Raw genomic sequence first — 56277 nt, forward strand, 5'->3', positions numbered from 1 at the left:
TCAAACGGAAGTGATGGTTTATGGCCTTTCGATCTGAAACTCTTGTGGGGGAGAGCCGTGGCGCGGCTCTCCCGAAGCGGGGCGGCGTGAAGCGGATGTTCGACCGCAACATTCATGCCTACCTGTTTCTCCTGCCCTGGCTGATCGGCTTTTTCGGCCTCACGCTGGGCCCGGCGCTTGCGTCGCTTTATCTGTCCTTCACCAATTACGACCTGTTGCAGTCTCCGGACTGGGTGGGGGCGGCCAATTATGTGCGCATCGCCACCGCCGACCCGAAATTTGCCGCCGCCATGCAGGTGACGTTTACCTATGTGCTGCTGTCGGTGCCACTGAAGCTGATCTTCGCGCTTCTCGTAGCGCTCGCTTTCAATCGCGGCATCAAGGGGCTCACGCTTTACCGGGCGATCTTCTACCTGCCGTCGCTGCTGGGTTCGAGTGTCGCTATCGCCGTTCTCTGGCGCCAGCTTTTCGCTTCGGACGGTCTCGTCAACATGGTCCTCTGGCAGGCCTTCGGTTACGAAGGGCCAAGCTGGATTTCCAATCCGGATTATTCGATCTATACGCTGGTCATCCTGTCCGTCTGGCAGTTCGGTTCGCCGATGATCATCTTCCTCGCCGGGCTCAGGCAAATCCCGCAGGATATGTATGAAGCCGCCGAGATCGACGGTGCGAGCAAGGTGCGGCAATTCTTCCGCATTACCCTGCCGCTTCTGACGCCGGTGATCTTCTTCAATGCGGTGATCCAGACGATCGATGCCTTCAAGGCCTTCACGCCCGCCTTCATCATTTCCGAGGGCACCGGCGGGCCGATCAATTCGACGCTGTTCTACACGCTTTATCTCTACCAGGAAGCCTTCGGTTTCTTCCGCATGGGTTACGCCTCGGCGCTTGCCTGGATTTTGGTGATCATCATCTCGCTGTTCACGGCCTTCTCGTTCCTCAGCGCGAAATACTGGGTGCATTACGATGACTGATGCTGTTACCGCCCCCCGGCCGGGCCTAGGCCCGCAACGCTCGCCGCTGAAATCGGTGATGCTCCACACGGCGCTGATCATTGCGTCCTTCGCGATGCTCTATCCGATCCTGTGGATGATATCCGGTTCCTTCCGGCCGCAGGACGAGCTGTTCGGCTCTTCCTCACTCATCCCCTCGGCGGTCGATGTCGGCGGTTATATTCGCGGCTGGACAGGGCTGCAGGTGAGTTTCGGGCAGTTCTTCTGGAACTCCTTCTTCATTTCGGTGCTCGCCACCATAGGAAACGTCGTCGGTTGTTCGCTCGCCGCCTTCGCCTTCGCAAGGCTTCGCTTCGGTGGCCGCAATTTCTGGTTCGCGCTGATGCTCGGCACCCTGATGTTGCCCTATCACGTCGTGCTCATCCCGCAATATATCCTGTTTCTGGAAATGGGCTGGGTGAACACTTCGCTGCCGCTGATCGTGCCGAAGTACCTCGCGACGGACGCTTTCTTCATCTTCCTGATGGTGCAGTTCTTCCGTGGCATTCCGCGTGAGCTGGACGAGGCGGCCGTCATGGATGGCTGCTCGCCCTTCCGTATCTACTGGAAGATCATGCTGCCCTTGTCGCTGCCGGTGCTGGCGACGGCCGCCATCTTTTCCTTCATCTGGACCTGGGACGATTTCTTCGGGCCGCTGATCTATCTGAACGACATCAACACCTACACCGTGCAGCTCGGCCTCCGCTCTTTCGTGGATTCCACCGGCAGCTCGGACTGGACCTCGCTTTTCGCCATGTCCAACCTGTCGCTGGTGCCGGTCTTCCTGTTCTTCCTGTTTTTCCAGCGGCTGCTGATCGAAGGCATCGCGACCACGGGAATGAAACGCTGAACGGAACCCGGATCGGGAACGTATTTTATAAAGATATCAACACTGTCGCCGCCGCTCTTCATGCGGCGCGGCAGTCGGGAGAAACAGCATGGCAAGCAGCATTACGCTCGAAAAAATCGTCAAGCGGTTCGGCGCTTTTCCAGTCATCCACGGTATCGATCTGAAGATCGAGCCGGGCGAATTCACCGTTTTCGTCGGCCCCTCGGGCTGCGGAAAATCCACACTCCTGCGCATGATCGCCGGGCTTGAGGAAATCTCCGAAGGCGATCTGCGTATCGATGGCGAAAGGGTCAACGAGACCGCGGCCTCCAAACGCGGCATTGCCATGGTCTTCCAGTCCTATGCGCTTTATCCGCATATGAGCGTTTACAAGAACCTCGCTTTCGGCCTCGAAACGGCGGGTTACAAGAAGCCTGAAATTCAAGCGCGGGTGCAGAAGGCCGCCGATATCCTGCAGATCGGCCCGCTTTTGCAACGCAAGCCCAAGGCGCTTTCCGGTGGTCAGCGCCAGCGTGTCGCCATCGGCCGCGCCATCGTGCGCGAACCGAAAATCTTCCTGTTCGATGAACCGCTCTCCAACCTCGATGCGGAACTGCGCGTGCAGATGCGCGTCGAAATCGCCAAGCTGCACCAGACGCTCGGCAGCACCATGATCTATGTGACGCATGACCAGGTGGAAGCCATGACCATGGCCGACAAGATCGTCGTGTTGCGTGACGGTCGCATCATGCAGGTCGGCCGGCCGCTCGATCTTTACAACAATCCGGCCAACCAGTTCGTGGCCGGTTTCATCGGCTCGCCGAAGATGAATTTCCTCTCCGCAAAGGTGGCCTCCGGCGACAGTTCCAACCGCACCATCGAAGTGGCCGGCCGGCGCATCGTATTGGAAAAACCGGTTGCCGCCCAGCAGGGCGAGCCGCTCACCTTCGGCGTACGCCCGGAGCATGTGAACCCGCAGGCACAATCGGCCTCGCTTGGTGACGCCTCGATCCAGCTTGTCGAACATCTCGGTGGCTCGACGGTGGTCTACACCGCTACCCCCGACGGCCAGCCCGCCACCGTGTTGCTGGACGGCCAGCGCCATATCCGCATCGGCGAGACCATTCCTTTTGCGTTTGATCTGGCGAAAACGCACCTGTTCGGGGCGGATGGGCGTCGGATATGATTGAGCAGTTGTCCTATGCCGCGTGTCTCGGGCGTCCGGGCCGGCGGGGACGGAAATGAGCATGTAATAGAAGCGGGTCGCGCTGGGTGGCCCGCAGCAGCATTTTGACCGCGTGGCTTACCGGCGCGCCAGCGCGGTAGTTATTCCACGTTCGTAATGTGACACCGAGAAAATCCGCCGCCTCATTATTGGAAAGGCCGATGTCCTCCTGCCATTTGCGTAAATCGTCGACGTAGAAGTCCCGCTGGTCCTCTGCTATCTGGTAAAGATGATAGGCGTCGATCGCCAAATCCTCTCCGTTCCATTCCACGCTGGCACCATAGTCGGTGACTGTCGCGGTATTCCAGATATCCGCTGAACGGAGGGGATTTAGCATCTCTCCCCCCGTTGCGATCCATCCCGTCAGATCGGCCGTTGACCGCCCGCCGTCGGCCCAGTCGATGGTGAGTGAGCTAGGCGCGCAGGGGAGGATGGCTTTCACGCGTGGTGTCATGACTTGCTTCCCTTTTCTACAATGGGAAAACGCGGGTTCGTGCGATTCCATTCCTCGACAATCAGGCTCCCATTGGTTTTCGCCAAAGCCTCGGCCTCCGCCCTGCGAGAGAGTTTGCCACGCAGGATTTCCAGAGTTTCTATGTCGACAAGGGCATCCGCATCGGGTGTTATGATGTGAAAATGCGGTCGCAGGTGATCGTTCGCATACACGCGGATGATGATGTTTCCGATTTGAATAAGTTTACCCATCCAGCACCCACAGCACTCATAAAATATAGTGCATAATTTTCACTATGTGAAGTGTGACTAGAGGATATTTATGATACGCGGGCTGGCAGAAGCGGGCTCTAAGACCCGCAGAGGATCTGCTGAAGCGTCGCTGCATCGTCCGCAAATTGCCCAACATCGTCACCCCTGACGAATTCCAGCATTGCATAAGCCGGTTTATCCCAACCGCTTTCCGGCAAGGCCGCAAGGCAGGCTCGCCAGAAGTCTGCTCGCTCACCAAGCGGCAGGCGGCTGGCATCGGCAAGCCAGGCGAAGACGTGCAGGTGGCAGATGCGCGGGCCGAGGGCGGCGATTTCCTTGAGCGCGTCGGAAAGCGGCAGGCCGGGTGCCGGCTGCCAGTAGAAGAAGAGATTGGGTGCGGTCAGGTCCTGTGCCAGTTGCAGGGCCGAGGGCAGGGTGTCGGTGAGCGAATTGGGGTGATATTCGAGGCCGATCGTCATGCCGTAGTCTTCTGCCTGGCGGGCGATATTTGCCAGCGCCTGCGTCGCCATGTGGCGCTCCTGCTGTGAATAGTCCGTCGAGGGGCGTTTGCGGTGGCCGGGCCAGATGCGGATGTGGCCGGTACCGAGCGTCCTGGCGGTTTCCAGAACGGCCGTCACATCTTCCGGCGTGTAATCCGGCGCGAAGATATAGGAGCCGTAGGAGGAGACGGTGAGGCCGGCTTTGGCCGTGCGTTCTGCCACATCCCTTGCATTATCGAAATCGCCCGATGGCACATGGATATCCGCGCCCCATTCGATCGCCTTGATGCCCTTTGCCACGGCAAGGTCGATGACCACCTGCGGCGACAGGGAACGGAAGGTGACGGAACAGAGGCTTGGTTCGAAAATCCTCATGCGATCAGTTCCAGATGTTCAGGCCGCACCTCCTGTTCCAGCGCCCGGCCCGTGCAGAAACGTTCGATCTCGGCAATCGCCATGTCGCCGAGACGTGCACGCTCAAGGCCGGTCGCGCCGGCGATATGCGGTGTCAGAAACACATTCGGCAGGCTGTAGAAGGGTGAATCCGGCGGTGGCACTTCCGGATCGGTCACGTCGATGACGGCGTCGATGCGGCCCGTCTTCAGTTCCCTCAGAAGCGCGTCCTCATCCACCAGCGCGCCGCGCGCGGTGTTGATGAGCGTCGCGCCATTCTTCATGCGGGCCAGTTCCTGTGCGCCGATCATATGCCGGGTTTGGGGCAGGGAGGGCGCATGCAGGGATATGACATCGCTTATCGCCATCAGCTCATCGAGCGGTACGAGGCGCACGCCGAGCCGTTCGGCCTCCGCCGGGCTTAGAAAAGGGTCGAAGAGGGCAAGATCGAGATCGAAGGGGCGCAAAAGAGCGATGACGCGCCGTCCGATCCGCGACGCCCCGACGATGCCGACCGTCAGGCCGAGATTGCCGATGGGCTCGGATTGCAGTTGCTCGACATTGCTCCGACCGCGATCCCTTTCGTAAAGGCGCCTGAAGCCGAAGGTGCGTTTGCCCGCAAGCAAAATCATCGCCAGCGAAAATTCGGCCACCGGCTGCGCATTTGCCTCCGCCGCGCTGCACACGGTGATGCCGCGCTCGAAGACCGCTTGCGAGAGGAAATATTTGACCGTGCCGGCGGCGTGGGAGATCAGCTTCAGCCGCGGCATCAGCGCCAGTTCCCGGGTGCCGATATCGGGGCAGCCCCAGCCGGTCAGAAGAATATCCGTCTGTTCTAGCTGATCTTTCACCGAGGCGTCGTGAAAGTCGCAGATGCGCGCCGTATCAAGGATTTCGACACTCTGCGACAGCCTGTCGAGGGCCTGCGGTGTCAGAACATGCTGCGTCCGGTTCGGGTCCATGGCAAGGCTGAGACGCGGAAGCCGCACCGTCATTGCGGCTCTCCCGCCATGGCACTGACGGGAACGCCCGTTTCCGCAAACAGACGGTCGAGCGCCTCAAGATCCGGGCATGCGGGAACGGCGGCAAGTGCTCTTTCGCTCTCCGCTCCGGCCACGCCCGCAAAGACGGCGCAGGCAAGCAGGGTTTCGCCCGCCGGAATCTCGCCGCGCAATTGCGGCACCGTGGTCTTGGCGTTGATGAGATTGGTATTGGGCAGCGCCTTCAGCGCCACGCCCTGACGGCTCACGCTCGATCCGAGATCAACGATGGCGGACAGGTCGGTGCCGCAATCGGCCGTCGCCCGTCCGGCTGTCTCGCTCACCGCATCGCGGTCGCCATCGTTGCGGTTGATCGCAAAGCCGCCTTCGGCAACGGAAAGCGCGCGCGCGGAGGTGATCCGGTGCAGCCGGACATGCCAGTCACCGGCGGCAACCAGCGTCGTTTCAACCGTCACATCCGGAAATGGCTTCCATGTGGCCCGCAGATTTGCTCCGGCCAGCAGAACCTTACGGTTGGTCTCCCGCACCCGGTAATGAAGGCCGTCGTCGGAGAAGGCCAGCATATTGTCAAAACCATTGGTCTTGAAACCGCGCTCGTCCACCTCGACGCCAAAACCGTAACGGGAGGAATAGGCGAATTTGGCATATTTCTCCGGCCCGCCGCGCATGGAAAGGTTTTCCTGCCCGCTGGAAAGTGCGGTGACGTTGCCCTTCGCCCGCATCATCACCATGCCGGGATGAATGAGCGGCCGCGGTTTGGTTGACACTTCGGGCAATGTCTCCTCCGCCTGCCAGAAGGGGTGGCTTTCGGGAAGCGCCAGCGGCAGGAAGGCCTTGAGGGCCCAATACGGCGAACCGGCGGAATTATAGCTTTCCGACATGGTGAGCTGGGGATAGGCATAACCGATGGAAAGCACGCCGTCGCGATCCGCGATCGGCTTGTCCGCCCACCAGCGCAGATGGCTCAGATAAAGCCCCTTGATCTTGCCCCAGGGCAGCGCTTCCTCATCCGCAAAGGCAAGGCCGGCCCAGAAGCCGCCGCAGGCGAAACGATAGGTCATGGAGCGGCCGAAGGCGAGGGTGCCGCCATCCTCGTCGAACCAGCTGGCGAAATCTCCGGCGAAGAGGCGCGCTCGCTCGCGATACCGTTTGGCGTAGACATCGTCAGGCTTGCTAAGCCTGGCATAGATCAGCCCGTAAAAATGCATGGCGAAGGCGATATAGTGGTCGATGCGGCGATAGTTGCCATCGCGATACCAGCCATCGGCAATGTAGAAATCGTCCAGTTCCCTCTGGAATGTCTCGGTCAGGCTGCGGTCGAAACCGATGCCGAGATGGTCGAGTGCCATATCGACCATAACCCGGAAGAACTTCCAGTTATTGTCGGCATAATTGCGCTCGCGCGCCGTCAACAGGTAACGGCTTACATTGTCCTTCTGCGCGTCGGACAGGGGCTCCCAGAGGTGTTGCGGCGCAAGCCGCAGCGCAAAGCCAAGTGCTGCAAGCTCCACCAGCCGCTGGTCCTTCTGGCGCACATCACCCCAATAATCGGGATGGGCGGGGTCGGTGCCATTGGCAATGCCTTTCGCCAGAAGCGGCCAATGGGCGAATGTATCGCCGCTCAGCGCAAGCGGCGCGATGCCCCAGAGCGGCCGGGCAAATCCTTCCAGATCGGCCGCCGCCCGGTCGAAATGCGCGGCCGTGCCGCTCAGCGTCACCCTTGCGCCGCCCGGTGAAAAATAGGGCAGCAGCGGAGCGAAACTGTCATCCAGAGCGCGCCGGACATCGTCGCGGGTCTTGAGCGGATTGCCGTGCAGCGGGTTGAATCTCGCCATGTCGCGTCTATTCACAGTGTCATGCATCGCGTGCTGCCTTCCCGGTCTTTTTTGCCTGTCCGGCGGTCTGCCCTTCCACCAGCTGCACGCCCAGCTGCACATGCCGGGCATTGGCGGAGGGTTCCGTCATCCGGCGCCGCAGCAGCTCCACCGCTTCGCGGGCAATTTCACGGCGGTCGACCCTGATCGTGCTGAGCCTCGGGGTGGAGAGTTCGGCAAAGGGCAGGTCGTCGAAGCCGATGATGGAAAGATCGTCAGGCACGCTGAGGCCAAGTTCCTGCGCCGCACCCAGCGCGCCGAGCGCAATCGCGTCATTCATGCAGAAAATGCCCGTTGTCTCAGGGCCTTTGGCAAGCAGCTGGCGAACCGCATCGCCGGCCTGTCCGAAGCCGCTCTCGGCCGTCGAAAGCAGGAATTCCTCATAGCTGGCTCCCTCTTCCTCGATCGTCTGCCGGAAACCGCGCATCCGCTCCCTTATGGTGTGGCGGTGATGCGGGCCGATATAAGCGACCTTGCGGTGGCCGAGTTCCAGAAGCCGCCGCGCCGCCATCGCGCCGCCGTAAAAATTGGAAGGCGAAATACAGTCGAGCAGCATTGCCGGATCGGCACTGTTGACCAGAACCGGTTGCAGCACACCCTGCGTGATGCGGTGAATGATCTCCTCTTCGGGGTCGAGACCAATGGCGAGCAGACCGTCCACCTCGCAGACCCGCTGCGTGAGTGCCTCGTCGATCTGCTTCTGGTGCAGGAGCCGGATATCGAGTTCGAAACCATCCGTCTGGGCAAGGCTGCGCAGCGTGTCGAAAATATCGTGATAAAAGGCGCCGATATCGCCGGTTGCCCTTTCCGCAGCCATCAGCGCCAGGATTTTTTTGCCCTCCAGCGTCATGCCGCTCGCCTGGTTTCCGACCGGGCGTAGCGGATAACCAAGCTCGGCGGCCACACCCAGAACCTTCGTCTGGATCGAGGCGCTGATGCCTTTTTCACCTGCCAGAACGCGCGAAACGGTGCTGATGGAGACGCCGGCGCGCTGGGCGATATCCGACTGGCGCGGGCGGCTGATGTCGGGCGTATCGTTCATATCGTCTCCTGCGCTTGCAAAAAAATCTATTGTGATGCAAATATTGCAAACTAAGAAAATTTGCAAGAATTTAAGTGCCATCTGAAAAATTTGCAAAACGCGGGAGGAGCAGATGCAAATGTTGGATAGACGTGGATTTTTAGTGACGGCGGCGCTGGCCGGTCTCGGTGTGGCGGCGGGCGGCTTTCGCGCGTCCGCGGCTGAAACCCGGCTTCGCTGCGTATGGTGGGGATCGGCCGACCGCAGCAAGCGCACCAATGATGTGATCGCCCTTTATCAGAAGGCTAATCCGCAGACGGAGATCAGCGGCGAAATGATCGCCGGTTCCGATTACTGGACCAAGCTTGCGACTTCGATGGCGGGACGGAATGTCGCTGACATCTTCCAGCTGGAGCCTTCCACCATTGCCGATTATTCCGGTCGCGGCGCCTGCATGGAACTGGACCAGTTTGTCGGCAAGTCGCTTGATCTTTCCACCTTCGGCAAAAGCGAGGTTGATCTCTGCCGCATCGACGGCAAGCTTTATGGCGTTGGTCTCGGGCTGAATTCCTTCTGCATGATGTATGATGCCGATACGCTGAAGGAAGCCGGTGTTTCCGTGCCGAAGGACCAGATCACCTGGAAGGCGCTGGCGGAACTGGCGCGCGATTTCAAAAAGAACGCTCCGGCAAAACGGAACTATTGGGCGGTGCCCTATGGCGCGCGTTACCATTACGTTTTTGATGTCTGGCTGCGCCAGCGCGGCAAGCTTCTGTTCCAGGACGGCACCATCGGCTTCAACAAGGAAGATGCGAAGGAATGGTTCGCCTATTGGGAGGACCTGCGCGAGAACAAGCTCTGCGTTTCCGCCGATATCCAGACGCGAGACGATAATACGATTGAATCCAACGCCCTGACGCTCGGCAATTCCGCCATCGGTTTTGCCTATTCCAACCAGCTCGTCGGTTATCAGAAGCTCAATAAACAAACGCTGTCCATCGGCATGTTGCCGGGTGAGGGGCCGGGCAAGCCAACCGGGCATTATTACCGGCCGGGCCTCATCTGGTCCATTTCGTCCACTTCGACCAATGCGGAAGCGGCGGCGAAATTCATCAACTTCTTCGTCAACGATCTCGAGGCAGGCAAGGTGCTCGGCGTGGAACGTGGCGTGCCACCGGCCAAGGTCGTGCGTGAGGCATTGTTGCCGAGCCTCAACGAGACCGAGCGCAAGACGGTGGATTATATCGAAAGCCTGTCGGGCAAGCTCGATTCCTATCCGGAACCCGCCCCGATCGGCGCCAATGAATTCGACCGTGGTGTGATGCGCCCGATTGCCGATTCGCTCGCCTTCGGTCGTGCCAGCGTCGATGAGGCGGCGCAGAATCTTGTCGACACCGGCACGCGGACCCTGCGCAAGCGCGGTTGACGACAAAAAGGGCGCCGCCACGCGGTCTCGCAGCCGTGTGGCGGTCCTTTTTTCATTGGTCGTGATGGGCGCACGACGGAATGAGCGGCGCTTTACGCCCTCTGCTACAGCTTTATGACAAACAGGACTGGACAAGGGCGGGGCATTTAAGCCAGAAATTCTGATCTGGATCGATAAATCTGAAGATTAGACCATGGCGCCCAATTTCCTCCTCGTTGATGCTGAAAAAGAATTCGATGTGCTGAAGGCGGCCGCGTCGCTGATCCGCGTGCAGATATTGAAACTGCTGCATGAGGCCAATGGCCTGAACGTCAACGAGATCGCCCAGAGACTGGAACTGCCGCAATCCACCGTCTCTGCCGGTGTGGCGGTTCTCGAAGAGGCGGGATTGCTGCGAACGGAGACGCGCAAGGCGCGCAAGGGAAACCAGAAAATCTGCTTCGCCACCTGCGACGAACTCATTGTTTCTTTCCGAAAACCGGAGACGCCGGCGGCTTCCAACTACATTGCGGTGGCCATGCCGCTCGGCCTTTATACGCAGAGTTCGGTCACCGCGCCCTGCGGCATCTGCTCGCCGGAGGGCATTATCGGGCTGCTCGATGTGCCCGATACATTCATGGATCCGGACCGTATGAAAACGGCGCTGCTGTGGCTCACCTCGGGTTTCGTGGAGTATCAATTCCCCAATAATGCCAAGATTCAAGGGCGGGACGTCGAGGAAATCGAGTTTTCGATGGAAGTCAGTTCCGAGGTGCCGGGAACCCACAGCAACTGGCCGTCCGATATCACGCTGTCCGTGAACGGCAAGGAAATCGGTGTCTGGACCTCGCCCGGAGACTTTGGCGACAAGCGGGGCGTCTTCACGCCGGGCTGGTGGAAACTGTCCGGTTCCCAATATGGCATGCTGAAAACCTGGCGCATCACGCCCCAGGGAACCTATGTCGACGGTACGCGGATTTCCGATGTCACGCTTGCGGATATCGACCTCGTCAGCCACCGTTCCATCCGGTTGCGCATCGAGGTCAAGGCCGATGCAAAACATCCCGGCGGCTTGAATATATTCGGCCGCGGTTTCGGCAATTACGATCAGGACATCGTCCTGCGCCTGCGCACCGCGGGCTGAACCCCTCAATTTTCAAAAGTATGATTTTCGCGGTTGACAGGCGCGGATTCCCTCGGCAACTATATTATCAAATATGGTTCATATCATATTTTAAGATATAAATGCGCAGGGAGGAGAACCTATGAAAGCGCGGGTTTCAGTCCACCGGGACTTCCGGATTGGGCGTATCGACGATCGTCTGTATTCCGCCTTCATCGAACATATGGGGCGTGCGATCTATGGCGGGATTTATGAGCCCGGCCATCCGCAGGCGGATGCGAACGGCTTTCGCAAGGACGTCCTGAAATTCGTACAGGACCTGAAAATCCCCGCCATCCGTTATCCCGGCGGCAACTTCGTTTCGGCCTATCGCTGGGAAGACGGCATCGGCCCGCGCGACCAGCGCCCCATCCGTCTCGATCTTGCCTGGCGCTCGAAGGAAACCAACCAGATCGGCATCAACGAATTCGCCGACTGGGCGCAGATGGCCGGCATCGAGATGATGCTTGCCGTCAATCTCGGCTCCCGTGGTCTGGATGATGCCCGCAACTTCCTCGAATATGTGAATTTCCCGGGCGGTACTGCGCTTAGCGATCTGCGCCGCAGCCACGGCACCGAAAAGCCGCATGGCGTGAAGATGTGGTGCCTCGGCAACGAGATGGACGGCCCCTGGCAGATCGGCCACAAGACCGCAGTGGAATATGGCCGTCTGGCCAACGAAACCGCCAAGGCTTTCAAGGGCTTCGATCCGACCATTGAAGCGATCGTCTGCGGCAGTTCGAACGATGGCATGCCGACCTATCCCGAATGGGAGCGCGAGGTGCTGGAGGAATGCTACGAGAATGTCGATCACATCTCGCTGCACAAATATTTCGGCAATAACAGCCGCGACACGCTCAATTATTTCGGCAAGATCGAAGAAACCGGGCGCTACATCCAGACCATTGCCGGTGTCATCGATTATGTGAAGGCGAAGAAACGCGCCAAGAACGAAGTGTCCATCTGCTTTGACGAATGGAACGTCTGGTATCACATCCGCGAAGAAGACGGCAAACGCATCAAGAGCTGGGACTGGCCGGAAGCGCCGGCACTTCTGGAAGAGACTTACAACTTCGAGGATGCGCTGTTTGTCGCCGGTCTGCTCAATGAGTTCATCCGCCGTTCGGATCGTGTGCGCATCGCCTGCATCGCCCAACTCGTCAATGTCATCGCGCCTATCCGGGCGGAAAAGAACGGGCCGGCCTGGCGCCAGACGATCTATTACCCCTATCAGTTCGCCTCGCTTTATGGTCGCGGTGTCGCGCTGAATGTTGCGGTCGATTGCCCGACTTATGATTGCAACGCGGCCGATGATGTCAAATATCTCGACGTCGCCGGCGTTTATGACGAAGCCGAAGGCATGGTGACATTGTTCGTGCTCAACCGGCATCTCACCGAGGCGGCCGATATCAATGTCAGCCTCACCGGATTCTCGTCGGCCACGCTCGACCTGCATCTTGCCATGGCGGGATATGACCTGCGCGTCGGCAACGGCCCGGATCAGCCGGATCGCGTCGTGCCGGTGCCGGGCAGCGGCGTTGGTGTCGAGGATGGCGCGCTGAAGGGGTCCGTGCCGGCACTGTCCTATCATGTGCTGCGGCTGAAGGTTCAGTGAGGCGGCCATGGGTGTCCGTCTCAACAATATAGCCAAGTCCTTCGGATCCTTCGCAGCGATCCGGGATGTTTCGATGGAAATCCCGACCGGCAGCTTTGCGGTCTTCGTCGGGCCTTCCGGTTGTGGCAAATCCACGCTGCTGCGCATGATCGCCGGCCTTGAAGAGACCAGCGGCGGCCGCATCGCCATCGACGACCGTGACGTCACGGCCGTCGAACCGGCCGAACGCGGCGTTGCCATGGTGTTCCAGAACTATGCGCTTTATCCGCATCTCAGCGTGTTCGAGAACATGGCGTTCAGCCTGCGGCTTGCCCGCAGGCCGAAAGCCGAGGTGAATGAAAGGGTGGGCGAGGCGGCCCGCATCCTGCAGCTCGAAGACCATCTGCATAAAAAACCGTCGCAGCTTTCCGGCGGGCAGCGGCAGCGCGTGGCGATCGGCCGCGCGATCGTGCGGCAGCCAAAGGTCTTCCTGTTCGACGAGCCGCTTTCCAACCTCGATGCGGAGCTGCGCGTCCAGATGCGGTTGGAACTGACGCGCCTTCACCGCAAGCTCGGCGCCACGATGATCTATGTCACGCACGACCAGGTGGAGGCCATGACGCTTGCGGACAAGATTTTCGTGCTGAAGGGCGGCGTTGTGCAGCAGGCAGGTGCGCCGCTCACCCTTTATGACGATCCGGATAATCGGTTCGTGGCCGGCTTTATCGGCTCGCCGGCAATGAACTTCCTGCAGGCGGCGATTGTCGAACAGCGAGACGGCGTCGTGACGCTTTCGCTCGATGGTGGGGAGAGACATCTCGAAGCATGGCTTTCACAGCCTGTTTCCACCGGCCAGCGGGTCGAAATCGGCGTTCGGCCGGAGCATCTGATGATTACGCAGGAGGGCGCCCTGCCTGTCAATGTCGAGGTGGCGGAGGAACTGGGGGATGTTTCCTATCTCTACACGCGCGCGCCCTCGGGCAAGGAAATCATCGTGCAGCGGCAGGGCTCGCGTGAAAGTCTGGATGGCCGATCCGTCCTGCTGAGCGCCTCGCCCGACCACATTCTGGTTTTCGATAGCGACGGCAAAAGATTGCGATAGGCGCGAGGAGGCGCCTTTCGATGCAGCAGACCGCCCCATCAGGGGTGTTTCCACATAAACGGGAGGAGTGAACGATGCGACTGATCAAGACATTGCTTGTTGGCACGGTTCTGGGTTTGACCGCCCTGCCGGCGCTGGCCAAACAGGATATCGTCTGGTGGGACTTTCTGTCGGGCGGTGACGGCGTGCGCATGAAGGCGCTGATCGATGCCTTCAACAAGGAGCACCCCGATATCCAGGTCAAGGGAACGACGCTGGAATGGGGTGTGCCCTTCTACACCAAGGTGCGGACCGCCTCTGCCGTCGGGGAAGGACCCGATGTCATGACCTACCACCTGTCGCGTGCGCCGCTTGCCCTGCAGGAAAAGGTGCTGAGCGAGATTACCGACAAGGACTTGGAGGAAGCCGGCCTGAAGAAAGACGATTTCTTCAGCGCGCCGCTCGAGGCGGCCACCCATGACGGCAAGCTTTATGCCGTGCCTTTCGATATCCACGCACTTGTTCTTTATTACAATGCCGATCTTCTCAAAGGCTCGCCCTATCTCGATACCGAAGGCAAGCTGACCGGCATCAAGACGATGGATGATTTCGAAAAGGCGCTGGCCTGGGCAAAGGAAAAGGGTGTTGAAACGCCTGTCACCTACCAGTCCGGCGGTGAAGCCGGTGTCTGGCGTGTCTTTTACACATTGTTCTCGCAACAGGGCGGCGAACTCGTCACCAATGGCGAGGTGCTGGCCGGCGACAATGCCGAGAAAGCGGCCAAGGCGATCGACACCATGTCGAAATGGCGCGAAAACGGCTGGGCGCCGGAACAGGCGGAATATGCGGCATCCGTTGCGCTGTTCTCCGCCGGAAAGTCAGCCTTCCAGCTGAATGGCGTCTGGGAGGTGCCGACCTACAAGGATCTGGAGAAAAACAACAAGCTGGGCTTCAAGTGGAGCGCGGTTGAAGTTCCGCCCTTCATGGGCAAACGCGCCACCTGGGCGGATTCGCACGCCTTCGCTATCCCCAACCAGGGTGACAAGACCGTTTCCGGCGAGAAGCGCGCTGCCGTGATGAAGGTGATCGGCTGGATGGAAAAACACGCCATCAGCTGGGCCGATGCCGGCCATATCCCGGCCTATAAATCGATCACCGAAAGCAGCGAATACAAGGCGATGCAGCCGAACGCCACCTATGCATCACTGGCGGAAGCGGCGGTATTCGATCCGAAAACCACGATCACCGGTGTGGCCTCGCCAGCCTATGATGCCGCTCTCAACGTTATCGCTCCGGCCATTCAGGGCTTCATGAGCGGCACGGATGCGGTGGCGCAGATCAAGGACGAGCTGCAAAGCAAGCTGAAGTAACGGAAACCTGCCCTTCGGCCTCTCGCCGGAGGGCAGCACGCAATGCGCAAGGTCCCGGAGACATTCCATGGCTATGATTGAAAACAGGCGCAAGAAATCGCTGATCGCGCTGTCGATGGTGACGCCGTTCATCGTGGTCTTCGTCACCTTCTTCCTTTATCCGCTGATTGAGATGGTGCGCATCAGTTTCACCGATGCGCCGCTGATCGGTGACGGAAACTGGGTCGGGCTGGCGAACTACGCAAAACTGCTGAGCGACAACCTCTTTGTCACCTCTTTGAAAAACAATGGCTATTTCGTGCTTTTGACCGTCGTGCCGACGACCGTCATCGCGCTCATGATCGCTCTTGCCGTCAGTCGTCTGTCGGGCGTGAAGCAGACGATCGCCATGAGCCTGTTTTTCCTGCCCTATGTTCTGCCGGTTTCGGTGGTCACGGAAATCTGGGCATGGATGCTCGATCTGCAGTTCGGAATTCTCCAGCCTGTCATTTCGCTCATTGCCGGCAAGCCAGTTGCGGTTTTCAAGAACCCCTATTGGGTGATGCCGATGGTGGCTGTCGTCACCATCTGGTGGACGAACGGCTTCAACGTGCTGCTGTTCATCGCCGGGTTGCGCAATATCCCGGCCGAGCTTTACGAGGCTGCCTCACTTGACGGCGCAACGACGTGGCAGCGCTTCTGGCGGGTGACGTGGCCGCTTTTATGGCCCGTCACGGCACTGGTTCTCACTTTGCAACTGATCCTGCAGCTGAAGATATTCGATCAGATCTATCTCCTGAGCGGCGGTGGGCCCTTCAATTCCAGCTTCGTGCTTCTGCTCAAGGTCTATCGTGAGGCGTTCCAGCTGAACAATGGCGGTTACGCTTCCGCCGTTTCCACCGTGTTGTTCCTGTTGATCGTCATCGTTTCCATTCTTCAGTTCCAGTTGCTGCGCATCCGGAGGAATTCATGAGCTTCACGAAAAGACTGGAAAACGTCGTTCTGACCCTGCTGACATTTTCGGCGGCGCTCGTGTGGATATTTCCGCTCTACTGGGGTTTCGTGACGTCGTTACGCTCGGACAATAATGTTGCGGGCAACATGTCGATTTTGCCGGATGAATTCCAGCTGGGAGCTTATGTGAATGCCATCTTCAATACGCGGCTGTTGACCTGGTATGTAAATTCCATTGGCACCGCCGCAATAGTCACGGTTTCCGTGCTGCTGATCTCGATGTTGTGCGCCTATGCGCTGTCGCAGATCCGTTTTCCGGGACGCCGCCTGCTTTATGGCATCGTGCTGGCGAGCTTCATGGTGCCGGCGCAAACGCTTGTGGTCACCCAGTTCATCCTGATGAAGAACCTCAACCTCATCAATACCTGGGCGGGCATCATCCTGCCGCAGCTCATCACGCCCATCGTCATCATCGTTTACAAGCAGTTCTTCGACAGCGTGCCCAAGGAAATGCGCGAAGCCGTGGTTCTGGATGGCGGCGGCGAATACACCATTCTTTTCAAGGTCTATCTGCCGCTGAACTGGGGCATCACCACCGCCTTGGCGATCGTGACTTTCATCACGGTGTGGAACGCCTTCTTCTGGCCCTTCCTCGTGATCACTTCTGAAAACATGATGACGATCCCCGTCGGCATCACGCAGGTCAACGATACTTTCGGCATTGTTTATGCGCGCCTGATGGCCATTGCCATGCTGGCGGCCCTGCCGGTCATCATCGCTTATGTCGTCTTCCAGCGCCGCGTGACGGAAGCGATCATGATCTCGTCCGGCGTGAAAGGGTGAGGGCGGCACTCTTCGCAGGATGCGGCGGGCAGCAAATGACATCGACGCTGCCCGCTTCGTTGTGACCAAGCCATCCTTTCGGCTCATCCGCCATGTCTGTTCGTTCGGGCAAAGGTGAAGCCCGCATAGGCGGCTGGTCTGGTTGCCGCCATCGACACATGCAGGTCCGGCACGAACGGACATTTATCCGAAACCGTGCCGGACCTGTCTCAGGGGAAGATCAGACTGCGAGCAGCTTTTCGTTGTTGCTGCGGGCAGTCTCCGCCGTTCCTTCCGTTTCGATCCGTTTTCCGGTGGCCGGGTCGAAGAAATGCAGATGGGCAGCGGGAAGCTCCATGTGGATGCGCTGGCCGGGTTTTACCGAGAGATTCTCACCGATGGCGGCCGAGAAGGTTTCTCCAGCTATATCCGCATGCACGATGCGACCGGAGCCAAGTTCTTCGACGAAATCCACCACGGCCGGTACGCCCGGACCATCCATGCTCACCACGCATTGTTCCGGGCGGATGCCGACCGTCACGTTGCGGCCGCGCAGCTCCAGCGCGGTTTCGGGGAAGAGTTTCACCGGCGTGCCGGAAAGCATGACAGCAGCGGTTTCCACCTCCACCTTTGTGGTGAAGAGGTTCATGGCGGGAGAGCCGATGAAGGAGGCGACAAAGGTACTGGCCGGGCGGTGATAGATATCGAGCGGATGGCCGACCTGTTCGACATTGCCCTTGTTCATCACCACCAGCCGGTCGGCCAGCGTCATGGCTTCCACCTGGTCATGGGTGACGAAGATGGAGGTGGCCGAGAGGCGCTGATGCAGCTTGCGGATTTCGGCGCGCATGGACACACGCAGCTTGGCGTCGAGGTTGGAGAGCGGCTCATCGAACAGAAACACGGCGGGTTCGCGGATGATGGCGCGGGCCATGGCCACGCGCTGGCGCTGGCCGCCGGAAAGGGCGGCCGGCTTGCGTTCCAGATAGTCGGAAAGCCCGACGATCTTGGCGGTCTCCTCGATGCGGCGCTGGCGTTCGGCCTTGGGAACGCCGGCGACCTTCAGCGCATAACCGATATTGTCGGCCACCGACATATGCGGATAAAGCGCATAATTCTGGAACACCATGGCGCAGCCACGCTCACGCGGCTCCAGCGTGTTGACCACGCGCCCGCCAATGGCGATTTCGCCGGAGGTGATTTCCTCCAGGCCGGCGATCATGCGCAGAAGCGTGGATTTGCCACAGCCCGAAGGGCCGAGGATGACGACGAATTCGCCGGAGTCGAAAGAAAGATCCACCCCGTGCAGGGTCTGCGTCTTGCCATAGGATTTGCGGACCTGACGAATATCGATCTGAGCCATGATAGAAAACCTTGTTGTTGAAAGCCGCGCGTCACTTGTCGGACGAGACGAGGCCACGGACGAACCAGCGTTGCAGGAAGGCCACGACGAAAAGCGGCGGCAGGATGATGATGAGGGAACCGGCCAGCGTGACGTTCCAGTCCGGCGTGCCGTCATCGGCGGGCAGAAGCGCCCTGAGCGACATCATCACCGTCTTGTAGGAAGGGTCGGTGATCATCAGCAGCGGCCAGAGATACTGGTTCCAGGCATAAACGAACATGATGGTGGTGAGCGCCAGCATGTTGGTGCGCGAGAGCGGCAGCAGCATGTCGACGAAGAAGCGCGCTGCACCCGAACCGTCCATGCGGGCGGCCTCGGCCAGTTCATCCGGGATCGTCATGAAGAACTGCCGATAGAGAAAGGTGCCGGTGGCGGTGGCGACGAGCGGTAGCGTCAGGCCGGCATAGGAATTCAGGAGGTTCCATTCGAGCGTCACCTCGATGCCGAACAGGCCGAGAATGGAGCGCAGCGGCTGGAACAGATCGGCGGCGACCGAATAGGTCGGGACCACGCGTACTTCGAGCGGCAGCATCAGGGTGATGAAGACCGTCCAGAAGAACAGATGTTTCAGCGGCGAGCGGAAGAAGACGATGGCAAAAGCGGTGAAGGCGGAGAGCGCCACCTTGCCGATGGTCACCAGCACCGCCATGATCAGGCTGTTGAAGAGAGCATTGCCGAGATTGGCGCGTGCCCATGCGGCCTTGGCATTGGTGAAGAATTCACCCTGCGGCATGAAGTTGAAGGGTACGCTGTTAACCTGCTGGACCGTCTGGCTGGCGCCGGAAATGACGACGAGGAAGGGGCCGATGAGCAGGAGAAAACCCGCCACCATGATCGCATAGGTCAGGGCGTCGGCATAGGGAGTGCGCTGGATCATGGCCGCCTCACTTGTAATGGACTTGCCGCTCGACAAAGCGGAACTGAACGAAGGTGAAGACCATGATGAGGCCGATGAGGACGAGGCTCTGGGCCGAGGCGCCGGAATAGTTCAGCCCCTCGAAGGCCTCGCTGACGATGCGATAGACCATCACTTCCGTGGCGTGGTTGGGGCCGCCCTCGGTGGTGGAGGCGACGATGCCGAATGTATCGGCGCCGACGAAACCTTCGGTCATCATGATGACGGTGAGGAAGAACAGGGTGGGCGCAAGCAGCGGCACCTGGATGTCGATGGCGCGGCGGATCGGTCCGGAACCGTCCATGGCGGCAGCTTCGGTCAGCGAGCGCGGCACCGATTGCAGGCCGGCGAACAGGAAGATGAAGGTGTAGCCCGCCCATTTCCAGATGAAGATGACGATGATGAGGATCAGCGCATGTTCACCATATTTTGCCGGGTTCCAGATATCGGGCCACCAGGCGTTCAGGGAGGCGGCGAGACCGCGTTCCGGTGACAGGATGAAGCGGAAGGCCATACCGGCGGCGGGACCGGCAATCGCATAGGGCAGGATATAAAGCACCCGGAAGAAACCGGAGCCGGGAAGCTGGCGATCGACCGCCAAGGCGAGGACGAGGCCGATGAGAATGGCAAAAAACGGTCCGACGATTGCAAAGGTCAGGCTCGTGACGATCGATTGCCAATAAAGCGGATCGCCGAAGGTTTCCACGAAATTGGCGAGGCCGACAAATTCCGCCGGGCCGCCGAAGGGCGGTTCGAGGGTGAATGCCCAGTTCAGCACCGCGACAACCGGCCAATAGAAGAACAGAAGGATGAGCAGGAACTGCGGCAGGGCGAAGAGCACAGGCAGCCATGTGCTTTTGAAAACGGTACGTTTTTCCATTGGAGACCGGCAATGTTCGAGATTTCGGCGGGCCTGCCCGGAGGATGTCCGGACAGGCCTTGTGACGGCAATGAAAGCGGGCTTAGTTCAGCTTGGCGCCTTCATAGGTCTTTTCGAAGCGGCGCAGACCGGCGTTGGAGCGCTCGACGGCCTTGTCGAGCTCGGCCTGGATATCGGCGTTCTGCATGAAGATGGCTTCGAGCGAGGTCGCAACTTCCTTGCGGATCTGCGTGAAACCGCCGAGGCGAATGCCGCGGGTATATTCGGAAGGCGGCGTGAAGGTCAGGCTTTCGATTGCCTTTTCGCGGCCCTTGTAGGGAGCCTTGTCGTAAAAGCCGTTGGCCTTCATGGCGTCGAAACCGGTCTTGGTGACCGGGATGTAGCCGGTGACCGTCGACCACCACTCAACCATCTCCGGCTGGGCGATGAAGTTCAGGAATGCGGCGGCACCCTTGTATTCGGCCTCCGGACGACCGGCCATGACCCACAGCGAAGCGCCGCCGACCAGCGAATTGTGACGCTCGGTGCCCTTCCAGATCGGCAGCATGGCGACGTCCCACTTCACGCCTTGCGGCATGCCCTTGCCGACCGTGCCGTGGCTGGCGATCGAGGACATGAACATCTGGCAGGTCTGCGAGGTGAAGGCGGGCAGAATGTCCATGCCGAGCTGCTTGGTCTTGACGACGAACAGCTTCTCGTCCTGCATCTTCTTGAAGAATTTCACCTGGTCGACGAACTTGGTCTTGTTGATCGTCAGTTCAGCATCGAGACCCTGATAACCATTGCCCTTGGTGGCGATCGGCTGGTTGTGGATGGCGGAGAACTGCTCCATCAGCATCCAGGTGTCGAAATTGAAGGCGAGCGGGCATTCAAAACCGGCGGCTTTCAGTTTCTTCGAAGCTTCTTCAACCTGTTCCCAGGTGTCGGGCTTGAAGGTGATGCCGGCTTTTTCAAAGGCATCGACATTGTAATAAAAGACGGCGGTGGAGGAATTATAGGGGAAGGAGTTCAGCTCGCCCGACGCCGTGGCGTAATAATTGGCGATGCCGGGGAAATAATTGTTCCAGTCGATCTTGTAGCCATTGTCGGCCATCAGTTTCTTGGCGGGAACGAAGGCCTTGGACAGCATCATGTCCAGCGTGCCGGCGTCGTAGATCTGGGTGATGGCGGGCTGCTTCTTGGCGCGATAGGCGGCAATGGTGTTCTGCAGGGTGGTTTCATATTCGTTCTGCGAGGTGCAGACGATCTCGAAATCGGCCTGGGAGTCGTTGAACTTCTTGCAGGTTTCCTGGACGCGGTCGCCGAGATCGCCGGAAAGGCCGTACCAGAATTCGAACTTGGTCTTTTCTGCGTGGGCGGCGGTGACGCCGAAGGCGGCGGCAATGGCAACGCCGGCCACGAAGGAAGTCAGAGCGGAAGATTTCATGAGTTGAGCCCCGTTGATGGAATGATGGCCTGCTCGGGCAAGGACCTCATGTCCCCGGCACGAAGCCACGGGCTCTGCTAACAGCCGTATTTGACGGATCGCTTACATTTTGTTGAACGTTTTATGATGACTGGCCGCGCAGCGCATTCTGCGCGGCTGAAAAAATGCGACAGATATTAAAATTCGCAGTTTAACCGTATTTTTCAGATGCTTGGATATTCGGTGCCGCTTCACCACTTGCTGCTGAATATCCTGTCTGCGTCAACCGCGACGTGCGGCTTCGATGGCGGCGACGTCGATTTTCTTCATATCCATCATCGCGTCGAAGGCGCGTTTGGCCTCCGCGCCACCGGCCGCCATGGCCTCCATCAGCACGCGCGGCGTGATCTGCCAGGAGACGCCCCATTTGTCCTTGCACCAGCCGCAGGCGCTTTCTTCACCGCCATTGCCGACGATGGCGTTCCAGTAGCGGTCGGTTTCTTCCTGGTCCTCGGTCGATATCTGGAACGAAAAAGCCTCGCTCTGCTTGAAGACCGGTCCGCCATTGAGGCCGATGCAGGAAACGCCGGCGACGGTGAACTGCACCGTCAGCACATCGCCCTTCTTGCCGGAGGGATAGTCGCTCGGCGCATGGTGAACGCCGGTGACGGCGCTGTCCGGAAAGGTTTCGGCATAAAATCTGGCGGCGGCCTCCGCATCCTTGTCATACCAGATACAGATCGTGTTCTTTTCCATGTGCATGGTCCTCCCAGGTTGAAATCGTCCCCCTGCCGGCGTGGAAACTTGCGGACCGCTGGCCCGTTCCCCATCAGGCATAAAATGCGGCTGCGGGACAAACGTTCCGAAAACTCCGCGCCGCGGTCCCGCCGGTTTGGAAACCGGATCATGGATTGGGCTTTTGTATTGCATCGTTGCGACTGCGGGATTGGGGCCATGTCGAGGCTTTGAAAAGATGTCGGGCAATTGCAGGTTTTACCGGCTGCACGCTTCAATCCACCTGACGAAAGTCAATATTATCCTTAAATATTATTTAACAATGCAATCATAATATTTGCGAATAATTTTCATTGAAAACATTCATTTCATCGGAGGACTGCGCGTGACTATTCTTGATCGTGGTGCCAATGCTGTGGCGGTTCTCGCCGCGCTTTCCAAATCCCAGGCCATTATAGAATTCGACCTTTCCGGAAAGATTCTGACGGCCAACGAAAATTTCTGTCGCGCGCTCGGTTACGAGCTTTCGGAAATCGTCGGCCGGCACCACAGCATGTTCGTCGAGCCCGCGGTCGTGTCCTCGCAGGATTACAGGGCCTTCTGGTCCAAGCTTTCGTCCGGCCAGTTCGATCAGCGGCAATATAAGCGCATTGGCAAGGGCGGCCGCGAAGTCTGGATCGAGGCTTCCTATAATCCGGTGTTTCGCCGCGGCAAGCCGGTGAAAGTGGTCAAGATCGCCACCGATATCACCGAGCGCAAGCTGAAGGCGGCGGAAGATGCGGACAAGATCGACGCGCTGTCGCGGGCGCAGGCCATCATCGAATTCTCTCCGAATGGCGATGTCCTGACCGCCAACGACAATTTCCTGGCGGCGCTGGGGTATTCGCTTTCGGAAGTGCAGGGCAGGCATCATTCCATGTTCTGCGAGCCGGCCTATACGCAGTCGGTGCAATATAAGCAGTTCTGGGAAAGACTGTCGGGCGGCGATCTCGTGGCGGATGAATTCATGCGGCTCGGCAAGGGGGGCCGCAAGGTCTTCATTCAGGCGTCCTACAATCCCATCTTCGATCTGAACGGCAAGGTGTTCAAGGTCGTCAAATTCGCCACCGACGTGACCGGCCGCGTCGAGAATGTCGAGAAGCTGGCACAATGTCTCACCGATCTGGCCGAGGGCGATCTTGCTCAGAGCATCGACAAGCCTTTCATTCCGTCTCTCGAAAGATTGCGCACGGATTTCAATGCGGCTTCGGAAAAGCTGAAGAGGGCAATGACGCTGGTATCCGAAAATGCCGGCGCGATTTCTTCGGGCTCGAACGAGATACGCTCCGCCGCCGATGATCTGGCGAAACGCACGGAACAGCAGGCCGCCTCCATCGAGGAGACGGCGGCCGCGCTTGAGGAGATCACCACGGCGGTCAATGATTCCAGCCGTCGCGCTGAAGAGGCCGGCAAGATCGTCGCTCGCGCCCGCGATCATGCGGAGCATTCCGGCCAGGTGGTGCGCGATGCGATCGGCGCCATGGACCAGATCGAAAAATCCTCGCGCGAAATTTCGAACATCATCGGCGTGATCGACGAAATCGCCTTCCAGACCAATCTTCTGGCACTGAACGCCGGTGTGGAAGCAGCGCGTGCCGGTGAGGCGGGCAAGGGCTTTGCCGTCGTCGCGCAGGAGGTTCGTGAGCTGGCCCAGCGTTCGGCAACCGCCGCAAAGGAAATCAAGAGCCTGATCAATGCCTCGGGCGCGCAGGTGGAAAACGGTGTCGGCCTTGTCACCAGAGCCGGTTCGGCCCTGCAGGAGATCGCCGAGCAGGTGCGCGACATCAACACCAATGTCGTCGCTATCGTTGATGCCGCCCGTGAACAGTCCACGGCACTCGCCGAGATCAACCAGGCGGTCAACACCGTCGATCAGGGCACGCAGCAGAATGCGGCGATGGTGGAAGAGCAGACCGCCGCAAGCCACAGCCTTGCGCGGGAAGCGGCGGCGCTGTTCGAACTTCTCGGGCAGTTCCGGTTCGAGGACGCGCCGCGATCAGCGTCGCCCGCCTCGCGGAGCCAATTCGAGCAGCAGGCAGCGCCTGTTAGTCCGCGCCATAGCGCATCCCGCCCGCTTGCGGCACGCGGTTCGGCTGCGGTTGCTGTCAGCCACGAGGAGTGGCAGGACTTTTAAGGCAGGCTGAGTTGCCCTGAAGTCGGCAGTGAGGGCGCACATTCTCCTGACGTCATCCTCGGCCTCGTGCCGAGGATCCAATCACGTTGAATACATTCAATAGGTCGCAGATCCTCGGGACAGGCCCAAGGATGACGTCGGCTTGATTGGGTTGGGCCTTTTCGATGTTCGATACGTGATGACAAGCCCGAAAGCTCGTCATATCTTCCCGATTGACCGATAATCGGCACATTGCGTTTGGAATTTTCGGGGACGCTCGCTTGGCAGGGATATCGACAGGCCGCACGGCTCTTGCCTTTTGTTTGCTGGTCGCAGCCTCTGGCGCGGGGAAGGCCGAAGAGCCCGCCAAGGAAAAACCCGCCTGCGCCTATACCCACGATGTCGCGCCGGAGCTGTGCATCAATGCCGGCAGTTACAATAATGATCTCTGCCGCGCCATCGAGGTTCTGGCTGCCCGCCATGCTGTTCCGCCTGACTATTTCGCCCGGCTGATCTGGCGGGAAAGCCTGTTTCGGGCGAGTGCGATCAGCCCGAAGGGGGCGGAGGGCATTGCCCAGTTCATGCCGGGCACGGCGCGGTTGCGCGGTCTCGAAGACAGTTTCAACATCGTCGCCGCCCTTGAGGCCTCCTCTCGTTACCTGTCGGACCTGAACGTGCAGTTCGGTAATTTCGGTCTTGCCGCCGCGGCCTATAATGCCGGGGAGGCGGGCCTGCGGAACTTCATCGCCACCGGCCGCCTGCCGATGGAAACCCGCGACTATGTGTTTGCGATCACCGGCTACCCCGTGGAGACATGGAAGGACAATCCGCCGGAGAAGGCGGCGCCGGCACTGGATGACGGCCGTCCCTTCCACGATGCCTGCGTGCGTCTCGCCGATACCCGCACCATGAACGATCCCGTCCTCATTGCTTCGGCCGACTGGGCGGCCTGGGGCGTGCAGCTTGCCGCCCATTATAATCCGGCGGTGGCGAACCGGCTTTTCACCCGCGCGATCGTGCAGCTTTCGGAACCGCTGAATGCCGAGAGGGCGCTGATCGTGCGGCAGCGGGGCGGCAATTTCGGCTCGCGGCCACGTTATGCAGCCCGCATCGGCCGCGAGACCCGCGCCGAGGCCAACACGCTGTGCGGCGAAATCAGGCGGGCGGGTGTTCCCTGCACCGTGTTCCGCAACCGGTAAAACGGCGAGCGCCGGGCCGGTCTGTTTTCTCTTCGCCAGGGGCGATCATAACAAGTTGATCGGCTTTGCGGTCGTCCCATCTTTCGGGGCGGGGTGATCCTGCATAGATTTGCCGCGAATGCCGGCCGACAGGGGCCGGCGGCATATGTGGGGAATGATCTGGAAATGAAATGGTTTGAAACCGGATGTCTGGCGGCCGTTCTGGTTGTCGTTGCGGCGTGCACCAGCACCGGGGAGACGCAGATTTCCCGCACGGTCGCGGGTTTTGTAGGCCAACCGCGTGAGGCCGCAATCGCCAGGCTTGGCCGCCCGAACAAGGTCATCATCGAAAACGGCGAAACCGAATCCTACTGGCTGAAGGTCGATGTGGAGACCTATGCCGGGCTCAGCAACCGGCGCGAAGTCAAGACCGTGGACGGGCAGGCGCGGATTTCGGAAACCGAGGGCATGAAGATCAAGGAACATCGACGCGACTGCATCATCAAGATCACCGCGAATGCCGCCTCCACCATCAAGACAAGCGAGATCATCGGCAATCCGGCCAATTGCGAGGGCCTTCTCAATCGTCCGGCGTCCTGAGGCGGTCCGTCGCAACCGCCCCGGTTGCCGAATGCCTCAGAGCTCCATCTTGATGGTCAGCATATATTCGGTGCCCTTCGCCCGGTCGCGCGTGCGGGATACTTCCAGCGTGACCTTGTCCAGCTTGTGGCCGAGGCTTTCCTTGATCGTTCCGCCCGGCGTATCTTCGCGCCGGAACGAGGTGTTGCCGTAACCGACACCGATTTTGCGTGTGATGGCGTTTTCCGTATAGGTTCTTCCGAACATGGCGGAAGCCTGGCCGCTGCGCACCGTCGTCTCGAAACCGCGGGTTTCGATATCGCGATAGGCTGAGGCGGCAATCGAATTGTCCGAACTGCTATAGCTGCCGCCCGCACTTATTTTGGCGAGGCGATGGCCATCGTGCTCGAGAGAGAAATTGCCATCGGCTGAAGGTCCGTAACGACCGCCGCTCATGCTGTCCTTATAGGTGAAGCGGAAACGGCCGCTGCGCGCATCGACCTGATAATTATAGGAGGCGTCGCCGCTGCGGATCTGAATGCCCGGTGCCGGCTCGCTGCCGAGGATCGGCGAAACCTTGTCGGCGAACTGGAACAGCGGTTTCGTGACCTGATCGAACTCCGACTTCGACAATTGCACCGGCTTGCCATCCGGGTCGAACTTTCCGACCGCCAGGCAGGGGCGCTGGTTGATGATGCTCTTCAGGGCAAAGACCGTGCAATTGTCGCTGGTCGTGCCGGCAATGGCGGCATGCACGGAATTGCGCAGGGTGTAACTGCCGCAGCAGGAGAAAGCTTCATTGTCCACGCTCGCATCGCGAGTATAACCCGTGAAGACAATGCCGCTTGCGCCGTTGGCCAGGCCCACATTGGCAAAATGCGGACCGCTTTGCAGCGGAAAGAGCTTCAACTGGCCCTGGTCGGCAAGCGTTTTCGGGTTGGAAGGTGATGGAAGCGGCATTCTTCTTCTCTCCTGAAACACGGGGACGGTGTTTTTTACCATCGTAAATTGAAGCTGCAACCCTCAACTGTACCCCGTGAAATATCCCCTTTCTGTGGATGAGGGTGCGCGCTGTTGTTCCTGTGAGCCTCTGCGCATATGTTGGAGTACTGAATCTCGATTTCCGGGCAAGGCGGACAGGCGCATAATGACCTCCCAGTTGGATTTTTTCGCTTCCGCCACAGCGCGGCTTCCTCAGGCTGAAAGGGGGCGAAAGTCGGCTGGTCGCGAGGCTGCGCCCAAGATCGGCTTGGATGATGAGGCGCTCGCCGCCCATCTTGAAGCGACCGGCAATTATCGCGTTTTGCGCAGGCTGCAGCCACGCCCGGTGGTCGACCGGCCAAGACCGGAATTTTCCCGCCGGGGCGTGATCCTCGATACGGAAACGACGGGGCTCAACCATCGCACCGACGAAATCATAGAAATCGGCGTCATAACCTTCACATTCGACGATCAGGGTGTGATCGGCGATGTGACCGGCGTCTATGGCGGGTTGCGGCAGCCGGCCATCACCATTCCGGAAGAAATCACCCGCCTGACGGGGATAACCGATGAGATGGTTGCGGGGCAGGCGATAGACATGGCCCGGCTGACCCCTCTGATCGCCGGGGCCGATCTGATCATCGCCCATAATGCTGGCTTCGACCGTCCCTTTTGCGAGGCCTTCTCGCCGATCTTCCACGACAAGGCCTGGGCCTGTTCCGTTTCGGAAATAGACTGGCGGGCGCGTGGCTTCGAGGGCAACAAGCTTGGCTACCTGATCGGGCAATCCGGCTATTTCCATGACGGCCACCGCGCTGTCGATGACTGTTTCGCGCTGCTGGAGGTGCTGGAACAGACACGCCCCGGCCACGAGGGCACGCCTTTTGCGGAGCTTTACGAAGCGAGCCGGCGGTCAAGGGTGCGCATTTATGCGGAAAACAGCCCGTTCGATATGAAGGATCATCTGAAAAAACGGGCTTACCGCTGGTCGGACGGTTCCGACGGTCGGCCGAAATCCTGGTGGGTGGAACTGCCGGAAGAGAAGCTCGAAGAGGAACTGCATTTCCTGCGGACCGAAATTTACCGTTGGGATGCCGATCCGATGGTCAAACATCTCACGGCCTTTGACCGGTTCAAGGCCGGTTAAACCGCGCCTGTCTCCGGGTTTTCAGATTGCATACAATTTCTGCAATGAATCGAAAACAATCGCTGCAAATTTGAGCAGGGTCGTGTCCGCACCCACGGAACTCTGAAAAATCTCCTTTTGCATCAATGGCAAAGCCATCTGGCACGGCTCCTGCATGACAAAGACGTCGCAGGAGAGTGTTTATGAGCAAAGCCGCAGCAATCGACATCGCGTCCGTATCCAAGATCTACGGCAATACCACAGCCGTGCATGCGATCAGCCTCAAGATACCGGCTGGAAGCTATTGCTGCCTGCTTGGCCCCTCGGGCTGCGGCAAGACCTCGACATTGCGGATGATTGCCGGCCACGAAAGCATTTCCAGCGGCGATATCAGGCTCGGCAATGTGGTGGTCACCGATCTGCCGCCGGCCCGGCGCGGCACGGCGATGATGTTCCAGTCCTATGCGCTTTTTCCGCATCTCGATCTCGTCGACAATGTCGCCTTCAGCCTCAAGATGAAAGGCGCGGACAAGGAGAGCCGGAGGGCCAAGGCGCTCGAGATGCTGCGGCTGATGCAGCTCGAACCCTATGCCAGCCGCCGCCCGGCCCAGCTTTCCGGTGGGCAGCAACAGCGCGTGGCGCTGGCGCGCGCACTCATCACCGATCCCGAGGCGCTGCTGCTGGACGAGCCGCTTTCGGCGCTGGACCCCTTCCTCAAGATCCGCATGCGCGCCGAGCTGAAGAAGCTGCAGACCTCGCTCGGCATCACCTTCGTGCACGTCACCCATAGCCAGGAAGAGGCGATGGCGCTCGCTGATATCATCGTCGTCATGAATGACGGCCGCATCGAGCAGGCGGCCACGCCGCGCGAGGTTTTCGAGCGCCCGGCAACCGCTTTCGTTGCCCGTTTCATGGGCGATCATAACGTCATTTCCGGCCGTTATCGGGAAAAGGCAGGCGATCTTGTGACACTCGAAGTGGCGGGCGGCGGCACATTTATCGCCGATGGAATGGCCCCGGATGACGGCGCGGTGGATATCGCGGTCCGCACCGACCGGGTGCGCGTCGGCGAAGCGGAGCAGCCGGGCCTCGGTTTCACCGGCATCGTCTCGAATGTCGAATATCGCGGCGCAAGCGTGAAAATGGCCGTCACCGGCGCCGGCATCGAGGATTTCAACGTCATCCTCAGCGATGCCGCCTTCTTCGAGAACCCGGTCAGGACCGGCGACGCCATACCGCTTTCATGGAATGCGGCCGATGCCATCGTGCTCGGCCGGGTAGAGAAGTGACCCAAAAATAACCAGAGGAGAACTTTGAAATGACCGATACCATCAACAGCAAGAAGGGCCTGTCCCGCCGCGGCCTTCTGAAGGCGGGCGCGGCTGCGACGGGTGCGGCGATCGGCTCCGGCCTCATCACCGGCTTCCCGACCATCTGGGCGCAGAACCCCATCACCATCCGCCAGTTCGGCACCGGCGTGTCGAACCTCAATGCCATTGCCGAAAAGTGCAAGGCCGATCTCGGCATCACGCTCGAGATGACAGCGACGGATTCGGATGCGGCGGCTCAACGCGCCGTCACCCAGCCGAATTCCTACGACATCGCCGATATCGAATACTGGATCCTGAAGAAGGTCTATCCCGCCGGCGTCATCCAGCCAATGGAAATCAAGAAGCTCAAGTATTACGACAAGATCGTGCCGCTGTTCAAAAACGGCAAGCTGAAGCCGGACAGCGTCGTGGCGCAGGGCACCGCGCCGCACACGGTCGGTTTCGTTGAAAAGCCGGGTGACAAGACCTTCGCCAAGGGTGAGACCGATTATTTCACCATGGTTCCCACCATCTATAATGCCGACACCCTCGGCATCCGCCCCGATCTCGTCGGCCGCGATATTACCAGCTGGGCCGATATCATGGACCCGAAGTTCAAGGGCAAGACCTCGATCCTCAACATCCCCTCCATCGGTATCATGGATGCGGCGATGATCATGGAAGCCATGGGCAACATCAAATATGCCGACAAGGGCAACATGACCAAGGAAGAGATCGACAAGACCATCGATTTCCTCATCAAGGCGAAGAAGGATGGCCAGTTCCGCGCCTTCTGGAAGAGCTTCGACGAGAGCGTCAACCTCATGGCCTCGGGTGAAGTCATCATCCAGTCCATGTGGTCGCCGGCAGTTGCCGCGGTCCGCTCCAAGGGCATTGCCTGCAAATACCAGCCGCTGAAGGAAGGCTACCGCTCCTGGGGCGGCGGTCTCGGCCTTGCCAAGCACCTCTCGGGCGCGAAGCTCGACGCGGCCTATGAATATATCAACTGGTACACTTCCGGCTGGGTCGGTGCCTACCTCAACCGTCAGGGTTATTATTCCGCCGCCATGGAAACGGCGAAGGAACACATGTCCGCCGACGAATGGGGTTACTGGGTGGAAGGCAAGCCCGCGCAGGACGATATCATCGCGCCCGATGGCAAGGTCATGGAAAAGGCCGGTGCCGTGCGCGACGGCGGCTCCTTCGAGGAGCGCATGGGCAAGGTCGCCTGCTGGAACTCGGTGATGGACGAAGACCGCTACATGGTCCGCCGCTGGAACGAATTCATCGCCGCTTAGTACCCGAAACAGACAGGATCGGCGGCGTTGGCTGCCGATCTTGACAGCAACAGAGCCTCTAAACTCTCCGTCATCCTCGGGCTTGACCCGAGGATCTAACGTCCCACCACATCAAACGTGGTTGGATCCTCGGGACAAGCCCGCGGATGACGTCGCGTTTGATGAGAGCTTTGCCTGACACACTAGCCGGTGCGAAAGCTGCCGGTACTTCCACAAATCCAGCGAAAGGCTCCCCATGGTGACGGTTAGGCTCATCGGCGTCAGCGAGAAGAAGGATAGGCCGGCGCGCAGCTTCGCGCTGCCGCAGAAGCTTGTGTCCTATGTGCAGGCCCTGCCGCTTTTCCTCATCCTCGGCTTTTTCCTGCTGTTGCCGATCCTCATGATCGCCGTGGTCAGCTTCTGGGATTACGACTTCGCCCAGATGTATCCCGATTTCGTCACCTTCAATTATCTGGAGACGCTCGGCTCGTGGGTCACCTGGCAGACCTATCTCAACACGCTGAAATATGCCGCCATGGTCTGGGCCATCACGCTGTTCTGCGGTTTCTGGGTCGCCTATTTCCTTGCCTTCCACATTCGCACCACCACCATGCAGATGGTGCTGTTCCTCGTCTGCACCGTGCCTTTCCTGACGTCGAACATCATCCGCATGATCTCATGGATTCCGGTTCTCGGGCGAAACGGCCTCGTTAACAGCGCGCTGGTTGGCACCGGCATCATTCCCGAGCCGATTGAATGGCTGCTCTATTCGGATTTCGCCGTGGTGCTGGCCATGGTGCATCTTTATACGCTGTTCATGGTGACGCCGATCTTCAACACGCTGATGCGCATCGACAAATCGCTGATCGAGGCGGCGCGGGACGCCGGCGCGACGGGATGGCAGACGCTCGCCAATGTCATCATTCCGCTTGCCAAGCCCGGCATGGCCATCGGCAGCATTTTCGTCGTGACGCTGGTCATGGCGGATTTCTCCACGGTTCAGGTCATGTCCGGCGGCCAGAGTGCCTCGGTGGCGCTGATGATGAAGAACCAGATGTCGCTGCTGCAATATCCGGCCGCCGCTGCGAATGCCGTCATCCTGCTCATCCTCGTTCTTCTGATGGTCGCGGGCATTCTGCGTATCGTCGATATCCGCAAGGAGCTTTGATCCCATGCATCAGGAAAAACGCGGCCGCGAATTTTACGTCCTCGCCTTCTTTTTCGCCCTCTTCGTGCTGTTTCTCTATGGCCCGCTATCGGCCATCCTCATCCTTGCCTTTCAGGGGCCGAATGGTGGCCTGACCTTCCCGCTGAACGGCGTGTCCCTGCACTGGTTCGGCAATCTCTTCGAACAGCAGGCGGTCGGCGATTTCGGCGGCTCCTTCCGACGCTCCTTCGGCCTCGGGCTGATGGTCATGGCCGTCACCGTCTTGGTTTCGCTTCTGGCAGGTCTTGCCTTCCGGCGCAAATTCATCGGCGCGACACCGCTGTTTTACCTGTCGGTCGCCAGCCTGGTGGTGCCGTCGATCATTATTTCGCTTGGTATTGGTGTTCTTTTCCAACAGCTTGGGCTTGAACCTTCATGGTATACATCAGCTTTCGGCGCGCATCTCACCTGGACGTTGCCTTTCGGTGTGCTCATCATGTTCGCCGTCTTCAACCGCTTCTCGCCTTCCTATGAAGAGGCGGCGCGCGATCTTGGCGCTTCCTCTTGGCAGACCTTCGCCCATGTGGTGCTGCCGATGATCGCGCCGAGCCTGATCGGTGTCGGCCTGTTCGGTTTCACGCTTTCTTACGACGAATTCGCCCGTACACTGATGACCGCCGGCACCTACAACACGCTGCCGCTGGAAATCTACGGCATGACCACCAATGTCACGACACCGGTGCTTTATGCGCTTGGGGCTGTTACAACCCTGTTTTCCTTCCTGGTGATTGCGGCCACGCTTGGCCTGATCGTTATGCTCAATCGCCGCCATTCACGCGGATAAAGAAACGTCAAATGCGCATTCTCGTCATCAATCCCAACACCACGCAATCCATGACAGCAACGATCGCCGACGCCGCGACACGCGCAGCCGGCCACGATACGGAAATTCTCGCCGTCACCTCTTCCATGGGGCCCGTCTCCATCGAAGGTTATTACGACGAGGCTTTTGCCGTGCCCGGCCTGCTCATGGAACTCGCCAAGGCCCCGGCAGTGGGTGCGGATGCCGCTGTCATTGCCTGTTTCGACGATACCGGGCTCGATGCCGCCCGCGCTCTGGCCGACGTCCCCGTCATTGGCATCTGCGAGGCGGCGGTCTCGGCCACCGCCTTCATCGCGCAGAAATTTACCATCGTCACGACGATGGAACGCTCGCGGCTGCCGCTCGAACATCTCGTTCATCGTTATGGCATGTCAGCCCGCTGCAACGTGCGCGCCGCCGATATTCCGGTCCTGTCGCTGGAAGATCCCGCTTCGAATGCCCGCGACAGGCTGCGGCAGGAGATCGCGCTCGCCCTGAAGCAGGACCGGGCGGAGGCTATCGTTCTCGGCTGCGCCGGCATGGCAGACCTTACCGCCGAGCTGCGCGCCGAATTCGGTGTGCCGGTGATCGATGGTGTCGCAGCCGCCGTCAAACAGGCGGAATCGCTGGTGTCCATGGGGCTTTCGACGGCCAAGCGCGGTGCCTATGCCACACCGATCAACAAGCCCTATCGTGGATTGCTGGAGGCGTTCCAGCCGGAGAGGCTCTCCGGGACGTCGGTGGACGGTGGAGATCGTGAGGTTTTGGCGATCTCCATCCATAAGACGACGAATGCCAGCTGATAGGCCAGATCGCGCTGCACATCCTGTAATGTCGGGTCGCTCGGAATTATTCGCGATCCGTCTCGCCTCAAAATGTCTAACCGCTCGGCCCTGGCCACTATGGCGGTGACATGGGCGCGGCTGATCCCATAGGAGCGCGCAGCCGCCTTGCGGGAAAATTCGAAACCCGTGGCATCGGCCCCGCCTGTTCTGGCGGCGAACAGCAGATCCAGCAGCAATGGAAAACCGGGCGCATGTCCCAGGAACATCCGCATTTCCTCCGATGGCAGAGGTAGCTCCCCTGCGTGCCGCAGGAACCAGCCCACGCCATCGATAAGTGTCTGGATCGCTGCTTCCTCCGGTTCCGTTGCCGGGGAGATTTGCCATGGCGAGGCCGCAAGAAGATAGGTCCTGGCAAACGTCTCGACTGCGGCAATCAGCCAGCTGCTCAATGACCATGGCCGCTCGCGATTGTCGCCGCGCGGCGGGTGTCGCTGCGCGGCATTTTCCAGTTCCAGCCAGTCGATCAATGCGCGTGTCCTGCGGCTGGATACCCAACCGGACGGCACGGTGACGGCCTGAACGGCCGCCAGCGTGAATTGCCCGTCCGGCACCGATGCAAGGCCGACGGCGCACATGACTGTGGCGAATGCGCCGAAATCGCCGAGTGCGCGGACAAGGCGCTGTTCCTGCTTGAAGACGGCCGGGATGTGCGCGCAAAGCTGAATGACAGCATCGCCAAAGGCGTCGTCTTTCAGGATTCGGTCCGCAAGCGGGCCCAGCCTCTCTCGAAGCATGTCCGGCGTGGGCCGGACAGGGTCCCTTTTCGGGAGCTTCTTTGGATCCTGGGCGCCTGCTTTTCCGGATACCTTTCTCCCTTGGCTTCCTGGTCTTCGCTACTTTATGGCGAAGTCCAAGGCATGAGCTATGCTGGCTGGGGGTGACCGCCGAAGGCGCGGGCATGGCAGCCGAAAGGTTCCGGTTCGGAAGATGCGTGCAATTTGTTGCACTCCCCCATCGCCCTGTTGAGGGGTATTAAAAAACACTCTCATAAATTGAGTATTAAGGGGTGCGTTAAAATATGTGCCCTTTTGAAACGGTTTGCGGGAGCGGCATTAACGATGATTTTAATGCCTGTTTTCATTGTATAATTTAATACTTCTTCGAATGCTCAATCTTTCGCTGGATTGCCGGAAGTACAATCTTTGAGGGTTGTTTTTTCGGTCTTGACGGAATTGCGAAAGATGCATCCGAGGCTGCCTGACATCCGAATGTTTCCAGCAGATTTATGACCGGCCGACAGCGATGCCGGACGGAAGCCCCATGCCTTTTACCCACCCCGAATTCTCCGAAGGAGGTTGAGACAATGCAACTTAAAAATGTTATTTTTGCCGGCCTTGTGGCCATCACGATGCAGGTTGACATCCCGTCCATGGGGCAGCCCACCCTTGCGAACGCCGCCGCCCTCACCAGCGAGCAGGCGGCCGCCTTCCAGTCCAAACTTGAACAGGCGGAAGCGAGCCGGGAACTGCTCGGCCGCCGATCCGTGTGCCTGATGGAGCATCTGACGGCGCAACAGCAGCTCAGCGCCGACCGCGAGCGGGCGCTGGGACAGGCCTTGTCCCTGCAGATCGAGCTGGAGCGGCAGGTGGTGCAATCCGAAGCCAGCGTGAAAGGTTATGAGGAGCTGGTCCAGTCTGAGAGCGACTATGTCAGAAGCCGCTATGCCGCTTTCGAAAAAGCCCGAAGGGAAACGGAGGAACAGGCTAAAAGAGTAAAAATCTGCAGCCAGGTGCTCATCTTCCTGCCCGGGATTTGCCAGGCCGGTGAAGCCATGGTCAAGGCGCTGGGCTGGATGAACGATGCGGAGCGGGAGCTCCGTGCCGCGCAGCCCCGGTTGCGCAGTGCCGAGGAAGCCCTTGCGGGCGTTCACAAGCAGCTGGAAGACACTCGCCGCCAGCTTGAGTCAGCGCGGCAGAGCCACGCGGAAAACCAGAACGCCGTGAATCAGCTCGAAGAGCAGATCATCAAGCTCAAGGCGGCGATTTCCACCATCAACGTCAAGGTTCAGGACTTCAACATCAAGGTCGGCAACTTCACCAATGCCCTCCAGGAAGCGCGTGAAGTCAATCCCGACGATGCGCAGATACGCCAGGTGACGCGGCTGTCCGAGGAAATCGCGGGTCTGACCGATAGCGTGCCGCAATTCATTTCCTCCACCGAAGCCGGCCTGCCGGACGAGGCGAAGCGTCGATGCTCGCCGTGAGCAATCACATGCCCATCGGAAACCAGTCACACATCAACAGGAGTCTTTAAAAATGAACAATGTCGTTAATTTTGAAAGCCGGGCCGCCCAGATCAACAGCGCGATCGACGCCGACGTCGAAGCGATCGTTTCGCAGCCGAACTTCAGCCTTCCCAAGTCGAATACGGCGCTCGTCCGATCCTATGTCGACAAGATTCAGGGAACCTACGATGTCGAGCGCGCCAAGCGCGATACCGACAACGCGATCGATCTGCTCTACATAGCCTACAACACCACGCCGCAGGAGGAGAGCGAGATTCGAAATCGCATCACCGCGATCATGAACGGCTTGATTACTTCGCAGCAGAAGAGCGAAATGGTCATGAGGCACGCGATAGATGTCGCCAACCGTATCGGCGTATCCGTCGCCGATCTTTTCCCGGAATGGCTCGATGTCCGGGAGGGAAATGACCAGGCCGAGGTCAAGGCGTTCGTCTCCAGCAAGCTGATAACACTGGCACGGAATATCCGCGATAAAGCACTGGATGTGCGTGACGACCTCATTTCCGTTGCGAAATCCTATGACGCCATCATCGAAAAAATAACCCAAACCACGAGCATGAGCGAAACGGCCTTGAGCCGGCGTCTCGAGGACAAGGCGGTGATGGAGCGGGAGATCCGGGAGGCCGATGCTCGGCGCGAGCAGCTTGAATCGCTCGTGAAGGAGCTGACGGCGGAGGTCGCGGAATTCGAAAAGAAGGCCCGTGAATATGAAAAGCGGGCCAATACGGCAGAAGACCGCGCTTTTGTCATGTCGATCGTCCGCGTCGGGGCGCAGATGATTTCAGGCGTCGTTCCCGCCATCGCCATGGTCGCCGGTGGCCCGGCCTCCATGCTGGCCTCCTCGGTCGGTGGCGCGCTTTCGGGACAGTCCAAGGGTGGCCAGGGTGCTGACGGGCAGGGGCAGGGTGGCGGCTCCCGCACGCCGACGGGCGGCGACAAGGCGGATGCCGCCGCAACGCAGAGCAAACTTTCCGAGCAGAAAGCCGAATTGCGCAAAAGCGAGGAAAAACGCGATACCTTGAAGAAGGATATCAAAGTGTTGGAGGACAACAGGTCGGCGCTGGCGAAGGACGCCAAGGGTGCCGATCCGGAATCGAGCAAGGCGGTCGAGCTTGCCGAACTCGATAAACGCCTGACCGCGCGCGCTGCGGAGCTGAAGGCGCAGGAGGAAAAGATTGCAGGTCAGCAGACCCTGGTTTCCAGCCTGCAGGCTTCGCTCGATGCGCTCGACAAGGGGCTGGGAAAGCTTACCGATGAGCAGCAGCAGCAGGCGGCGAGCCTGCGTGAAATCCAGATGCAGATGATCGACAAGGCGGAAGCATATCAGAAGGAGCGCCGCAACCAGACCGCTGAACTCATAAAGATCAATGCGCTCCTGAAAGGAAAACAGGCCGAGGACGACAAGATCAAGCTCGCGGTCCAGTCGCTCAATGTCAGCATCACGGCGCTGAAACGCATGAAGGAGATCATTCAGGAAATCGCCTTCTTCTTCAAAGGCTTCGCTGATTTCATGCAGGCCGTGGCCGACGATGCCGAGCACCAGATCAAGGCTATCGACAATGTTGCCGAGCTGGAGGTCATTCGCAAGAACCGCTTCGCCCAGCTCGTTCGCTCCGTCGACGAGTTCTTCGTCAGGCAGACCGCCCAGTGGCATGCGGTGGTGATCGTCTCCGACCTGTTCAACCGCAGCTTTGCGGATGGGTGGTCGACGCTGAACAAGCTGCAGGGCACCTATATCCCTAGCGGCGAGTTGCCGAACTATCTTGCCGGGATCGCGGGGAAACTCAGCGCCATCGTCGCTGAACGCGAGGCCGCTGCGGACGCAAAAATCGCGTCTTTGCAGGCCTATCGCAAGGACCTGAGCAAAACGGGCTGATCCCGCGAGCCTGCCGTTCCTTTCCCGGCCCGGCAGGTATCGCCGCCATGGTCCGTACCGGAAGACGTCCCCTTCGGCAAAAGGGATCATGGGTAAATGCCCTGCCGGCGCAGATGCCGGCAGGGTGGCCACCGAAACCTCAGCATTCACCCCACCCGGAATCAGTGACGGGCATCCGGTTGCCATCGCAGCCACCGCCCGCAATTTTCAAGGAGAAGGCCATGCCGATAGTCAACGACCCTCCCGTTCTGGTCCCCCAGGACACACCCGCCTGGTGCTTTGCCGCCGTCGAACAGATGGTGCGGGCCTTTTATGGGCTTCCCGCAGCTTCGCAATACGACATTGCAAGGCGCAACACCGAGGCGCTCGCGACCGTCGATCCTCAGGTTCGGGAAAGCTGGGAACTGGCGCAGGTTCTGGATCAATCCGCCGGCATCGATGAAATGGGCGGAGCCAATCCGGACAGTAATATCGTCAAGCTTGTGTCGAGCCAGTGGAACGCCTTCGATCACACAACGACCGGCGGTCACTTCGTCGACGTTCTGACGGCCGACATCGTCAGACACGAGATCGATGACAACCGCGTCTTCGTGATTGGAACGGAGCACCACTACTACCTCGTCTACGGTTACACCGTGAAGGGCAAGGATCTCGAACTTCATATCCTCGATCCATGGCCGGCCGGGCGGGGCGGGGCCAGAACGCGCCTCGGCCTCCAGGAGTTTCTGGGCATGCCGGCCCGCGTCACCATAACCTTCGGCTAAGCCGGCGGGCCGACCGCAATCCCATCGATCGCCGGTCATATCCCGGCACCCAATCAACACCAAATCCCATCATGCGATCCCGCACATCAAAGTCCGGGAACAGATGGCTCATATCCAGAAAAGGAGATACACATGCCACTTCTCAGCAATTTCGTGGTCAAGCATATCCGGCCCTTCGGTGAAGCAGGCTATAATGCCTTCGGCAATGACCAGACCATCGAGTTCCTCTCAAGCCTCGGGCTGGATACGGAGGAAATCACCAATATCTTCGCCGCATGGCGTCTGGCCGCCCTGGCCGATCCCGTCGGCGAGAGCAACCTTCTCGTTGCGGCAGCAAACGCGCTGGCGCAGGCTCGATGGGAGTACCTCTATGAGACCCAGATGAGCACGGTGCTTTTCCTCGACGATGTCCAGCTTGAATCGCTCAGCCATCTCGCGCCGGGGGCAAACCGCAATTTTTCCTGGCGATCCCCGACGCCCATCGCCGCCGCGGTGACCATTCGCAACGGCAGCAACCAGCATCACATCATCTGGGAGGCGACGGGTTTCTCCGGCGGCACCGATGAAAATGGCTGGATTTCGCACTTTGCCGATCTGTTGCCGACCGGGCGATAGGCCCTTCGCCGGATAACAGTCAGAGACGCCGGAAAGTGCGCGCGACTTTCCGGCGTCGGAGCAACCAGCCCCTTCATATCCCTGTCATAATGGTGTCTGATACCGAAATCGTTTTGAGGCCGATATGTGTTGACGAATTGCCGTTGCACGCAGGGAGTTCTTCGTGAAATCGTCAACACAGGTAATGCGCACCGAAGCGGACAGCCGTAAACAGGGAGCCCCCGGTGAGGTTTTCGCGGCCTTCCTGAAGCTCGGCGTCACCTCCTTCGGCGGGCCGATTGCCCATCTCGGTTATTTTCGCGATGAGCTGGTCGTGCGGCGCAAATGGATCGATGAGGCCGGTTATGCCGATCTCGTGGCGCTCTGTCAGTTTCTGCCTGGCCCGGCGTCCAGCCAGGTGGGCTTTGCGCTGGGGTTGCTCAGAGCCGGGCCGCTCGGGGCGCTGGCGGCCTGGACGGCGTTTACCCTGCCATCCGCCATCCTTCTTCTTCTCTTTGCCACGGTCGCGGCCTCCATCGAAGGCCCGGTTGGCACGGGCCTCCTGCATGGGCTGAAGATCGTCGCCGTTGCCGTGGTGGCGCAGGCGGTGTGGGGCATGGCGAAAAGTCTTGCGCCGGATCGTGAGCGCGCCAGCATCGCGCTGGCCGGCATCGTCTGCGTGGTGTTCGTCGCCGGTGCTTTCGGGCAGATACTGGCGCTCGCCGTCGGCGCCGTGGCCGGGCTTGTCTTCTGTCGCTCCGATGCCGCAGGGCAGGCCACCCATCTCGCCTTCCGGGTGCCGAAAAGCGTCGGATATGTCGCGCTTGCCAGTTTCGCCCTGCTTCTCGGCCTGCTGCCGCTGCTTGCGGCGGTGGCGGCATCGCAGGGCCTCTCTTTGTTTGATGCCTTTTACCGCGCCGGCGCGCTGGTCTTCGGCGGTGGCCATGTGGTGTTGCCGCTGCTGCAATCGGAAGTCGTCGCCACCGGCTGGGTCACGAAAGATGCCTTCATCGCCGGTTATGGCGCCACCCAGGCCGTGCCCGGCCCGCTCTTCACCTTTGCCGCCTATCTGGGCGCTGTGGTGGGGCCGCAGCCCAATGGCATCGCCGGCGCGGCCATCGCCCTTGTCGCGATCTTCCTGCCGGGCATGCTGCTGCTCGTCGGCGCGCTTCCCTTCTGGGAAGGTTTCCGCAAATACCGGCTGGCGCAGGCCGCCATGCGCGGCGCCAATGCCGCGGTCGTCGGCATTCTCGGCGCAGCCCTTTATGATCCGGTCTGGACAAGCGCGATCTTCACGCCGAAGGATTTCACCCTTGCGCTTGCGGGTTTCATCCTGCTGACGGTCTGGAAAACCCCGCCATGGGCCGTGGTCTCGCTCTGCGCGGCCGGCGGCGTCCTGCTTGCCCTGATATAGCTTCGCTCACGCGGCACCGATGGTCTCGAACATCCAGTCGGAAAATGCCTGCATTGCGGGTGTCGGCGGTTTTGATTGCAGCCGAGTCAGCCAATAGCTTCCAAGCGAGATGGTCACGGGAAAGGGCTGAATGACCTCCCCTGAGGCCAGAAGCCGCGAAAACATCGATGGCGGCGCGAGCGCCACGCCCAGACCCTGCAACGCTGCCTCCATCATGCCGAGCGACGTATCGAAAACAATGCCGGCAGTCACCTGCGCCGCCGGCGTCACCCCGGCCGCTGCAAACCAGTTGCTCCATTCATCGGCCCTGTAGCTGCGCAGCAGCGTTGCTTCCATCAGGTCGGCGGGCGATTTCAGCGCCTCGGCCAGCTTCGGTGTGCAGAGCGGCGAAAGCGGCGCCTCGAAAAGCCGGAAGGCATCCGTACCGTGCCAGGAGCCCTGGCCGAAACGAATGGCGAAATCCAGCCCTTCAGCGGCCATATCCACCCGGTTGTTATTGGTGGAAACCCTGACGTCGATGAAGGGCTGGCGTTTTTGAAACGCCTTCAGCCGGGGCAGCAGCCAACCCACGGCAAAGGTTCCGACAACGCCCAGAAACAGCAATTCGCGTACCTGTCCGGCCTCGATCCGGTCGAGCGTCGTCGCCATCTGGTCGAAGGAGCTGGTCACCGTCGGCAGCAGGGCCTCGCCCTCGGCGGTGATCTTCAGGCCGCGCGGCAACCGCTGGAAAAGGGCGACGCCCAGCCGCTTTTCCAACCCCTTCACCTGCTGGCTCACGGCCGCCTGCGTTACGCACAGTTCAATGGCCGCGCGCGTGAAGCTCAGGTGCCGGGCCGATGCCTCGAAAGCCCTCAGGCCGTTCAGCGGAAGAAATTGACGTACCATTCAAGACCTAGATTTTCTTGTGTCTCTTCCGAGATATCATGATTTGTTCGTGCAATGTAGGGCGGTTAAACGTTCTTTCGCTGGGGATGGCGAACAGCCGAAAAATCCACCTGAAGTTTTGGAGAACGCGAAAGATGAAATTTAATCGCAGACATATCGCACTGGCTGCCCTGCTCTCGACGGGCCTGTTCACGCAGGCTTCCGCCGCCGATGATGCCCGGCTGAAAGCGATAACGGATGCCGCGATCAGGCCCGTCATGGAGAAAAACGGCATTCCGGGTCTTGCTGTCGGCATCAGCGTCGGTGGTGAAAACCACATCTTTACCTATGGCGTCATGTCCAAAAGCACCGGCCAGCCCATTACCCCGCAGACGCTTTTCGAACTCGGCTCCATTTCCAAGACCTTCACGGTCACCCTCAGCACCTATGCCGAAATGAATGGCCAGCTTTCGTTGTCCGGCAAGGTTGAAGATTATCTTCCTTCCATGAAGGGCAGGCCCTTTGGCGATGTCGCGCTGATGCATCTAGGCACCCACACCGCCGGCGGCTTTCCGCTTCAGGTGCCGGATAGTGTCGAGACGGAACAGCAGCTCCTGGCCTATCTCAAGGCCTGGAAACCCTCCTACAAGCCCGGAACCCACCGGACCTACGCCAATCCCAGCATCGGAATGCTCGGATATATCACTGCAAAGGCCATGGGCCAGGGTTTTGACAGCGCCATGCAGGACACGCTGTTCCCGGCGCTTGGCCTGAAGAACACCTTCACCGTGGTGCCCAAGGCAAAGATGGCCGATTATGCGCAGGGTTACAAAAGAAATGGCGATCCGGCCCGCGTGACACCGGCCATTCTCTCTTCGGAGGCCTATGGCGTCAGGTCGACGGCAGAGGACATGATCCGCTTCGTCGATGCGAATATGGGGCTCGAAAAGCTGGATGGAAAAATCCGGCAGGCGGTCCTCAACACCCATACGGGATATTTCAGCGTCGGTGCCATGACGCAGGACATGATCTGGGAGCAATATGCCCAGCCGGCCGCGTTGAAAACGCTGACCGAAACAAATTCCGGCGCCTTGCTGAAGACGATCCCGGTCTCCGAGATCACGCCCCCTTTGAAACCGAGCGAGGATGTCTTCATCAACAAGACCGGTTCCACCAATGGTTTTGGTGCCTATGTGGCTTTCATTCCGAAGCAGAAACTTGGCATCGTCATTCTGGCCAATAAAAACTATCCCAATGAGGAGCGTGTCTCCGCAGCCTATGAGATTTTGACGGCGCTGGGCGCGGCTAAATAGGCCCGCTCCGCTGAGCCATGACGAAATGCGACCGGCGCAGGAAGATATCATTCCTCCGCGGTTGCGCCGCTTTTGACGGCGAGGCGGTCACGGTAATCCGGCCCTATCGCAGCAGTCTCGCAATCTGGCCGAACACGATGATCGCCAATCCGCCGAGTACCGCCGTGATTGCCAGCGACGCGGTGATGCCGATCCCTGACATGGCCAGTGCCAGTACGAAAGGCGCAAGGGCGGAGAGGATCAGGCGGGCCGCCATCGTCTTTCCCTGAAGCTGTCCATACCCGTCGCTTCCGAACAGGTATAGCGGCAGCGAACCGCTGACGATGCTGAGCAGGCCATTGCCCATGCCGAAGATCACCGCAAACAACATGGCGCCCGGCACCGAAGGAGCCGTCAGCAGGAGGACGACCACGCCTGCCGGGATGAGCCCGGCGGCGATCAGGGCGAGATGGGTCGCTTTGACATTCCTTCCCAAAACCATGTTGATCAGCCGGCTCGCAACCTGTGACGGACCAAACAACGTTCCGACGACGGCTGCCGTCGCGCCGAGCCCAAGCCCCGACAGGAGCGGGACCATGTGGACGAGCACGGCGGAACTGACCAGCGACATGAGGGAGAAGCCGGAGACCATTAGAAGGAACCCGAGTTTGCGGCGTGCTGCCGGCAACGCCCCTTCGATCCGGGCGGCGGCCTGTCTTCCCGCTGCCCGATATCTGGAGGCGTTCCGCGCGAGCCAGGCGTGGATTGGCAGGCATAACAGCAGGTTGAGGCAGGCGAATACCAGATAGACCTGTTGCCACGACATATGGGCGTGCAAGGCCGTTGTGATCGGCCAGAACAAGGTCGACGCAAACCCGGCGATAAGCGTCAGATATGTGATGCTGCGCGATGCGGCCTGAGGCTGGAGCTGAACGAGAAGCGCAAAGGCTGCCCCATATTGCACGAGGTTGGCCGCGACTTCCACGGCGATCAGTGCCGCGACGTAGGATGTTCTGTTCGGCGCATAGGCACAGGCCATCAAAGCCGCTGCCGCCACTGCCGAACCCATGGTCATGACTCGCCCGGCTCCGAGCAGGTCGAACAGCCTGCCGAGCCAGGGCGCTGTCAGTCCGCCGATTAGCAGCGCGGCCGACAGGGCGGCGAATATCCATTCGGGCGACAGCGCAAAATGGCTTGCCATGTCGGGAGCGAGAATGCTGAAGCTGTAATAGAGGGTGCCATAACCGATGTTCTGGGTTATCCCCAACAACAGGATCGCAATAACAGGCACCCGCTCAGGCGGCATGGCAGCCTCCGGGCGCTTCAGCGGCAGGCATGTAGCGCGCGAAACTGTTCATTGAACCTCGTCCGTCGCGGATGTGCCGCAGGGGGCATCGGGTGCCGTAACCCAACTCTTCGGGTGTCCGCTGCAACATTCTTCCATCAGAAAGCGTGCCAATCCGCTGAGAGCATTGAAATTTGCCGCATAGATGATCGAGCGGGCTTCCCGCCGCTGGCCGATAAGTCCGGTGCGATCCAGTTCCTTGAGGTGGAAGGAGACATTTGACGGTGAGACCTCCAGACTTTCCGCTATGGAGCCCGCAGACATTCCATCAGGGCCGGCCACCACCAGCATCCTGACGATCTGCAATCGTGTCTCCTGGGACAAGGCACCGAAGGATGCGAGGGCCTGACGCTCATCCATATTTCAATAGTCCTTTAAATATTGAAGGGATACGTAGCCCGGATGATCGCCCCCGGCAAGGCCTGTCTTGGGAGAAGGCTTGGCCTTCACCACTTTTTGCGGTAACCAGACGGAATGATAAAAACATCGAGTATCACCTGCATCTAGCTCCCGCCTGAGTGCGAGGAGCATCCGGCGCAAAACCGGTCGGTTTCGCGCCTGGCGTATGCTTGCCTGAAGGCAGGCGAATGCGAACAGATGCAGTGAGACAACTCCAATGGAAAACTATTTCGAAAGCCCGTTCCGGGGCATTACGCTCGACAGACAGGTGAAGAGCCCGAACCTCGTGGTCGGGAAATACAGCTATTATTCCGGCTATTATCACGGTCATAGCTTTGAGGATTGCGCCCGTTATCTGTTGCCGGATGAGGGTGCCGACAGGCTGGTGATCGGAAGCTTCTGCTCGATCGGCTCGGGGGCTGCCTTCATCATGGCGGGCAATCAGGGCCATCGCAACGAGTGGATCAGCACCTTTCCGTTTTTCTTCATGCCCGAAGTGCCGGAATTCGAGAACGCCACCAACGGCTATCTGCCGGCGGGCGACACCGTCATCGGCAATGATGTCTGGATCGGTTCGGAAGCGATCATCATGCCCGGCATCACCGTCGGTGATGGCGCGGTAATCGGAACGCGGGCGCTGGTGACGAAGAATGTCGAACCTTACGCCATCGTCGGTGGAAATCCCGCAAAAACGATCCGCAAGCGGTTCGACGACGACAGCGTCGCCCTGTTGCTTGAGATGAAGTGGTGGGATTGGCCGGCGGAGCGGCTGAAAGCCGCGATGCCGCTGATGACCAGCGGCAATGTCGCGGAGCTCTATCGTTTCTGGCGGTCCGATAAGTCCTAACGGTCAAAATTGCCGGCCCGCCTCAACGGGGCGGGCCGGTGTTCCTGCCACATCAGGACAGATGATGCGGCTTCTGCAGCCCGTAGACGGGCGTCTTCAGCCCTGCCTGTCTGGCCTTGAGCTGGAGCGACAGATATTGCGAATAGTGCCGTGACTGATGCAGGTTGCCGCCGTGGAACCACAGGGCGTCCTGCCGGGTCGGTTTCCACATGTTGCGCTGCTCGCCCTCCCATGGGCCGGGGTCCTTGGTGGTTTCGGAGCCGAGCCCCCAGCATTTGCCAACCTTGTCCGCCACTTCGCGGGAAATGAGATCGGCCGCCCAGCCATTCATCGAACCGTAACCGGTGGCATAGACCACCAGATCGGCGGGCAGTTCCGTGCCGTCCTTCAGCACCACGGCATTTTCGGTGAGATGGGAGACATCCACGCCAGATTTCAGCTTGATAGAGCCATCAATCACCAGATCGCAGGCCCCGACATCGATGTAATAACCCGAGCCGCGACGCAGATATTTCATGAAGAGACCGGACTCGTCGTCGCCGAAATCGAGCATGAAGCCGGCCTTTTCCAGTGCCGCGTAAAAATCGGCATCCTGTTCGCGGATCCGGTCGTAAATCGGAACCTGGAATTCATGCATGATCCTGTAGGGCAGGGAGGCGAAGATGAGGTCGGCCTTGCGCGTGGTCATGCCGTTCGCAACCGCCCGCTCGGAATAGAGATCGCCGAGACCGATCTCCATCAGCGAGTCAGACTTGACGATATGGGTGGAGGAACGCTGCAGCATGGTGACGTCAGCGCCCGCTTCCCAGAGCGCCGCGCAGATATCATGCGCCGAATTGTTGGAGCCGATCACTACGACCTTTTTGCCGGCATAGGCGTCCGGGCCGGGGTGCTGCGAGGAATGCTGCTGTTCGCCCTTGAAGATATCCTGCCCGGTGAACTTCGGCACATTGGCCTTGCCGGACATGCCTGTCGCCAGCACCAGCTGTTTCGGCCGCAGCACGACTTCCTTGCCGGCGCGATCGACGACCACCGTCCATTCGCCCGTCGCCTCGTCATATTGCGCCGATTTGCAGGTGGTGGAGCCCCAGTAATTCAGCTCCATGACCCTGGTATACATTTCCAGCCAGTCGCCCACCTTGTCCTTCGGCGTGAAAACCGGCCAGTTTTCCGGGAAGGGGATATAGGGCAGGTGGTCGTACCAGACGGGGTCGTGCAGGCAGAGCGATTTATAGCGTTTGCGCCAGCTGTCGCCGGGCCGCTCATTCTTTTCGATGATGATCGTCGGCACGCCGAGCTGGCGGAGGCGCGCGCCAAGCGCAATGCCGCCCTGTCCGCCGCCGATGATGACGACATAGGGCTGCTCCGAATAGCCGAGTTCGGCGGCCTCGGTCTCACGCTTTTCCTTCCAGGTCGTGCGGTTACGGCCATGGCCGTGTTCTGCGCCCATGGGGCGGCGAATGCCTTTCGGTTCCTCGTGGCCTTTCAGTTCACTCATGGTGGTGAGCAGGGTCCAGATCAGCCCGTCCTTCAGGCGGATGTGGCCGTAACCGCGAGCGGCCCCGGTCTCGAATTCGAACCAGCCTTCGGTGACGCCATTGCCTTCCGAAGCCTGCTCCTTCACATCCTGCACGAAACCGGAGGGCTTGATCGCGGAAAGCTGGCTGGTCAGCATGTCGCGGATCTGCTCGCGGCCTTCCAGTGTCTTCAGGTTCCAGGTGAAGGTCACGAGATCGCGCCAGTAACAATCGGCCTGAAACAGGTTGACGGCGGCGTCTATGTCGCCGGCTTCAAGCGCGTTGCCGAGCTTCAGAAGAACCGTGTCGATTTTGGTGGCGGGACTGACATCAAGCATATTCATCTCCTCCATGGTGCTTGGTCTGATGGTGGAGCGGCGGTGTCGCCGTTCCTAAAGCCGATGGCCTGCGCATGCCGGGCTCCTCTTCCCGGCAGGCGCAGACGGAAGGCCTATTTCGAAAGGTCGATCAGGATTTTCAGATGCGTGCCGGCCGGGTCGAGCAGCGCATCGAAGCCCTCGGTCACGGCCGTATCGAGCGTGATGCGCTTGGTGACGATCTTCGTCGCCGGCAGCAGGCCCGAGGCAATGAGCCGGATGACGCGCGGCCAATAATGGGTCGGATAGGCCCAGGATCCCTTGATCTCCAGATCACGGAAGGTCACCTGGAACCAGTCGATCGGGTTTTCATGCGGGTGCAGCCCGGTCTGGACGACGACGCCCTGCTTGCGCACGGCGTCAACGCAAGCCTTGAGCGCATGTTCGTTGCCCACACATTCGATTGCGACATCGCAGCCAACCTTGCCTTCGGTTGCCGAGCGAACGACGTCTCCGACATTGTCACGCTTCGGGTTGATGGTGATGACATCGGGGATGACGTTGCGGGCAAGCTCGAGACGGGCATCATTCAGATCGGAGACAAATAGCTGGGTAGCGCCGGCTGCGCGTGCGGCCAGAAGCGTCAACATGCCGATGGGGCCGGCACCCGTGACCAGAACGCTGTTTCCGGCGGTAACGCCACCGCGATCACAGGCATAAACGGCGACGGCCGAGGGCTCCACCAGCGCTGCCTCTTCGTCGGTCATCTCGTCCGGAATTTTCTGGACGTTATAGTCGTTGACAAGTGCGGCTTCTGCCATGCCGCCGCCATCCCAGCTGAGGCCGACCAGTGCCAGCTGCGTGCTGAGATGGAAAAGGCCACGATCAGCGAAATAATCGCCGGATCGCGGCATGACGAGCGGCTGGATGGAGACGCGGTCACCGACACTGACGGAGGTCACGCCTTCGCCGATCGCCTCAACCACGCCGCCAAATTCATGGCCCAGAATCTGCGGGCCATGGGCGCCGGTAAAGGGATGCGGTTCGGTGGGAATGAAGATCGGGCCATAGCTATATTCATGCAGATCGGTGCCGCAGATGCCGACGAAGCGGTTGCGGACGAGGACCTGTCCCGGGCCAGGCCGTTTCGGCTCGGCAATGTCTTCGATCCGCAAATCCTTGGCTGCATGAAATCTGAGCGCGCGCATGTTTTCTCCTCGATGGCACTTGATGCCAGAGAAGGTGCAATGCCCATGCCAGCACGGTTTTCTCCACCGAAGACCTGAAATTGCTGGGTTTTACCGAAAAGCCTGTTTTGCAACCCGCCACAGCTGCGGCGCTACAGCTGTGGCATATGCCTCACCTTCAGTGAGGTTTTCCAATGCCGAGGCGCCGTATACGGCGGTGGAGGGTCGTGCGGTCGACACCGAGCCGGCGGGCGGCCTCGGATACATTGCCGTTGCAGGCGGCAAGCAGCGCACGAAGGTCGGTGCCGTTGCTGTCGATCATGGGCGTGGAGGATGCGGGGGTGAGCTGCTCCGGAAGGTCTTCCGCCGTAATCACACCGTCGTCGCAAAGGGCCGCTGCAAAGGCGATCGCATTGTCCAGCTCACGGATATTGCCCGGCCAGCGGTGGTGAAGGATCGTCAGGCGGGCAGCGTTGGAGAGCGTCAGCGGCCGGCCGGGCATGCCGTGTTTTTCGAGTATCCTGTCGAGAAGCCACGGAAAATCGTCGCGTTCGCTGAGTGCCGGCAGCGTCAGGACCGCCGCGTTCAGCCGGTAATAGAGGTCTTCGCGGAATGCACCTGTTCGCACCATGTCGTTCAGGGGACGGTGAGATGCCGAAATCACTCTAAAATCCACCTTCTGCGGGGTGGAACCACCAACCGGCAGAACCTCGCCTTCCGCCAGAACGCGCAAAAGCCGGCTCTGGGCCGCAAACGCCATGTCGCCGATCTCGTCGAGGAAAAGCGTCCCGCCCTGCGCCTCTTCCACCAGCCCCTTGCGACCTTTCGCCAGAGCGCCGGTGAAGGCGCCCGGCAGATAACCGAACAGTTCACTTTCGATCAGCTGTTCGGGAATGGCGGCGCAATTGACGGCAACGAAGCGGCCGGAAACACCGCTGGCATCGTGAATGATGCGGGCGAGGTGTTCCTTGCCGGTGCCGGTCTGGCCCTGCAGCAGGATGGGTAGTCTTGCGGGTGCGAGTTTCTCCACCTTCCGCCTGAGATTTCGAACCGCCGGGCCGTCACCGCCGATCCTCTCCGTTACCGGCTGCGGTTTCGAGCGGGCAAGCGGAACGGTCGACCTGCGCTGTTGTGGTTCGATCGCGTGCGCATAAAGCACGGTCCCGTCTCTGACGATGATGCGTCTGTCCTGGGGCAGGCTGGAGCGGGTAAGTGAGGCAAGCTCATCGAAATCGGCTTCGAAAAACTCCTCCACCCGCTGTCCGAGAAGGCGCTCGGGCATGCGCCAGTCGAGGCCGCGGGAGGCGGCGAGAAGACGGGCTGCGGCGTGTGTCATGCCGGTGATGCGGCCGGAACCGTCGACCGACAGGGCCGCTTCGGGGTCGACATCCAGAAATTCCGGCGCGCCTGCAAAGCGCAGAACGAGATCATGGCGGCTGCTGGCCATCAGATTGGCAAGTTCGATTCTACGCACGGTGGAAGAGACGAGGTGGCGGGCCATGTTCTGGCTCGTTTTCAGGATCGGCGAACTGAGCAGCGAAATATCGAGTACGGCGGTGAGCGCGCCCTGCGTATCGTAGATCGGCGCTGCCGTGCAGGAGAGCGGCGTGTGCGTCACATCGAAGTGATCGGTCTGGTGGATGGTGAGCGGCTCGCCCGTTGCGATGCAGGCACCGACGGCACAGGTGCCGGCGCGGGGTTCCGACCATTCCGAGCCCAGATAAAGCCCGGCCTTGCGCAGATTATTGTTGAAGGAGGGATCGCCCAGGAACTCAACCGTCACGCCCTGCCGATCGGAAAGGAGAAGGACGTAATTCTGCTCAGCCACCTGCCGGTAAAGCCGTTCCAGGCCGGAGCGGGCAATGTGCACAAGGTCTTCCGCCTGCTGGCGATGCTCGCGAAGACGTGTCTCGGAAACGATGACCGCTTCGCGCGCCTTGGTCGGATCGAGCTGGTAGGTGTCGAGGCAACGCCGCCAGGATTCCAGCACCACCGCATCCCGGCCGGTATTCCTGCCCTGACCGACGGTCTCGATTTCCTTGATGTGATCCGAAAAACCCATAAACCACCGGCTCTGGACAGCCGCCTCCCGTGATTTTTCCGGCGATCATAACCAGTTTTATGAAACCTGGCTAATCTTCCGGCGATTTTTCAGCCCGTGGGATCGGATGAACTGGCGGCGCTACGCGAGGCTGGGTTTCCCCTCACGGTCCGGGCATCATCAACTGACATTTGAGCTGCGCGTCTGCAAACGTCGCAACCGGACCTCCATCTGCCTTTTTGCCTGAATGTCACCGCACCTGATGGCCACTGCCACGCCTTCCACCCAGGCCGCTGCGGCACCGTCATTGTCTCCCAACCGCGCTCGGCATTCGCCGAGTTCTGCCCATACCGCCGAATAGTCGGGATTCTGCCGGATGGCCTCTTGCAGATGTTGCGCGGCGTCTTCGAATTGCCGCGCTTCCACCAGCGCCTTCGCGATGGAAAAGCGCAGGACGGCGCTATCCCTTCCGCTTTCCAACACCTTCATGAGCTTTTCAATCATCGTTATTCCGTTGCAATGGTGATGCCTGTTGCAAATCGGTACGACGTCAAGCGTGGTTGAGGTCAAGCGAAGATTTCGGCCCTTTTGGCAGGGTGTTTCACTTCGCCATGCGCCGCAATGCAACCGGGTCCCATATGTCGTCAAGCGGCCCCTTGAGGGCGGTTCGCGGGGGAATGAGTTGCGGTGCGATGATGGTGACGTCGGGTTCCGTCCGGTTTTCCTCCAGCAGTTCGAAGCCTTTTTCGAGCATCTGCGCGATATCGGGTTTGATCATGTAAACCGGGAAGGGAAGAAAAGACGCGAAGGGGTCGTAGTCGAAGCAGCCGACGACGATGTCGCCAAAGGCCTCGCCGTCATGGCGCCCCATGAAACGCAGCAGCCCCTCGAAATTGATCGAGGAATTGACGAAGAAACAGCGGGGCAGGCGGCCCCTGCGGGCAAAGAAACGCTCAAATGCCAGTTCCGTCATGTGCGGTGAATAGCCGGTGATCTCGATGTCATCACCGCTCTCAACGCCGAAATAATCGGCTTTCGCGGCATGAAAGCCGTCAATACGCTCGCGGCTGGCGTGGTCGTCATGGCCGCCGAACAGTATGACGTCATCCGGGCCAAGAGGACCGCCCTTTTCCGCATGGGCAAGGATCGCCGCTGTCAAAATTTCCGCGCCGTGCCGGTTGTCGGAAATGACCGAGGAGGCAAATTTGCCCGGCAGGTCGATGTTCACATGCGGAAGGGCTGCGCGTGCGCAGACCTGATGCACGCCATCGGGATCGGTCACACCGGCGATGAAGAGGGCATCGATCGAATAGGCGATCAGGGTCTCGACGGTGCGCCGCTCCTCCTCGGGATCGCGCCGGCCGGAAACGACCATGGGCGACAGGCCACGTTTGCGGGCTTGCCCCTCGAAGGTTTGCGCCATCGATGAAAAGAAGCGGTTGTCATAAACCGGCACCAACAGCCCGACGAGGCCGGATTTCGAACTTCTAAGGCCGCGCGCCTGCAGGTTCGTGGTGTAGCGCTGGGCCTTGGCGAGCGAGAGAATCTTGTCAGCGGTTTCTTCCGAAATCCGCCGCTTGCGCCATGATCCGTTCAACACCGCACTGACCGTCGAGGCGGAAGCGCCGGACAATATCGACAAGTCATAAATGGTGGCTTTCTTGGAACTTATGCCCGTCACTGTGATCTCCCCAACTGATTCCGATTATTAGAGCACGCATCCCCTTGACGGAAGGGCGCTTCATGTTATGGTTATTGCACCATCGATTGTGCAAATTGGCAATATCGATTGTGCATGATGGTTGCTGTGGGAGTGGCAAGGGAGAGTCTCGAATAAGCGAGATGAGAAATTTTGAACGCGTCCGGGAAAAACGGGCTGCGGGCGGATTTCGTTTGCCGAATTTTTGAGGAGGAACATCAATGAAGAAAATTATTGCTGCGGCGGTTGGTCTGTCGCTTGCGTTGCTCTCATCCGCAGCCTTTGCCGAAGGGCCGAAGGTTGGCGTCGTTGTGAAGATCGGCGGTATCCCGTGGTTCAACGCCATGGAGGCCGGTATCAAGGAGCAGAGCAAGAAGCTCGGCGTTGACGGTTTCATGGTCGGTCCCACCAGTGCCGACCCGGCCCTGCAGGTTCGCGCGATCGAAGACCTGATTGCCCAGAAGGTCGATTTCATCGGTGTCGTGCCGAATGATGCCAAGGTGCTGGAGCCCGTGCTGAAAAAGGCGCAGGCCGCTGGCATCAAGGTCATCACCCATGAATCCCCGAAGCAGCTCGGCGCCGACTGGGATTTCGAACTCGCCTCCGCCAAGGGTTTCGGTGAAGCGCATGGCAAACTGCTCGCGGAAAAAATGGGCGGCAAGGGTTCTTATGCCGTCTTCGTCGGTTCGCTCACCGTTCCGCTTCACAACGCCTGGGCCGATGCCGCCATCGCCTATATCAAGGCAAACTATCCCGACATGAAGCTGGTCGGCGACCGCTACGGTGTGGCGGAAGATCTCGACAAGAGCCGTTCGACCGCACTTGACCTGATGTCGGCCAATGCCGACCTCAAGGGCTTCCTTGCCTTCGGTTCGCAGGGGCCGATCGGCGCCGGACGTGCCGTCGAAGAGCGGCGTAAGGACGGCAAGGTCTTCGTCATCGGTCCGTTCTCTCCGGGGCAGGGCGCCAAGCTGATCAAATCTGGCGCGCTGACGGGTGGCTTCATGTGGAACCCGAAGCAGGCCGGTGAGGTCTTCATCACGCTCGCCGACCGTATCGCCAAGGGCGAGACGCCCAAGGCCGGCGACACTATCGAAGGCCTCGGCACCATCAATCCTGAGGGCAACACCATCGTCGTCGACCAACTCTTGAAGATCGACAAGGAAAGCATCGACAAGCTCGTTTCCATGGGCCTCTGATCCTCCCCAAGGCCGAAGGCGTCGCGCGGGGAAAACGCCCGCGCGACGTCCATCCAGAATTTATGCCGAGCGCCACGTCTGCGATGCTTTCGCGGCGAAAGGAGAGATACGCTATCATGAGCGCAGAACCGCTCCTGTCCCTCAAGAGTGTCAAGGTCACCTTTGGTGGCGTGCGCGCCCTGAAGGGTGTTTCCTTCGAGGTCAATCCGGGGGAAGTGCATTGCCTTGCCGGCGAAAACGGCTGCGGCAAAAGCACCCTGATCAAGGTCATTACCGGGGTCTACACGCCGCAAAGCGATGCCGAGCTCTATTTCGATGGCAAACCCATCGCTGCTATGACCCCGACGCTGGCGCAATCGCTTGGCATTCAGGTGATCTGGCAGGATCTGGCGCTGTTCGATGAAATGACGGTGGCAGAGAATATCGGTTTCCAATATGCGGTGAACGGCAGATTTGGGCTGGTCGACAAGCGCGCAATCGAGAAGGCTGCCGAAAAAGCGCTGGCGCGTCTCGGCGTCTCGTTCGATCTCGACCGGCCGCTCAAGGAGCTGCCGATTGCCCAGCGCCAGATCGTGGCGATTGCCCGCGCGCTGGTTGGCGAAGCCCGTCTCGTTTTCATGGATGAACCCACCGCATCGCTGACGCAGTCGGAGACGGATTATCTGATCGACATCGTCCGCAACCTCTCGGCATCCGGTGTCGCGGTCGTCTTCGTCTCGCATCGTCTGGCGGAAGTGCTGGAGATATCGGATCGCATCACCGTTTTGCGGGACGGATCGCTTGTTGGTGTTTTCCCGGTCGAAGGCATGACCCAGTCGCGCGTGACCGAGCTGATGACCGGCCGCAACTTCGACAGCGCCGTCATTGCCGCCGACCACGATGACAAGCCTGTCGTTCTTTCCGTGCGCGGCCTGAGCCGGGCGGGTGAGTTCGAGGATGTTTCCTTCGATCTGCGGCGCGGAGAAACGCTCGGCATCACTGGCCTGCTCGGGGCCGGACGCACGGAACTGGCCCTGACGCTGTTTGGCATGCACCGGCCGCAATCGGGCGAAATTCTCATCGATGGAAAGAAGGTGGATTTCCATTCCAACCGGGACGCGATCCGGGCGGGTGTTGCCTATCTCTCCGAAGACCGACTGTCGCTTGGCCTGAACCAGCCGCAATCCATTGCCGACAATCTCGTCATGGCCTCGCTCGATAAGTTGCTGAGCGGCGGCCTCATCTCGCCATCGAAAAAGGCGGATGTCGTTTCCCGCTGGATTTCAGCACTCGGGGTGAAGATCGGCCTGCCGGAAGATCCGATCCGCACGCTCTCAGGCGGCAACCAGCAGCGTGTGGCGATTGCCAAATGGCTGGCGATCGGGCCGAAAATACTCATCCTCGATGCGCCGACCGTGGGTGTCGATGTCGGTGCCCGCGCCGGCATCTTCGAAATCGTCCGCAAGCTCGCGGCAGAGGGCCTGTCGATCATCGTCATCTCCGACGAAGCGCCAGAAGTCTATTTCAATACAGACAGGGTCATCCACATGGTCGAAGGCCGCTTCCACGCCACCTATGATCCGCGACGCCTGTCGCTGACCGAACTGGAGGCCGCCATCTATGCGTAGGCTCATACTCGGACATACGACCGAATTCACGTTGCTTGTGGTCATGGTCCTGCTCTGCACCGGGCTTTCTTTCGCCACCGACCGTTTCCTCACCATTTCCAACGCCTTCGATGTGCTGAATGTCTCGGCGGTCAACATCATCTTTGCGGTCGGCTTGCTTGTCGTGCTGATCTCTGGCGGTATCGACATTTCCTTCGCGGTCGCGGCCTCCGTCGTTCAATATGTCACGGTGCTGGCGCTCAATGCTCTCGGCGGCGGTAACTGGGCGGAGGGTTTCATCATCGCCGGTGCCGTTGGCCTCAGTCTCGGTTTCGTCAACGCCTTCCTCGTCTGGCGGCTGAACATCATCTCCATCGTCGCGACCATCTCCACCTTCAACATCTTCTTCGGCCTGTTGATGTTCTTTACCAAGGGCGTGTCGATCTATGACCTGCCGGAATGGCTTTCGACGCGCGTGGTGTTTTACGAACGCGAAATGTCCGATGGTTCCTGGGTGGAACTGACGCTGCCTGTGGTGGTGATGATCCTCTGCTGCGTCGCCACCTGGTTCATGATTTCGCGCACCACTGTCGGACGCAAGCTCTATGCCTTCGGTGACAATCCGGAAGGCGCTCGCCGCTTCGGCATTAATATCGGCGCCATGCACTACATCTCCTTCGGCTGGCTTGGCCTGATGGCGGGCATTGCCGGGCTCATGCAGGCGCATTATGCGCAGGAGGTGGTGCCCAATGCGCTTTATGGTCGCGAGCTGGATGTGCTTGCTGCCACCGTGCTTGGCGGCGCGCGGCTCGGCGGCGGCAAGGGTTCTGTCATCGGCTGCGTGCTCGGCGTGCTGATGGTGTCGATCACCCAGAACGGCCTCAACCTGATGGGTGTTTCTCCCTTTGCCTTCAAGATGATCGTCGGCGCCATCATTCTCGTCGCCATCACGCTCTCTTCGACCCGCTTCGACAAGCTTCTGCCGAGTGCGCTCCGCACATCCACGAAAAAGGGGAGCGTGCAGCGATGAACAGCCTCATCCGGAAATTCAACGCGATCTTCGGAGCCGACATGGCGGGCCCGGTGATTGCCTTCATCGCCGTCATGCTCATCTTCGGAACCTTTGCGGACAACTTCCTGTCGCTCGCAACATTCGGTTCGGTCGCCTTCCAGCTGCCTGAGCTTGGTTTGCTGACACTGGCGATGCTGTTGCCGCTGCTGACGGGCGGGATCAATCTGTCCGTCACCTTTGCGGCCAATCTGTCCGGGCTTGCCGCAGCCTGGGTGCTGCAGGCCCATGGTGGGGTGGATGCGCCGCCGAGCGCATTCCTGCTTGCCTGCCTTGCCGCACTTGTCACCGGCGGAGCCGCCGGAGCGATGACGGGAGCGGCGATAGCCTACACCCGCGCC

The 56277-nt window shown here is 59.9% G+C and carries 52 protein-coding genes (2 of these 52 only partly in view); 31 read left to right on the forward strand and 21 right to left on the reverse strand.

Features of this window, described 5'->3' with window-relative positions:
• The 4 genes from O3S81_RS18475 to O3S81_RS18490 all read left to right on the forward strand — a co-directional run.
• Nucleotides 1-14 carry the 3' portion of an ABC transporter substrate-binding protein gene (locus tag O3S81_RS18475; RefSeq protein ID WP_269345526.1) on the forward strand. Its footprint begins 1276 nt before the window's first position, so 14 of the gene's 1290 nt are visible here — the last part of the coding sequence; its start codon lies off the left edge, out of view; its stop codon occupies nt 12-14.
• Nucleotides 15-95: 81 nt separating this feature from the next.
• Nucleotides 96-974, forward strand: a complete 879-nt coding sequence (locus O3S81_RS18480) for a carbohydrate ABC transporter permease (protein WP_269345781.1) — start codon at nt 96-98, stop codon at nt 972-974.
• Nucleotides 967-1842, forward strand: coding sequence for a carbohydrate ABC transporter permease (locus O3S81_RS18485; protein ID WP_269345528.1), 876 nt, complete (start codon nt 967-969; stop codon nt 1840-1842). Before O3S81_RS18480 ends, O3S81_RS18485 begins: the two co-directional genes overlap by 8 nt.
• An 88-nt stretch (nt 1843-1930) precedes the next feature.
• Nucleotides 1931-3007 carry an ABC transporter ATP-binding protein gene (locus O3S81_RS18490; RefSeq protein ID WP_269345530.1) on the forward strand — a complete coding sequence of 359 codons (1077 nt, stop codon included), beginning with the start codon at nt 1931-1933 and terminating at the stop codon, nt 3005-3007.
• Between the two features lie 13 nt (nt 3008-3020).
• Here the strand turns inward: O3S81_RS18490 and O3S81_RS18495 are convergent, their stop codons facing one another.
• The 6 genes from O3S81_RS18495 to O3S81_RS18520 all read right to left on the reverse strand — a co-directional run bounded on the left by O3S81_RS18495 (nt 3021) and on the right by O3S81_RS18520 (nt 8561).
• Nucleotides 3021-3500 carry a hypothetical protein gene (locus O3S81_RS18495; RefSeq protein ID WP_269345532.1) on the reverse strand — a complete coding sequence of 160 codons (480 nt, stop codon included), beginning with the start codon at nt 3498-3500 and terminating at the stop codon, nt 3021-3023.
• Nucleotides 3497-3751 carry a DUF4160 domain-containing protein gene (locus O3S81_RS18500; protein WP_269345534.1) on the reverse strand — a complete coding sequence of 85 codons (255 nt, stop codon included), beginning with the start codon at nt 3749-3751 and terminating at the stop codon, nt 3497-3499. The genes O3S81_RS18495 and O3S81_RS18500 overlap by 4 nt, the downstream gene beginning before the upstream one ends.
• Nucleotides 3752-3849: 98 nt before the next feature.
• Nucleotides 3850-4626 carry a sugar phosphate isomerase/epimerase family protein gene (locus O3S81_RS18505; protein WP_269345536.1) on the reverse strand — a complete coding sequence of 259 codons (777 nt, stop codon included), beginning with the start codon at nt 4624-4626 and terminating at the stop codon, nt 3850-3852.
• The gene (locus O3S81_RS18510) at nt 4623-5639 is read right to left on the reverse strand and encodes a hydroxyacid dehydrogenase (protein ID WP_269345537.1); all 1017 of its coding nucleotides are present in this window, start codon (nt 5637-5639) and stop codon (nt 4623-4625) included. The genes O3S81_RS18505 and O3S81_RS18510 overlap by 4 nt, the downstream gene beginning before the upstream one ends.
• Nucleotides 5636-7507 carry a DUF2264 domain-containing protein gene (locus O3S81_RS18515; RefSeq protein ID WP_269345539.1) on the reverse strand — a complete coding sequence of 624 codons (1872 nt, stop codon included), beginning with the start codon at nt 7505-7507 and terminating at the stop codon, nt 5636-5638. The genes O3S81_RS18510 and O3S81_RS18515 overlap by 4 nt, the downstream gene beginning before the upstream one ends.
• Complete coding sequence (locus tag O3S81_RS18520) at nt 7500-8561, reverse strand: LacI family DNA-binding transcriptional regulator (RefSeq protein ID WP_269345541.1); 1062 nt, start codon at nt 8559-8561, stop codon at nt 7500-7502. Before O3S81_RS18520 ends, O3S81_RS18515 begins: the two co-directional genes overlap by 8 nt.
• A gap of 112 nt (nt 8562-8673) precedes the next feature.
• Between O3S81_RS18520 and O3S81_RS18525 the strand changes: the two genes are divergently transcribed.
• From O3S81_RS18525 to O3S81_RS18555, 7 genes are all read left to right on the forward strand, one after another.
• Nucleotides 8674-9966 carry an ABC transporter substrate-binding protein gene (locus O3S81_RS18525; protein WP_269345542.1) on the forward strand — a complete coding sequence of 431 codons (1293 nt, stop codon included), beginning with the start codon at nt 8674-8676 and terminating at the stop codon, nt 9964-9966.
• Between the two features lie 193 nt (nt 9967-10159).
• Nucleotides 10160-11089 carry an ArsR/SmtB family transcription factor gene (locus tag O3S81_RS18530; RefSeq protein WP_269345543.1) on the forward strand — a complete coding sequence of 310 codons (930 nt, stop codon included), beginning with the start codon at nt 10160-10162 and terminating at the stop codon, nt 11087-11089.
• Nucleotides 11090-11210: 121 nt separating this feature from the next.
• Complete coding sequence (arfA, locus tag O3S81_RS18535; protein ID WP_080827711.1) at nt 11211-12722, forward strand: arabinosylfuranosidase ArfA; 1512 nt, start codon at nt 11211-11213, stop codon at nt 12720-12722.
• 7 nt (nt 12723-12729) lie between these two features.
• A complete protein-coding gene (locus tag O3S81_RS18540; RefSeq protein ID WP_269345547.1) occupies nt 12730-13803 on the forward strand; it encodes an ABC transporter ATP-binding protein in 1074 nt (357 codons plus the stop codon).
• A gap of 74 nt (nt 13804-13877) precedes the next feature.
• Nucleotides 13878-15152 (forward strand): extracellular solute-binding protein, encoded by a 1275-nt coding sequence (locus O3S81_RS18545; protein WP_269345549.1) that lies wholly within the window; start codon nt 13878-13880, stop codon nt 15150-15152.
• A gap of 67 nt (nt 15153-15219) precedes the next feature.
• Nucleotides 15220-16104, forward strand: coding sequence for a carbohydrate ABC transporter permease (locus O3S81_RS18550; protein ID WP_269345551.1), 885 nt, complete (start codon nt 15220-15222; stop codon nt 16102-16104).
• A complete protein-coding gene (locus O3S81_RS18555) occupies nt 16101-16928 on the forward strand; it encodes a carbohydrate ABC transporter permease (RefSeq protein WP_269345553.1) in 828 nt (275 codons plus the stop codon). Before O3S81_RS18550 ends, O3S81_RS18555 begins: the two co-directional genes overlap by 4 nt.
• Before the next feature lie 220 nt (nt 16929-17148).
• Here the strand turns inward: O3S81_RS18555 and O3S81_RS18560 are convergent, their stop codons facing one another.
• The 5 genes from O3S81_RS18560 to O3S81_RS18580 all read right to left on the reverse strand — a co-directional run bounded on the left by O3S81_RS18560 (nt 17149) and on the right by O3S81_RS18580 (nt 22245).
• Nucleotides 17149-18270, reverse strand: coding sequence for a sn-glycerol-3-phosphate import ATP-binding protein UgpC (locus O3S81_RS18560; RefSeq protein ID WP_269345555.1), 1122 nt, complete (start codon nt 18268-18270; stop codon nt 17149-17151).
• Nucleotides 18271-18301: 31 nt separating this feature from the next.
• Nucleotides 18302-19186: an ABC transporter permease subunit gene (locus O3S81_RS18565; RefSeq protein ID WP_269345557.1), complete on the reverse strand. Its 885-nt coding sequence runs from the start codon at nt 19184-19186 to the stop codon at nt 18302-18304.
• A 7-nt stretch (nt 19187-19193) separates the two neighbouring features.
• Nucleotides 19194-20084, reverse strand: coding sequence for a carbohydrate ABC transporter permease (locus tag O3S81_RS18570; RefSeq protein ID WP_269345559.1), 891 nt, complete (start codon nt 20082-20084; stop codon nt 19194-19196).
• An 82-nt stretch (nt 20085-20166) separates the two neighbouring features.
• The gene (locus tag O3S81_RS18575; RefSeq protein ID WP_269345561.1) at nt 20167-21510 is read right to left on the reverse strand and encodes an extracellular solute-binding protein; all 1344 of its coding nucleotides are present in this window, start codon (nt 21508-21510) and stop codon (nt 20167-20169) included.
• Nucleotides 21511-21771: 261 nt separating this feature from the next.
• Nucleotides 21772-22245: a VOC family protein gene (locus O3S81_RS18580; protein WP_269345563.1), complete on the reverse strand. Its 474-nt coding sequence runs from the start codon at nt 22243-22245 to the stop codon at nt 21772-21774.
• A 364-nt stretch (nt 22246-22609) separates the two neighbouring features.
• Here O3S81_RS18580 and O3S81_RS18585 point away from each other — a divergent pair, with 364 nt between their 5' ends.
• The 3 genes from O3S81_RS18585 to O3S81_RS18595 all read left to right on the forward strand — a co-directional run bounded on the left by O3S81_RS18585 (nt 22610) and on the right by O3S81_RS18595 (nt 26154).
• Nucleotides 22610-24397 (forward strand): methyl-accepting chemotaxis protein, encoded by a 1788-nt coding sequence (locus tag O3S81_RS18585; RefSeq protein WP_269345565.1) that lies wholly within the window; start codon nt 22610-22612, stop codon nt 24395-24397.
• 260 nt (nt 24398-24657) lie between these two features.
• Entirely contained in the window at nt 24658-25575 is a 918-nt protein-coding gene (locus O3S81_RS18590; protein WP_269345567.1) for a lytic transglycosylase domain-containing protein, read from the forward strand.
• A gap of 165 nt (nt 25576-25740) precedes the next feature.
• Nucleotides 25741-26154: a hypothetical protein gene (locus O3S81_RS18595; RefSeq protein ID WP_269345569.1), complete on the forward strand. Its 414-nt coding sequence runs from the start codon at nt 25741-25743 to the stop codon at nt 26152-26154.
• Between the two features lie 36 nt (nt 26155-26190).
• On the opposite strand, the gene O3S81_RS18600 is transcribed toward O3S81_RS18595, so the two are convergent.
• Entirely contained in the window at nt 26191-27093 is a 903-nt protein-coding gene (locus O3S81_RS18600; RefSeq protein WP_269345571.1) for a hypothetical protein, read from the reverse strand.
• Between the two features lie 187 nt (nt 27094-27280).
• Between O3S81_RS18600 and O3S81_RS18605 the strand changes: the two genes are divergently transcribed.
• From O3S81_RS18605 to O3S81_RS18630, 6 genes are all read left to right on the forward strand, one after another.
• Nucleotides 27281-28261 carry a 3'-5' exonuclease gene (locus O3S81_RS18605; protein WP_269345573.1) on the forward strand — a complete coding sequence of 327 codons (981 nt, stop codon included), beginning with the start codon at nt 27281-27283 and terminating at the stop codon, nt 28259-28261.
• A gap of 182 nt (nt 28262-28443) precedes the next feature.
• Nucleotides 28444-29529: an ABC transporter ATP-binding protein gene (locus O3S81_RS18610; protein ID WP_269345575.1), complete on the forward strand. Its 1086-nt coding sequence runs from the start codon at nt 28444-28446 to the stop codon at nt 29527-29529.
• Between the two features lie 29 nt (nt 29530-29558).
• Entirely contained in the window at nt 29559-30848 is a 1290-nt protein-coding gene (locus O3S81_RS18615) for an ABC transporter substrate-binding protein (protein WP_269345577.1), read from the forward strand.
• A 235-nt stretch (nt 30849-31083) separates the two neighbouring features.
• On the forward strand, nt 31084-31995 hold the full coding sequence (locus tag O3S81_RS18620; protein WP_269345580.1) for an ABC transporter permease: 912 nt from the start codon (nt 31084-31086) through the stop codon (nt 31993-31995).
• Between the two features lie 4 nt (nt 31996-31999).
• The gene (locus O3S81_RS18625; protein ID WP_269345581.1) at nt 32000-32818 is read left to right on the forward strand and encodes an ABC transporter permease; all 819 of its coding nucleotides are present in this window, start codon (nt 32000-32002) and stop codon (nt 32816-32818) included.
• Nucleotides 32819-32829: 11 nt separating this feature from the next.
• The gene (locus tag O3S81_RS18630; RefSeq protein ID WP_269345583.1) at nt 32830-33639 is read left to right on the forward strand and encodes an aspartate/glutamate racemase family protein; all 810 of its coding nucleotides are present in this window, start codon (nt 32830-32832) and stop codon (nt 33637-33639) included.
• On the opposite strand, the gene O3S81_RS18635 is transcribed toward O3S81_RS18630, so the two are convergent.
• On the reverse strand, nt 33525-34415 hold the full coding sequence (locus O3S81_RS18635) for a hypothetical protein (RefSeq protein ID WP_269345585.1): 891 nt from the start codon (nt 34413-34415) through the stop codon (nt 33525-33527). The two genes, O3S81_RS18630 and O3S81_RS18635, sit on opposite strands and share 115 nt — an antisense overlap.
• A 569-nt stretch (nt 34416-34984) precedes the next feature.
• On the opposite strand from O3S81_RS18635, the gene O3S81_RS18640 reads away from it, so the two are divergent.
• The 5 genes from O3S81_RS18640 (at nt 34985) to chrA (ending at nt 40574) form a co-directional block, all read left to right on the forward strand.
• Nucleotides 34985-35884, forward strand: a complete 900-nt coding sequence (locus tag O3S81_RS18640) for a hypothetical protein (protein WP_269345587.1) — start codon at nt 34985-34987, stop codon at nt 35882-35884.
• A 52-nt stretch (nt 35885-35936) separates the two neighbouring features.
• Nucleotides 35937-37802 carry a tyrosyl-tRNA deacylase gene (locus tag O3S81_RS18645; protein WP_269345589.1) on the forward strand — a complete coding sequence of 622 codons (1866 nt, stop codon included), beginning with the start codon at nt 35937-35939 and terminating at the stop codon, nt 37800-37802.
• Nucleotides 37803-38023: 221 nt separating this feature from the next.
• Nucleotides 38024-38566 (forward strand): hypothetical protein, encoded by a 543-nt coding sequence (locus tag O3S81_RS18650; protein WP_269345590.1) that lies wholly within the window; start codon nt 38024-38026, stop codon nt 38564-38566.
• 132 nt (nt 38567-38698) lie between these two features.
• Nucleotides 38699-39181 (forward strand): hypothetical protein, encoded by a 483-nt coding sequence (locus O3S81_RS18655; protein WP_269345592.1) that lies wholly within the window; start codon nt 38699-38701, stop codon nt 39179-39181.
• 184 nt (nt 39182-39365) lie between these two features.
• The gene (gene chrA / locus O3S81_RS18660) at nt 39366-40574 is read left to right on the forward strand and encodes a chromate efflux transporter (RefSeq protein ID WP_269345782.1); all 1209 of its coding nucleotides are present in this window, start codon (nt 39366-39368) and stop codon (nt 40572-40574) included.
• 6 nt (nt 40575-40580) lie between these two features.
• Here chrA and O3S81_RS18665 read toward each other — a convergent pair whose 3' ends face one another.
• On the reverse strand, nt 40581-41459 hold the full coding sequence (locus O3S81_RS18665; RefSeq protein ID WP_269345594.1) for a LysR substrate-binding domain-containing protein: 879 nt from the start codon (nt 41457-41459) through the stop codon (nt 40581-40583).
• A 134-nt stretch (nt 41460-41593) separates the two neighbouring features.
• Between O3S81_RS18665 and ampC the strand changes: the two genes are divergently transcribed.
• Nucleotides 41594-42751 (forward strand): class C beta-lactamase, encoded by a 1158-nt coding sequence (gene ampC / locus O3S81_RS18670; protein ID WP_269345596.1) that lies wholly within the window; start codon nt 41594-41596, stop codon nt 42749-42751.
• Between the two features lie 103 nt (nt 42752-42854).
• Here the strand turns inward: ampC and arsK are convergent, their stop codons facing one another.
• Together arsK and O3S81_RS18680 are read right to left on the reverse strand one after the other, a co-directional pair.
• A complete protein-coding gene (gene arsK, locus O3S81_RS18675) occupies nt 42855-44036 on the reverse strand; it encodes an arsenite efflux MFS transporter ArsK (protein WP_269345598.1) in 1182 nt (393 codons plus the stop codon).
• Between the two features lie 48 nt (nt 44037-44084).
• Nucleotides 44085-44435: an ArsR/SmtB family transcription factor gene (locus O3S81_RS18680; RefSeq protein WP_269345601.1), complete on the reverse strand. Its 351-nt coding sequence runs from the start codon at nt 44433-44435 to the stop codon at nt 44085-44087.
• 256 nt (nt 44436-44691) lie between these two features.
• Between O3S81_RS18680 and catB the strand changes: the two genes are divergently transcribed.
• The gene (gene catB / locus O3S81_RS18685; RefSeq protein ID WP_269345603.1) at nt 44692-45321 is read left to right on the forward strand and encodes a type B chloramphenicol O-acetyltransferase; all 630 of its coding nucleotides are present in this window, start codon (nt 44692-44694) and stop codon (nt 45319-45321) included.
• A gap of 52 nt (nt 45322-45373) precedes the next feature.
• Here the strand turns inward: catB and O3S81_RS18690 are convergent, their stop codons facing one another.
• The 5 genes from O3S81_RS18690 to O3S81_RS18710 all read right to left on the reverse strand — a co-directional run bounded on the left by O3S81_RS18690 (nt 45374) and on the right by O3S81_RS18710 (nt 52064).
• Nucleotides 45374-47176 carry an NAD(P)/FAD-dependent oxidoreductase gene (locus O3S81_RS18690; protein ID WP_269345605.1) on the reverse strand — a complete coding sequence of 601 codons (1803 nt, stop codon included), beginning with the start codon at nt 47174-47176 and terminating at the stop codon, nt 45374-45376.
• A gap of 113 nt (nt 47177-47289) precedes the next feature.
• Nucleotides 47290-48363, reverse strand: a complete 1074-nt coding sequence (locus O3S81_RS18695) for a 2,3-butanediol dehydrogenase (protein WP_269345607.1) — start codon at nt 48361-48363, stop codon at nt 47290-47292.
• Between the two features lie 157 nt (nt 48364-48520).
• Entirely contained in the window at nt 48521-50404 is a 1884-nt protein-coding gene (locus O3S81_RS18700; RefSeq protein WP_269345609.1) for a sigma-54-dependent Fis family transcriptional regulator, read from the reverse strand.
• Nucleotides 50405-50563: 159 nt separating this feature from the next.
• Nucleotides 50564-50887 (reverse strand): tetratricopeptide repeat protein, encoded by a 324-nt coding sequence (locus tag O3S81_RS18705; RefSeq protein WP_269345610.1) that lies wholly within the window; start codon nt 50885-50887, stop codon nt 50564-50566.
• Between the two features lie 97 nt (nt 50888-50984).
• Nucleotides 50985-52064, reverse strand: coding sequence for a LacI family DNA-binding transcriptional regulator (locus tag O3S81_RS18710; RefSeq protein WP_269345611.1), 1080 nt, complete (start codon nt 52062-52064; stop codon nt 50985-50987).
• Nucleotides 52065-52303: 239 nt separating this feature from the next.
• Here O3S81_RS18710 and O3S81_RS18715 point away from each other — a divergent pair, with 239 nt between their 5' ends.
• The 4 genes from O3S81_RS18715 to O3S81_RS18730 form a co-directional block, all read left to right on the forward strand.
• The gene (locus tag O3S81_RS18715) at nt 52304-53281 is read left to right on the forward strand and encodes a substrate-binding domain-containing protein (protein WP_269345613.1); all 978 of its coding nucleotides are present in this window, start codon (nt 52304-52306) and stop codon (nt 53279-53281) included.
• Nucleotides 53282-53397: 116 nt separating this feature from the next.
• On the forward strand, nt 53398-54888 hold the full coding sequence (locus O3S81_RS18720; RefSeq protein WP_269345615.1) for a sugar ABC transporter ATP-binding protein: 1491 nt from the start codon (nt 53398-53400) through the stop codon (nt 54886-54888).
• Nucleotides 54881-55897 (forward strand): ABC transporter permease, encoded by a 1017-nt coding sequence (locus O3S81_RS18725; protein ID WP_269345617.1) that lies wholly within the window; start codon nt 54881-54883, stop codon nt 55895-55897. The genes O3S81_RS18720 and O3S81_RS18725 overlap by 8 nt, the downstream gene beginning before the upstream one ends.
• Nucleotides 55894-56277, forward strand: partial view of an ABC transporter permease gene (locus O3S81_RS18730; RefSeq protein ID WP_269345619.1) — the beginning only. The gene runs 612 nt beyond the window's last position; the window shows 384 of its 996 coding nt (coding positions 1-384); its start codon is at nt 55894-55896; its stop codon lies beyond the right edge, outside the window. The genes O3S81_RS18725 and O3S81_RS18730 overlap by 4 nt, the downstream gene beginning before the upstream one ends.

The organism is Agrobacterium sp. SOY23, assembly GCF_027212525.1.
GTDB lineage: Bacteria > Pseudomonadota > Alphaproteobacteria > Rhizobiales > Rhizobiaceae > Agrobacterium > Agrobacterium tumefaciens_I.

What these genes read in the sequence shown, in the direction of transcription:
- O3S81_RS18480 (WP_269345781.1), top strand. Translation starts at nt 96, where the DNA reads ATGTTCGACCGCAACATTCATGCCTACCTGTTTCTCCTGCCCTGGCTG.
- O3S81_RS18485 (WP_269345528.1), top strand. Translation starts at nt 967, where the DNA reads ATGACTGATGCTGTTACCGCCCCCCGGCCGGGCCTAGGCCCGCAACGC.
- O3S81_RS18490 (WP_269345530.1), top strand. Translation starts at nt 1,931, where the DNA reads ATGGCAAGCAGCATTACGCTCGAAAAAATCGTCAAGCGGTTCGGCGCT.
- O3S81_RS18495 (WP_269345532.1), bottom strand. Translation starts at nt 3,500, where the DNA reads ATGACACCACGCGTGAAAGCCATCCTCCCCTGCGCGCCTAGCTCACTC.
- O3S81_RS18500 (WP_269345534.1), bottom strand. Translation starts at nt 3,751, where the DNA reads ATGGGTAAACTTATTCAAATCGGAAACATCATCATCCGCGTGTATGCG.
- O3S81_RS18505 (WP_269345536.1), bottom strand. Translation starts at nt 4,626, where the DNA reads ATGAGGATTTTCGAACCAAGCCTCTGTTCCGTCACCTTCCGTTCCCTG.
- O3S81_RS18510 (WP_269345537.1), bottom strand. Translation starts at nt 5,639, where the DNA reads ATGACGGTGCGGCTTCCGCGTCTCAGCCTTGCCATGGACCCGAACCGG.
- O3S81_RS18515 (WP_269345539.1), bottom strand. Translation starts at nt 7,507, where the DNA reads ATGCATGACACTGTGAATAGACGCGACATGGCGAGATTCAACCCGCTG.
- O3S81_RS18520 (WP_269345541.1), bottom strand. Translation starts at nt 8,561, where the DNA reads ATGAACGATACGCCCGACATCAGCCGCCCGCGCCAGTCGGATATCGCC.
- O3S81_RS18525 (WP_269345542.1), top strand. Translation starts at nt 8,674, where the DNA reads ATGCAAATGTTGGATAGACGTGGATTTTTAGTGACGGCGGCGCTGGCC.
- O3S81_RS18530 (WP_269345543.1), top strand. Translation starts at nt 10,160, where the DNA reads ATGGCGCCCAATTTCCTCCTCGTTGATGCTGAAAAAGAATTCGATGTG.
- arfA (WP_080827711.1), top strand. Translation starts at nt 11,211, where the DNA reads ATGAAAGCGCGGGTTTCAGTCCACCGGGACTTCCGGATTGGGCGTATC.
- O3S81_RS18540 (WP_269345547.1), top strand. Translation starts at nt 12,730, where the DNA reads ATGGGTGTCCGTCTCAACAATATAGCCAAGTCCTTCGGATCCTTCGCA.
- O3S81_RS18545 (WP_269345549.1), top strand. Translation starts at nt 13,878, where the DNA reads ATGCGACTGATCAAGACATTGCTTGTTGGCACGGTTCTGGGTTTGACC.
- O3S81_RS18550 (WP_269345551.1), top strand. Translation starts at nt 15,220, where the DNA reads ATGGCTATGATTGAAAACAGGCGCAAGAAATCGCTGATCGCGCTGTCG.
- O3S81_RS18555 (WP_269345553.1), top strand. Translation starts at nt 16,101, where the DNA reads ATGAGCTTCACGAAAAGACTGGAAAACGTCGTTCTGACCCTGCTGACA.
- O3S81_RS18560 (WP_269345555.1), bottom strand. Translation starts at nt 18,270, where the DNA reads ATGGCTCAGATCGATATTCGTCAGGTCCGCAAATCCTATGGCAAGACG.
- O3S81_RS18565 (WP_269345557.1), bottom strand. Translation starts at nt 19,186, where the DNA reads ATGATCCAGCGCACTCCCTATGCCGACGCCCTGACCTATGCGATCATG.
- O3S81_RS18570 (WP_269345559.1), bottom strand. Translation starts at nt 20,084, where the DNA reads ATGGAAAAACGTACCGTTTTCAAAAGCACATGGCTGCCTGTGCTCTTC.
- O3S81_RS18575 (WP_269345561.1), bottom strand. Translation starts at nt 21,510, where the DNA reads ATGAAATCTTCCGCTCTGACTTCCTTCGTGGCCGGCGTTGCCATTGCC.
- O3S81_RS18580 (WP_269345563.1), bottom strand. Translation starts at nt 22,245, where the DNA reads ATGGAAAAGAACACGATCTGTATCTGGTATGACAAGGATGCGGAGGCC.
- O3S81_RS18595 (WP_269345569.1), top strand. Translation starts at nt 25,741, where the DNA reads ATGAAATGGTTTGAAACCGGATGTCTGGCGGCCGTTCTGGTTGTCGTT.
- O3S81_RS18600 (WP_269345571.1), bottom strand. Translation starts at nt 27,093, where the DNA reads ATGCCGCTTCCATCACCTTCCAACCCGAAAACGCTTGCCGACCAGGGC.
- O3S81_RS18605 (WP_269345573.1), top strand. Translation starts at nt 27,281, where the DNA reads ATGACCTCCCAGTTGGATTTTTTCGCTTCCGCCACAGCGCGGCTTCCT.
- O3S81_RS18610 (WP_269345575.1), top strand. Translation starts at nt 28,444, where the DNA reads ATGAGCAAAGCCGCAGCAATCGACATCGCGTCCGTATCCAAGATCTAC.
- O3S81_RS18615 (WP_269345577.1), top strand. Translation starts at nt 29,559, where the DNA reads ATGACCGATACCATCAACAGCAAGAAGGGCCTGTCCCGCCGCGGCCTT.
- O3S81_RS18620 (WP_269345580.1), top strand. Translation starts at nt 31,084, where the DNA reads ATGGTGACGGTTAGGCTCATCGGCGTCAGCGAGAAGAAGGATAGGCCG.
- O3S81_RS18625 (WP_269345581.1), top strand. Translation starts at nt 32,000, where the DNA reads ATGCATCAGGAAAAACGCGGCCGCGAATTTTACGTCCTCGCCTTCTTT.
- O3S81_RS18630 (WP_269345583.1), top strand. Translation starts at nt 32,830, where the DNA reads ATGCGCATTCTCGTCATCAATCCCAACACCACGCAATCCATGACAGCA.
- O3S81_RS18635 (WP_269345585.1), bottom strand. Translation starts at nt 34,415, where the DNA reads ATGCTTCGAGAGAGGCTGGGCCCGCTTGCGGACCGAATCCTGAAAGAC.
- O3S81_RS18640 (WP_269345587.1), top strand. Translation starts at nt 34,985, where the DNA reads ATGCAACTTAAAAATGTTATTTTTGCCGGCCTTGTGGCCATCACGATG.
- O3S81_RS18645 (WP_269345589.1), top strand. Translation starts at nt 35,937, where the DNA reads ATGAACAATGTCGTTAATTTTGAAAGCCGGGCCGCCCAGATCAACAGC.
- O3S81_RS18650 (WP_269345590.1), top strand. Translation starts at nt 38,024, where the DNA reads ATGCCGATAGTCAACGACCCTCCCGTTCTGGTCCCCCAGGACACACCC.
- O3S81_RS18655 (WP_269345592.1), top strand. Translation starts at nt 38,699, where the DNA reads ATGCCACTTCTCAGCAATTTCGTGGTCAAGCATATCCGGCCCTTCGGT.
- chrA (WP_269345782.1), top strand. Translation starts at nt 39,366, where the DNA reads ATGCGCACCGAAGCGGACAGCCGTAAACAGGGAGCCCCCGGTGAGGTT.
- O3S81_RS18665 (WP_269345594.1), bottom strand. Translation starts at nt 41,459, where the DNA reads ATGGTACGTCAATTTCTTCCGCTGAACGGCCTGAGGGCTTTCGAGGCA.
- ampC (WP_269345596.1), top strand. Translation starts at nt 41,594, where the DNA reads ATGAAATTTAATCGCAGACATATCGCACTGGCTGCCCTGCTCTCGACG.
- arsK (WP_269345598.1), bottom strand. Translation starts at nt 44,036, where the DNA reads ATGCCGCCTGAGCGGGTGCCTGTTATTGCGATCCTGTTGTTGGGGATA.
- O3S81_RS18680 (WP_269345601.1), bottom strand. Translation starts at nt 44,435, where the DNA reads ATGGATGAGCGTCAGGCCCTCGCATCCTTCGGTGCCTTGTCCCAGGAG.
- catB (WP_269345603.1), top strand. Translation starts at nt 44,692, where the DNA reads ATGGAAAACTATTTCGAAAGCCCGTTCCGGGGCATTACGCTCGACAGA.
- O3S81_RS18690 (WP_269345605.1), bottom strand. Translation starts at nt 47,176, where the DNA reads ATGCTTGATGTCAGTCCCGCCACCAAAATCGACACGGTTCTTCTGAAG.
- O3S81_RS18695 (WP_269345607.1), bottom strand. Translation starts at nt 48,363, where the DNA reads ATGCGCGCGCTCAGATTTCATGCAGCCAAGGATTTGCGGATCGAAGAC.
- O3S81_RS18700 (WP_269345609.1), bottom strand. Translation starts at nt 50,404, where the DNA reads ATGGGTTTTTCGGATCACATCAAGGAAATCGAGACCGTCGGTCAGGGC.
- O3S81_RS18705 (WP_269345610.1), bottom strand. Translation starts at nt 50,887, where the DNA reads ATGATTGAAAAGCTCATGAAGGTGTTGGAAAGCGGAAGGGATAGCGCC.
- O3S81_RS18715 (WP_269345613.1), top strand. Translation starts at nt 52,304, where the DNA reads ATGAAGAAAATTATTGCTGCGGCGGTTGGTCTGTCGCTTGCGTTGCTC.
- O3S81_RS18720 (WP_269345615.1), top strand. Translation starts at nt 53,398, where the DNA reads ATGAGCGCAGAACCGCTCCTGTCCCTCAAGAGTGTCAAGGTCACCTTT.
- O3S81_RS18725 (WP_269345617.1), top strand. Translation starts at nt 54,881, where the DNA reads ATGCGTAGGCTCATACTCGGACATACGACCGAATTCACGTTGCTTGTG.